Annotated in this window: 57 protein-coding genes and 2 tRNA genes (1 of these 59 only partly in view); 28 read left to right on the top strand and 31 right to left on the bottom strand. The window is 33.8% G+C overall.

Annotation, left to right across the window (positions count from 1 at the left end):
• The 4 genes from GQ47_RS18295 to GQ47_RS18310 form a co-directional block, all read right to left on the bottom strand.
• On the bottom strand, nucleotides 1-334 hold the 5' end (the start) of the coding sequence (locus GQ47_RS18295; RefSeq protein ID WP_035652056.1) for an isoprenyl transferase. 407 nt of this gene lie to the left of the window's left edge; the window shows 334 of its 741 coding nt (coding positions 1-334); the start codon lies at nucleotides 332-334; its stop codon lies off the left edge, out of view.
• A 4-nt stretch (nucleotides 335-338) separates the two neighbouring features.
• Nucleotides 339-1,022 (bottom strand): type IX secretion system protein PorG, encoded by a 684-nt coding sequence (locus GQ47_RS18300; protein ID WP_035651581.1) that lies wholly within the window; start codon nucleotides 1,020-1,022, stop codon nucleotides 339-341.
• 173 nt (nucleotides 1,023-1,195) lie between these two features.
• On the bottom strand, nucleotides 1,196-2,080 hold the full coding sequence (locus tag GQ47_RS18305) for an NAD kinase (RefSeq protein WP_035651584.1): 885 nt from the start codon (nucleotides 2,078-2,080) through the stop codon (nucleotides 1,196-1,198).
• 98 nt (nucleotides 2,081-2,178) lie between these two features.
• Nucleotides 2,179-2,838: a CBS domain-containing protein gene (locus GQ47_RS18310; RefSeq protein ID WP_035651586.1), complete on the bottom strand. Its 660-nt coding sequence runs from the start codon at nucleotides 2,836-2,838 to the stop codon at nucleotides 2,179-2,181.
• A gap of 117 nt (nucleotides 2,839-2,955) precedes the next feature.
• Here GQ47_RS18310 and GQ47_RS18315 point away from each other — a divergent pair, with 117 nt between their 5' ends.
• From GQ47_RS18315 to GQ47_RS18345, 7 genes are all read left to right on the top strand, one after another.
• Nucleotides 2,956-3,669: a pyridoxine 5'-phosphate synthase gene (locus GQ47_RS18315; protein ID WP_035651589.1), complete on the top strand. Its 714-nt coding sequence runs from the start codon at nucleotides 2,956-2,958 to the stop codon at nucleotides 3,667-3,669.
• A 24-nt stretch (nucleotides 3,670-3,693) separates the two neighbouring features.
• A complete protein-coding gene (locus GQ47_RS18320) occupies nucleotides 3,694-4,458 on the top strand; it encodes an alpha/beta fold hydrolase (RefSeq protein WP_035651591.1) in 765 nt (254 codons plus the stop codon).
• Nucleotides 4,459-4,511: 53 nt separating this feature from the next.
• The gene (locus GQ47_RS23230; RefSeq protein WP_081909381.1) at nucleotides 4,512-4,856 is read left to right on the top strand and encodes a phage holin family protein; all 345 of its coding nucleotides are present in this window, start codon (nucleotides 4,512-4,514) and stop codon (nucleotides 4,854-4,856) included.
• A 113-nt stretch (nucleotides 4,857-4,969) separates the two neighbouring features.
• Complete coding sequence (locus GQ47_RS18330; RefSeq protein WP_035651594.1) at nucleotides 4,970-6,292, top strand: trigger factor; 1,323 nt, start codon at nucleotides 4,970-4,972, stop codon at nucleotides 6,290-6,292.
• A gap of 316 nt (nucleotides 6,293-6,608) precedes the next feature.
• Nucleotides 6,609-7,283, top strand: a complete 675-nt coding sequence (gene clpP / locus GQ47_RS18335; RefSeq protein WP_035651596.1) for an ATP-dependent Clp endopeptidase proteolytic subunit ClpP — start codon at nucleotides 6,609-6,611, stop codon at nucleotides 7,281-7,283.
• A 166-nt stretch (nucleotides 7,284-7,449) separates the two neighbouring features.
• Nucleotides 7,450-8,682 carry an ATP-dependent Clp protease ATP-binding subunit ClpX gene (clpX, locus tag GQ47_RS18340; protein WP_035651600.1) on the top strand — a complete coding sequence of 411 codons (1,233 nt, stop codon included), beginning with the start codon at nucleotides 7,450-7,452 and terminating at the stop codon, nucleotides 8,680-8,682.
• A 121-nt stretch (nucleotides 8,683-8,803) separates the two neighbouring features.
• Entirely contained in the window at nucleotides 8,804-9,457 is a 654-nt protein-coding gene (locus tag GQ47_RS18345) for a murein L,D-transpeptidase catalytic domain-containing protein (RefSeq protein WP_035651602.1), read from the top strand.
• A 185-nt stretch (nucleotides 9,458-9,642) separates the two neighbouring features.
• On the opposite strand, the gene GQ47_RS18350 is transcribed toward GQ47_RS18345, so the two are convergent.
• Entirely contained in the window at nucleotides 9,643-10,608 is a 966-nt protein-coding gene (locus GQ47_RS18350; RefSeq protein ID WP_035651605.1) for a GlxA family transcriptional regulator, read from the bottom strand.
• 140 nt (nucleotides 10,609-10,748) lie between these two features.
• Between GQ47_RS18350 and GQ47_RS18355 the strand changes: the two genes are divergently transcribed.
• The 7 genes from GQ47_RS18355 (at nucleotide 10,749) to serB (ending at nucleotide 14,855) form a co-directional block, all read left to right on the top strand.
• Complete coding sequence (locus GQ47_RS18355) at nucleotides 10,749-11,159, top strand: VOC family protein (RefSeq protein ID WP_035651606.1); 411 nt, start codon at nucleotides 10,749-10,751, stop codon at nucleotides 11,157-11,159.
• Nucleotides 11,160-11,178: 19 nt separating this feature from the next.
• Nucleotides 11,179-11,583 carry an SRPBCC domain-containing protein gene (locus GQ47_RS18360; RefSeq protein WP_035651609.1) on the top strand — a complete coding sequence of 135 codons (405 nt, stop codon included), beginning with the start codon at nucleotides 11,179-11,181 and terminating at the stop codon, nucleotides 11,581-11,583.
• Between the two features lie 18 nt (nucleotides 11,584-11,601).
• Complete coding sequence (locus GQ47_RS18365) at nucleotides 11,602-12,006, top strand: SRPBCC family protein (protein ID WP_035651611.1); 405 nt, start codon at nucleotides 11,602-11,604, stop codon at nucleotides 12,004-12,006.
• 122 nt (nucleotides 12,007-12,128) lie between these two features.
• Nucleotides 12,129-12,536: a VOC family protein gene (locus GQ47_RS18370; RefSeq protein ID WP_035651614.1), complete on the top strand. Its 408-nt coding sequence runs from the start codon at nucleotides 12,129-12,131 to the stop codon at nucleotides 12,534-12,536.
• A gap of 2 nt (nucleotides 12,537-12,538) precedes the next feature.
• A complete protein-coding gene (locus GQ47_RS18375; protein WP_035651616.1) occupies nucleotides 12,539-12,976 on the top strand; it encodes an SRPBCC family protein in 438 nt (145 codons plus the stop codon).
• Between the two features lie 54 nt (nucleotides 12,977-13,030).
• The gene (locus tag GQ47_RS18380; RefSeq protein WP_035651618.1) at nucleotides 13,031-13,468 is read left to right on the top strand and encodes a VOC family protein; all 438 of its coding nucleotides are present in this window, start codon (nucleotides 13,031-13,033) and stop codon (nucleotides 13,466-13,468) included.
• Nucleotides 13,469-13,625: 157 nt separating this feature from the next.
• The gene (gene serB, locus GQ47_RS18385) at nucleotides 13,626-14,855 is read left to right on the top strand and encodes a phosphoserine phosphatase SerB (RefSeq protein WP_035651620.1); all 1,230 of its coding nucleotides are present in this window, start codon (nucleotides 13,626-13,628) and stop codon (nucleotides 14,853-14,855) included.
• 151 nt (nucleotides 14,856-15,006) lie between these two features.
• Here the strand turns inward: serB and GQ47_RS18390 are convergent, their stop codons facing one another.
• The 3 genes from GQ47_RS18390 to GQ47_RS18400 all read right to left on the bottom strand — a co-directional run bounded on the left by GQ47_RS18390 (nucleotide 15,007) and on the right by GQ47_RS18400 (nucleotide 17,429).
• Complete coding sequence (locus GQ47_RS18390; protein WP_035651622.1) at nucleotides 15,007-15,588, bottom strand: hypothetical protein; 582 nt, start codon at nucleotides 15,586-15,588, stop codon at nucleotides 15,007-15,009.
• Nucleotides 15,589-15,650: 62 nt separating this feature from the next.
• Nucleotides 15,651-15,869: a redox-active disulfide protein 2 gene (locus GQ47_RS18395; RefSeq protein WP_238568013.1), complete on the bottom strand. Its 219-nt coding sequence runs from the start codon at nucleotides 15,867-15,869 to the stop codon at nucleotides 15,651-15,653.
• Between the two features lie 48 nt (nucleotides 15,870-15,917).
• A complete protein-coding gene (locus tag GQ47_RS18400; protein ID WP_035651625.1) occupies nucleotides 15,918-17,429 on the bottom strand; it encodes a GH3 auxin-responsive promoter family protein in 1,512 nt (503 codons plus the stop codon).
• A 239-nt stretch (nucleotides 17,430-17,668) separates the two neighbouring features.
• Here GQ47_RS18400 and GQ47_RS18405 point away from each other — a divergent pair, with 239 nt between their 5' ends.
• The gene (locus GQ47_RS18405; protein ID WP_035651628.1) at nucleotides 17,669-18,463 is read left to right on the top strand and encodes a DUF2797 domain-containing protein; all 795 of its coding nucleotides are present in this window, start codon (nucleotides 17,669-17,671) and stop codon (nucleotides 18,461-18,463) included.
• Between the two features lie 262 nt (nucleotides 18,464-18,725).
• Complete coding sequence (locus tag GQ47_RS18410) at nucleotides 18,726-19,808, top strand: glycosyltransferase family 9 protein (RefSeq protein WP_035651630.1); 1,083 nt, start codon at nucleotides 18,726-18,728, stop codon at nucleotides 19,806-19,808.
• Nucleotides 19,809-19,856: 48 nt separating this feature from the next.
• Here the strand turns inward: GQ47_RS18410 and GQ47_RS18415 are convergent, their stop codons facing one another.
• The 3 genes from GQ47_RS18415 to sppA all read right to left on the bottom strand — a co-directional run bounded on the left by GQ47_RS18415 (nucleotide 19,857) and on the right by sppA (nucleotide 25,341).
• The gene (locus tag GQ47_RS18415) at nucleotides 19,857-22,457 is read right to left on the bottom strand and encodes an AsmA-like C-terminal region-containing protein (RefSeq protein ID WP_035651632.1); all 2,601 of its coding nucleotides are present in this window, start codon (nucleotides 22,455-22,457) and stop codon (nucleotides 19,857-19,859) included.
• Between the two features lie 163 nt (nucleotides 22,458-22,620).
• Entirely contained in the window at nucleotides 22,621-23,568 is a 948-nt protein-coding gene (locus GQ47_RS18420) for an alpha/beta hydrolase (protein WP_035651634.1), read from the bottom strand.
• 15 nt (nucleotides 23,569-23,583) lie between these two features.
• Complete coding sequence (sppA, locus tag GQ47_RS18425) at nucleotides 23,584-25,341, bottom strand: signal peptide peptidase SppA (RefSeq protein WP_035651636.1); 1,758 nt, start codon at nucleotides 25,339-25,341, stop codon at nucleotides 23,584-23,586.
• Between the two features lie 169 nt (nucleotides 25,342-25,510).
• On the opposite strand from sppA, the gene folK reads away from it, so the two are divergent.
• Complete coding sequence (folK, locus tag GQ47_RS18430) at nucleotides 25,511-26,644, top strand: 2-amino-4-hydroxy-6-hydroxymethyldihydropteridine diphosphokinase (protein WP_035651638.1); 1,134 nt, start codon at nucleotides 25,511-25,513, stop codon at nucleotides 26,642-26,644.
• Nucleotides 26,645-26,739: 95 nt separating this feature from the next.
• On the opposite strand, the gene GQ47_RS18435 is transcribed toward folK, so the two are convergent.
• The 5 genes from GQ47_RS18435 to GQ47_RS18455 all read right to left on the bottom strand — a co-directional run bounded on the left by GQ47_RS18435 (nucleotide 26,740) and on the right by GQ47_RS18455 (nucleotide 32,545).
• Nucleotides 26,740-27,090, bottom strand: a complete 351-nt coding sequence (locus tag GQ47_RS18435; protein ID WP_035651640.1) for an MmcQ/YjbR family DNA-binding protein — start codon at nucleotides 27,088-27,090, stop codon at nucleotides 26,740-26,742.
• A gap of 2 nt (nucleotides 27,091-27,092) precedes the next feature.
• Entirely contained in the window at nucleotides 27,093-29,255 is a 2,163-nt protein-coding gene (locus tag GQ47_RS18440) for a T9SS type B sorting domain-containing protein (protein WP_051951651.1), read from the bottom strand.
• A 56-nt stretch (nucleotides 29,256-29,311) separates the two neighbouring features.
• Nucleotides 29,312-31,387 (bottom strand): Ig-like domain-containing protein, encoded by a 2,076-nt coding sequence (locus GQ47_RS18445; protein WP_051951653.1) that lies wholly within the window; start codon nucleotides 31,385-31,387, stop codon nucleotides 29,312-29,314.
• A gap of 105 nt (nucleotides 31,388-31,492) precedes the next feature.
• Entirely contained in the window at nucleotides 31,493-32,035 is a 543-nt protein-coding gene (locus GQ47_RS18450; protein ID WP_035651642.1) for an RNA methyltransferase, read from the bottom strand.
• 81 nt (nucleotides 32,036-32,116) lie between these two features.
• Nucleotides 32,117-32,545, bottom strand: coding sequence for a DUF1573 domain-containing protein (locus tag GQ47_RS18455; RefSeq protein WP_035651644.1), 429 nt, complete (start codon nucleotides 32,543-32,545; stop codon nucleotides 32,117-32,119).
• 157 nt (nucleotides 32,546-32,702) lie between these two features.
• On the opposite strand from GQ47_RS18455, the gene mutS reads away from it, so the two are divergent.
• The 4 genes from mutS to GQ47_RS18475 all read left to right on the top strand — a co-directional run bounded on the left by mutS (nucleotide 32,703) and on the right by GQ47_RS18475 (nucleotide 36,156).
• Nucleotides 32,703-35,309, top strand: a complete 2,607-nt coding sequence (gene mutS, locus GQ47_RS18460; protein WP_035651646.1) for a DNA mismatch repair protein MutS — start codon at nucleotides 32,703-32,705, stop codon at nucleotides 35,307-35,309.
• A gap of 162 nt (nucleotides 35,310-35,471) precedes the next feature.
• A tRNA-Gly gene (locus GQ47_RS18465) sits at nucleotides 35,472-35,544 on the top strand.
• 14 nt (nucleotides 35,545-35,558) lie between these two features.
• Nucleotides 35,559-35,644 (top strand) — tRNA-Leu (locus tag GQ47_RS18470).
• Between the two features lie 137 nt (nucleotides 35,645-35,781).
• Nucleotides 35,782-36,156, top strand: a complete 375-nt coding sequence (locus tag GQ47_RS18475) for a hypothetical protein (protein ID WP_035651648.1) — start codon at nucleotides 35,782-35,784, stop codon at nucleotides 36,154-36,156.
• Nucleotides 36,157-36,282: 126 nt separating this feature from the next.
• Here the strand turns inward: GQ47_RS18475 and GQ47_RS18480 are convergent, their stop codons facing one another.
• Together GQ47_RS18480 and GQ47_RS18485 are read right to left on the bottom strand one after the other, a co-directional pair.
• On the bottom strand, nucleotides 36,283-36,495 hold the full coding sequence (locus GQ47_RS18480) for a PG1828 family lipoprotein (protein ID WP_035651649.1): 213 nt from the start codon (nucleotides 36,493-36,495) through the stop codon (nucleotides 36,283-36,285).
• 341 nt (nucleotides 36,496-36,836) lie between these two features.
• The gene (locus GQ47_RS18485) at nucleotides 36,837-38,078 is read right to left on the bottom strand and encodes a 3-deoxy-D-manno-octulosonic acid transferase (protein ID WP_035651651.1); all 1,242 of its coding nucleotides are present in this window, start codon (nucleotides 38,076-38,078) and stop codon (nucleotides 36,837-36,839) included.
• Between the two features lie 134 nt (nucleotides 38,079-38,212).
• Here GQ47_RS18485 and GQ47_RS18490 point away from each other — a divergent pair, with 134 nt between their 5' ends.
• The 4 genes from GQ47_RS18490 to GQ47_RS18505 all read left to right on the top strand — a co-directional run bounded on the left by GQ47_RS18490 (nucleotide 38,213) and on the right by GQ47_RS18505 (nucleotide 41,809).
• Nucleotides 38,213-39,346, top strand: coding sequence for a DegT/DnrJ/EryC1/StrS family aminotransferase (locus GQ47_RS18490; RefSeq protein ID WP_035652063.1), 1,134 nt, complete (start codon nucleotides 38,213-38,215; stop codon nucleotides 39,344-39,346).
• Nucleotides 39,347-39,349: 3 nt separating this feature from the next.
• Entirely contained in the window at nucleotides 39,350-39,790 is a 441-nt protein-coding gene (locus GQ47_RS18495; RefSeq protein ID WP_035651653.1) for a nuclear transport factor 2 family protein, read from the top strand.
• Between the two features lie 16 nt (nucleotides 39,791-39,806).
• Nucleotides 39,807-40,823: a UDP-glucose 4-epimerase GalE gene (galE, locus tag GQ47_RS18500; RefSeq protein ID WP_035651655.1), complete on the top strand. Its 1,017-nt coding sequence runs from the start codon at nucleotides 39,807-39,809 to the stop codon at nucleotides 40,821-40,823.
• Between the two features lie 80 nt (nucleotides 40,824-40,903).
• Nucleotides 40,904-41,809, top strand: a complete 906-nt coding sequence (locus GQ47_RS18505; protein WP_035652065.1) for a DMT family transporter — start codon at nucleotides 40,904-40,906, stop codon at nucleotides 41,807-41,809.
• Between the two features lie 105 nt (nucleotides 41,810-41,914).
• Here GQ47_RS18505 and fabD read toward each other — a convergent pair whose 3' ends face one another.
• Both fabD and GQ47_RS18515 read right to left on the bottom strand, forming a co-directional pair.
• Entirely contained in the window at nucleotides 41,915-42,790 is an 876-nt protein-coding gene (gene fabD, locus GQ47_RS18510; RefSeq protein ID WP_035651657.1) for an ACP S-malonyltransferase, read from the bottom strand.
• Nucleotides 42,791-42,862: 72 nt separating this feature from the next.
• Complete coding sequence (locus GQ47_RS18515; protein ID WP_035651659.1) at nucleotides 42,863-43,225, bottom strand: DUF983 domain-containing protein; 363 nt, start codon at nucleotides 43,223-43,225, stop codon at nucleotides 42,863-42,865.
• Between the two features lie 95 nt (nucleotides 43,226-43,320).
• Between GQ47_RS18515 and GQ47_RS18520 the strand changes: the two genes are divergently transcribed.
• Nucleotides 43,321-44,184: a helix-turn-helix domain-containing protein gene (locus GQ47_RS18520; RefSeq protein ID WP_035651661.1), complete on the top strand. Its 864-nt coding sequence runs from the start codon at nucleotides 43,321-43,323 to the stop codon at nucleotides 44,182-44,184.
• 198 nt (nucleotides 44,185-44,382) lie between these two features.
• Here GQ47_RS18520 and GQ47_RS18525 read toward each other — a convergent pair whose 3' ends face one another.
• From GQ47_RS18525 to GQ47_RS18545, 5 genes are all read right to left on the bottom strand, one after another.
• A complete protein-coding gene (locus GQ47_RS18525; protein WP_035651663.1) occupies nucleotides 44,383-44,916 on the bottom strand; it encodes a YceI family protein in 534 nt (177 codons plus the stop codon).
• Between the two features lie 154 nt (nucleotides 44,917-45,070).
• Nucleotides 45,071-45,310, bottom strand: coding sequence for a (4Fe-4S)-binding protein (locus GQ47_RS18530; RefSeq protein ID WP_035652067.1), 240 nt, complete (start codon nucleotides 45,308-45,310; stop codon nucleotides 45,071-45,073).
• Nucleotides 45,311-45,483: 173 nt separating this feature from the next.
• Nucleotides 45,484-46,200 (bottom strand): pirin family protein, encoded by a 717-nt coding sequence (locus GQ47_RS18535; protein ID WP_035651665.1) that lies wholly within the window; start codon nucleotides 46,198-46,200, stop codon nucleotides 45,484-45,486.
• 420 nt (nucleotides 46,201-46,620) lie between these two features.
• Nucleotides 46,621-46,980: a hypothetical protein gene (locus GQ47_RS18540; protein ID WP_035651667.1), complete on the bottom strand. Its 360-nt coding sequence runs from the start codon at nucleotides 46,978-46,980 to the stop codon at nucleotides 46,621-46,623.
• Between the two features lie 6 nt (nucleotides 46,981-46,986).
• On the bottom strand, nucleotides 46,987-48,468 hold the full coding sequence (locus tag GQ47_RS18545; protein ID WP_035651669.1) for a helix-turn-helix domain-containing protein: 1,482 nt from the start codon (nucleotides 48,466-48,468) through the stop codon (nucleotides 46,987-46,989).
• Between the two features lie 208 nt (nucleotides 48,469-48,676).
• On the opposite strand from GQ47_RS18545, the gene aceB reads away from it, so the two are divergent.
• Entirely contained in the window at nucleotides 48,677-50,278 is a 1,602-nt protein-coding gene (aceB, locus tag GQ47_RS18550) for a malate synthase A (protein WP_035651671.1), read from the top strand.
• A gap of 197 nt (nucleotides 50,279-50,475) precedes the next feature.
• Complete coding sequence (gene aceA, locus GQ47_RS18555) at nucleotides 50,476-51,756, top strand: isocitrate lyase (protein WP_035651673.1); 1,281 nt, start codon at nucleotides 50,476-50,478, stop codon at nucleotides 51,754-51,756.
• A gap of 79 nt (nucleotides 51,757-51,835) precedes the next feature.
• On the opposite strand, the gene GQ47_RS18560 is transcribed toward aceA, so the two are convergent.
• The 6 genes from GQ47_RS18560 to GQ47_RS18585 form a co-directional block, all read right to left on the bottom strand.
• On the bottom strand, nucleotides 51,836-52,411 hold the full coding sequence (locus tag GQ47_RS18560; protein ID WP_035651675.1) for a Crp/Fnr family transcriptional regulator: 576 nt from the start codon (nucleotides 52,409-52,411) through the stop codon (nucleotides 51,836-51,838).
• Nucleotides 52,411-52,731, bottom strand: a complete 321-nt coding sequence (locus GQ47_RS18565) for a DUF6370 family protein (RefSeq protein ID WP_035651677.1) — start codon at nucleotides 52,729-52,731, stop codon at nucleotides 52,411-52,413. Before GQ47_RS18565 ends, GQ47_RS18560 begins: the two co-directional genes overlap by 1 nt.
• 3 nt (nucleotides 52,732-52,734) lie before the next feature.
• Nucleotides 52,735-53,910, bottom strand: coding sequence for a formate-dependent phosphoribosylglycinamide formyltransferase (gene purT, locus GQ47_RS18570; protein WP_256380884.1), 1,176 nt, complete (start codon nucleotides 53,908-53,910; stop codon nucleotides 52,735-52,737).
• Nucleotides 53,911-54,208: 298 nt separating this feature from the next.
• Nucleotides 54,209-56,077: a peptidase U32 family protein gene (locus tag GQ47_RS18575; RefSeq protein ID WP_035651681.1), complete on the bottom strand. Its 1,869-nt coding sequence runs from the start codon at nucleotides 56,075-56,077 to the stop codon at nucleotides 54,209-54,211.
• 250 nt (nucleotides 56,078-56,327) lie between these two features.
• The gene (locus GQ47_RS18580; RefSeq protein ID WP_035651683.1) at nucleotides 56,328-56,813 is read right to left on the bottom strand and encodes a hypothetical protein; all 486 of its coding nucleotides are present in this window, start codon (nucleotides 56,811-56,813) and stop codon (nucleotides 56,328-56,330) included.
• Between the two features lie 130 nt (nucleotides 56,814-56,943).
• Nucleotides 56,944-57,399 (bottom strand): ferritin-like domain-containing protein, encoded by a 456-nt coding sequence (locus GQ47_RS18585; protein WP_035651684.1) that lies wholly within the window; start codon nucleotides 57,397-57,399, stop codon nucleotides 56,944-56,946.
• Nucleotides 57,400-57,671: the final 272 nt, after the last annotated feature.

Consider the following 57,671-nt stretch of genomic DNA (forward strand, 5'->3'; position numbering starts at 1 on the left):
GTAATTTTTCAAGATTTCCAATTGCATTAAGTTTTATGTTGTTTTCTTGTAAGGTAACAAGTTCTTTCTTCAATGAATTGATTAATATTTTCATTAACGCTTCAACTTCTAGTTTTGGGCGATTCCAATTCTCTGTTGAAAAAGCGTATAGGGTTAAATATTCAATGCCGAGTTTGGCACAGTTGGTAATTGTTTTTTTTACTGATTTTGTTCCGTTTTCATGACCAAAAGCGCGTAAAAATCCTTGTTGTTTTGCCCAGCGCCCGTTTCCGTCCATGATAATGGCAAGGTGTTTTGGGAGGTTGGTGCGATCTATAGTATCTAGTAAATTCATTGTATTATTCTGCGCAATAGCACGGTTTTTGTCCAAAGGTATACGTTAATGTAATTCCAGAAAAGACATACCAATCGTTATTATTTAAATTTCCAAAACGCAAATTCGAAAAATTGCTGCTTGACGGATTACTTCCATCAATATTGTCAGTAAAAGTATAGCGAGCACCAACTTCTGCTCCTATAATAAAATGAGGTGTTACATTCGATTTAATTCCGAAAGTCATCGGAATAGCGATCGAACTCGAGGTTTTGTACTTTCTCGTTTCTCCTCCATTTATGTATAAATCATCGTAAAAAAAGTAACTTAAACCTGAATATATATAAGGTGTAAATTTTGTGTGATAATCATGCAGGTTGAAATCAAAAAAATTGAATTCCAAGCCAGCAGAAAGTTCTTTGATGTTGTTTCTGAAGCTATATCCTCTTTTGCTTCTTCCTGTTTCATCCGAGTCTAAATCATTTCCGGCAACTGTAGATTGTGTATAAGAAAAGCGATACGCATGACGCGGACTTTTATTCCATTTGTATAATACGCCAAAAGCCAGTTTGTCTGGATTGATATATGTCGTACTTCCGACGTCTCCAACAAAGTTGCTTCCACCTAGAAAAACACCAATCTCATTGATCTGAGCATTTAGTGTAATAAAGGGGAAAAAACATAACAATAAATTAAAAATTTTCTTCATTTAATTCAAAATTGCGTGCAAATATAATAATTATCGATACGAATCAACGTTGCTTTGATTAAATGTGCTTTTTTTTCAATTTACATTATGATTTTGAGACATTTAATGCGGATTCGATACATGCAGAACGAGAAAAAGTGGCATTATCGTATAGTCAGCCGTCAGAAAAAGACTTAATTTCTTTTGTCTTCTCCCCAAAGCAGTTTATTTCTCAAAGTTTTCAGGAAAGTTTCGCCAGGAATCTCTACCATTTTGATTTTGTAATCTGTTTTTTTGATTTTTAAGATAGATTCGTTCTTTACGGATGAAATTCTGGAATCTAAAGAAACTAAATATTGATCTTCTCTTCCTGTAACTCGTAATGTTATTTCAGTGTCATCAGGAATCACAAGAGGGCGTGCTGTTAAATTATGTGGTGCGATTGGCGTAATAACCAGGCTTTTTACATCTGGTGTTAATATTGGCCCGCCACAACTTAAAGAATAACCTGTAGATCCGGTTGGCGTAGAGATAATTAGACCGTCAGCCCAATAGGAATTTAGGTATTCATTGTTTAAATACGTTTCTACAGTAATCATCGAAGTAGTGTCTTTACGGCTGACAGTAACTTCGTTCATTGCAAAATTTAGTTCTTTGAAAGCTTCATTGTCTGGTTCAGAAGTTAAGCCAAGCAGAGTTCTTTCAGATGTTGTGTAATTCTGATCAATAACATATTGCAATAAACCGTCTATGTTTTCTTTTTGAACTTTGGCAAGAAATCCTAATCGCCCAGCATTAATACCTAAAAGAGGAACACCTGAGTTACGTACCAAAGCTGCAGATCTCAAAACGGTTCCGTCGCCACCAATACTAATCAGCATTTCAAAACTATTGTCTAAAATCGTACTCGATGAAAATGTTTTGTAATCTCTTTTTACGAGTTGTTTTTCATAAAGCATCTGAAGGAAATTTTCCTCGATAACTATTTCAACATTATTTGAGGTTAAAAACGAGAAAATATCTTTTATAATTGGCTCGGTGCTGTTTTGATAATATTGTCCGTAAATGGCTATTTTCATTATTTTTAAATTAGATAATTTGTCAATGTGTCAATTAGATAATTTGCAAATGTGAAAATTGTCTAATTAACTAATTTTCTCATTGGCACATTCGTAATTTATATATTAAGGTATTTGTCTAAATAATCAGAACGTTCTTTAAGACTGTTAATATAGGCATCTTCCTGATGTTCAGAAATAATTTCATAATTATATCGTCTGAAAGTCTGGATGATTTCATTCATTGGCCCAACACCGATTTTAACTGTAATCTGAACATTTTCCAAATCAGCTTCAGAAATAAAACAGCCCAGGATTTTTCCGTTATTGCTTTCTACAATCTGTGTTACCTGACCCATAGAATAATCCAAAAGACCTTTTTGAACAATTATGATGCCTCCTTGTTCTTTTAGAAATGGAGTTTCCTGAAAGAATCGCATGATATCTTCCATTTCATAGTATCCAATATATTCATTGTTTTCATCCAATACCGGAATTGTATTGGTATGATTTTTAGCAAAAACTTCTAAAACGTCAAGCCAGATCATTGATTTTCGGGCAAAAAAACGTTCTAAAGTATATTTGTAGTCAATTGCCTTTTTATCTGTATCGAAAGTTTCAATATCGTCAGCGGCAATACTACCTATAAAAATTCCGCCTTCTAAAACCGGAAAATGCGAAAAATCGACATCAGCAAAAAAGTCCTGAACAGATGCTATCGTTTCCAGACTATCAATCGCTCTGAAATCATTGGTGATATAGTTTGTAATTTCTGTCATAAATCAATTGAAGATATTTCCTTGCAAAATAATCAAAAAATACCAAAAACTACGACGTTTTACTTTGTATTTTTGTCATTACAAATATAGTGTTACTAGAATTAATTATCTATTTATATGACAAAGTTAAGTGTAAATATCAATAAAATTGCAACCTTAAGAAATGCACGTGGCGGGAATGTTCCTGATTTATTAAAAGTAGCTGCCGATATTCAGAAATTTGGAGCTCAGGGAATCACCATTCATCCTCGTCCAGATGAGCGTCACATACGTTATCAGGATGCTCGCGATTTAAAAGCAATTGTTACGACTGAATATAATATTGAAGGAAATCCACAGCATAATTTTATTGATTTGGTTTTAGAATGCAAACCAGATCAGGTTACTTTAGTTCCAGATGCCATTGGAGCGATTACATCTTCGGCAGGTTGGGATACAATTAAAAATCAAGAATATTTGACAGAAGTAATTCAGGAATTTCAGCGAAACGGAATTCGAACTTCAATTTTTGTTGATCCGGTTTTGGAAATTATTGAAGGAGCAAAAAAAACAGGAACGGACAGAATCGAATTATATACTGAAGCTTTTGCACATCAATATGATTTAGGAAACAAAAAAGGAATCGAGCCTTATACAAAAGCAGCAGAATTAGCAAATGAATTAGGTTTAGGAATCAATGCCGGACATGATTTGAGTTTGGATAATATCAAATTTTTCAAAGAGAATATCCCAGGTTTGCTTGAAGTGTCAATAGGGCATGCTTTAATTTCTGAAGCGCTTTATCTTGGTTTAGATAATGTTGTAAATATGTATTTGAATAAATTGAAATAAAACTTTCAAAGTAAAAATAAAAGTATGCTTTACTCAAAAATAGAAGGCGAAGGAAAACCATTAGTTATAATGCATGGATTTCTGGGAATGTCAGACAATTGGAAAACACTCGCAGGCCAATATGTAGAAGCCGGATTTCAGGTTCATATTTTGGATTTAAGAAATCACGGACGCAGTTTTCATTCCGATGAATGGAGTTACGAAGCAATGGTTCAGGATGTATTTGAATATTGCCAAGCAAATAATTTAACGAGAATTGATATTCTTGGACATTCGATGGGCGGAAAAGTAGCAATGCTTTTTGCAACAACACATTCGGAAATTGTAGATAAGTTAATTGTAGCAGATATCGGTCCGAGATTTTATAAACAGCATCATCAGGATATTTTGGCAGGATTAAATGCAGTTGATTTTTCAGTAAAACCAAGCAGAGCTGATGTTGAGGGAATTGTAGCGCAATATGTTCCTGATTTTGGGACGCGTCAATTTCTGTTAAAGAATTTATATTGGAAAGAGCCGGGACAATTAGCCTTTAGATTTAATCTGGAAGTTTTTAATAATAATCTGGATGCAATTGGAAAACCTCTGGCAGAAGGTTTGGTTTTTGATAAACCGACATTATTTATTAGAGGAGGAGAATCTGGCTATATTCAGGATGAAGATATTGATTCAATAAGAAAGCATTTTCCGAATTTAAAATTAGAAACGATTCCAAATGCCGGACATTGGCTTCATGCCGAAAACCCTAAAATGTTTTTTGAACTTACAGCAGGGTTTTTAAAAGAATAGCACTTTTGATGAAATTTTTATTATTTTTAAATAAATTTTAAATCTGAAAAACTATGAAATTATTACTCAGACTTCTTGTTACAGCGGCTTTAGTTTTATTATTATCTAACCTTTTAACGGGGGTTGTGGTTACTAGTTTTGGAACAGCTGTAATTGTTGCAGTAGTTTTAGGCTTGCTAAATGTTTTTATAAAACCTATTTTAGTAGTGTTAACATTGCCAGTAACTGTTGTTACACTAGGTTTGTTTTTACTGGTCATAAATGCTTTAATGATTTTGGCTTGTACTAAAATTGTCGGAGGTTTTGCTGTCGATTCATTCTGGACAGCCTTAATTTTTAGTGTTATTTTGTCAATTCTGCAATCTATCACATATAAGATACTTGGAGACGATAAATAAAGCAAATTGAACAGATTAAAACTGCTTCTAATACAATAGATTAAAAACTTGGTTGGGTTGCAAAAATTTTATAATTTTGCAACCCAATTTTATTATGTAAATTAAAGAAGAAGATGGATATTAAAAGAGTAGCAATAGACGCTGTAAACGAGACAATTGTTATGAACGTTGTTCATATGGATTATAAAGGTCAAGTAGCAAAAAGAATCAATGAAAAATTGCCTTTGGCTCAAGTAAAAGGATTTAGAAAAGGACAAGTTCCTAAAGATCTTGTTGAAAAACAATACGGAAAAGCTATTAAACAAGAAGAAATCAAGAAAGTAGTTGACTTGGCTTTAGAGCGTTTCATTCAATCTGAAAGACTAAACCTTTTAGGAACTCCTCTTGCTAAAGAAAACGAAAACCTTGACTGGGATGCAGAAGAATTAACTTTTGAATTCGAAATTGGTTTAGTGCCAAACTTTGAAATTGATTTAGAAGCTAAAAACAATATCGTAAAATATATCGTTACTGCTGATGATAAATTAATCGACGGACAAGTTGAGCGTATCCAAAAACAATTTGGAAAAGCAATTCCTCAGGATAAAGTTGAAGCTGATTCAGATTTAACTGGAACTTTCACAAACGAAGAAAAAGGAATCAACAATACAACTACAATTTCTGTATCTACTTTCAACAAAAAAGCTGGAGATAAATTCATCGGTAAAAAAGTTGGAGACGTTGTTAGAGTTAGCACAAAAGGTTTATTCGAAGACGATCACCAATTAATGGATTACTTAAAAGTAGCTCATGATGATGTTCACGGTTTAGATATCGAAGTAAACTTTACTATCGAAGCAATCAACGGTTCTGAATTAGCAGAATTAAACCAAGAATTATTTGATAAACTTTTTGGTGAAGGAAAAGTAGCTTCTTTAGAAGATTTAAAATCTAAAATTAAAGAAGATGCTGAATCTCAATTCGCACAACAAGCAGATCAAAAATTATTATTAGATGTTCAGGATTTCTTGATCGAGAACACTAAATTTGATTTACCAGCTGAATTCTTGAAAAAATGGTTGCAAACTGTTGGAGAGAAAAAACTTTCTGCAGAAGAAGCTGAAGTTGAATACGCAAGATCTGAAAAAGGTTTACGTTTCCAATTAATCGAAGGAAAAGCATTAGCTCAAAGCAATATCCAAATTACATTTGAAGACTTGAAAGAGTTTACTTCTGGTGCTATCAGACAGCAAATGGCTCAATTTGGACAAACAAATCCAACTGACGAAGAAGTTCAAGGAATCGTGGCTAGAGTTTTATCTAACCAAGAAGAAGTGAAAAGACTTTCTGAGCAAGTTGTAGCAGCTAAAATGTTAGATATCTTTAAAGAAAAAGCTAATCCAACAACTAAAGAGGTTACTTACGAAGAATTTATTGCTGCGTCTTACGGAGAATAATTTCTAAGAAAACAATTATATATGGAGCGTCAGGATTTTTTCCTGACGCTCTTTTGTTTTAATTTATTTTTGATTACTTTTCAGGAGCTAATCCAGCTATCCGTTACAAGTTTTTTCATTGCTGCCTTTTTTTGTAAGGTATAAAAAGAGCTTCCGTTGGTCGCTTTTTTCTACCAACAAAAAATAGTTGCTATTTCAAAAAGCTTTTCACTGCTATCTGGGCTAGAAATAAGACAAATTGACATCCTTTTTAAAAAGGTATGACCTTTGCGGAGAATAAAAAGTTATACACCAAATAAACGTAAAACAGATACATATGAACTACGGTAAAGAATTCAAAAAATTTGCTACAAAGCACCAAGGAGTAAACGCAATGTACTATGACAAAATCATAGCAGCGATGAACCCAACAAACATGACTCCATATATTATCGAAGAGCGCCAGTTGAACGTTTCTCAATTAGACGTTTTTTCAAGATTAATGATGGACAGAATTATCTTTTTAGGAACAGGTATTGATGACCAAATCGCTAATATCGTTCAGGCGCAGTTATTATTTTTAGAAAGTGCTGATGCTTCAAAAGATATTCAAATTTATCTAAATTCTCCAGGAGGAAGCGTTTACGCAGGATTAGGAATTTATGATACAATGCAATTCATTAAACCTGATGTTGCAACAATCTGTACAGGAATGGCAGCTTCTATGGGAGCAGTTTTATTATGTGCCGGAGCAGCAGGAAAACGTTCAGCATTGCCACACTCAAGAGTAATGATTCACCAACCATCTGGAGGAGCACAAGGGGTTGCAACAGATATGGAAATCAACTTACGTGAAATGTTGAAATTAAAAGATGAGTTATATCACATTATTTCTCAGCATTCAGGACAAACTTTTGATAAAGTGCATAAAGACAGTGAGCGTGATTACTGGATGATTGCAGACGAAGCAAAAGAATACGGAATGATTGATGAAGTATTAAGAAGAAGCTAAAAATTAGTTTCAGGTTTCATGTTTCAAGTTGCTTTGGCGAACCTGAAATTTGAAACTTTAAACTTTAAACAAAAAAAATATTAAGCTGTAAGGAGTTAAGTTTTAAAGTTTTAATTAAAAAGCTTAGAAACTTAGTATCTTTGCAGCTTAGTAACTTAAATAAAGAATGGCAAAAGTAGTATTAGAATGTTCGTTTTGTGGAAGAAAAAAGCCAGAAACTAATTTATTGATTGCGGGTATTAATGCACATATCTGTGATAAGTGTATTGAACAAGCACACGGAATTGTATTAGAAGAATTAAAGTCTAGCGGAAATGCAAAACTTATTGGGGACTTAATTTTAAAGAAACCAAAAGAAATCAGAGCTTTTCTGGATCAATATGTTATTGGTCAGGATCAGACAAAAAAGGTTATGTCGGTTGCGGTTTACAATCACTACAAACGTTTAATGCAACAGCAATTAGACGACGAAGTTGAGATTGAAAAAAGTAACATTATCATGGTTGGTCAAACCGGAACTGGAAAAACATTGGTAGCAAAAACTATTGCAAAAATGTTAGACGTTCCTTTGGCAATTGTTGATGCAACTGTACTTACAGAAGCTGGATATGTTGGGGAAGATGTCGAAAGTATTTTGACACGTTTACTACAAGCAGCAGATTATGATGTAGCTAAAGCCGAAAGAGGAATCGTATTTATTGATGAAATTGACAAAATTGCCCGTAAGAGCGATAATCCATCAATAACTCGTGATGTTTCTGGTGAAGGTGTACAGCAAGCTTTATTGAAATTATTAGAAGGAACAGTTGTAAACGTACCGCCAAAAGGAGGACGTAAGCACCCAGATCAAAAATTTGTTGAGGTTAATACTCAAAATATTCTGTTTATTGCCGGTGGTGCTTTTGACGGAGTAGAACGTATTATTTCAAAACGTTTGAATCGTCAGGCAGTTGGTTATTCAACTTCTAAAAATGTCGATAATATTGATAAAAACAATTTATTGCAATATATCATTCCAAAAGACATTAAAGATTTTGGATTGATTCCGGAGATTATTGGTCGTTTGCCAGTATTGACGCACATGGATCCTTTAGACAGAGAAACTTTGCGTGCAATTTTGACACAGCCTAAAAATGCATTAGTAAAACAATATCAGAAATTATTTTTAATGGATGATGTTGAATTTAGTATTACTGATGAAGCATTGGATTTTATTGTTGATAAAGCTTTAGAATACAAATTAGGCGCTCGTGGATTGCGTTCGTTATGTGAAGCTATCTTAACTGATGCGATGTACGAATTGCCAAGTTCTAATGATACAACTTTGACAATCGACAAAGAATATGCAGAACATACTTTGAGTAAAAACTTATTGAAGCGCATGGAAATTGCTTCGTAAATTAAAAAATAACTTTGTCAAGTTTTGGCAAATCTCTTTTAAACCTGTTCATTTATTTGAGCAGGTTTTTTTATACTTTTTAAGCAAGATTTCCGTTTCAGATTTTATGTAAATTGTAGGCATGAAAAATATGATTTTTGTAATTGGTTTGGTTTTGATTTTATCTTGTAATCAAAAAGATAAGAAAGAAATTGTGGTTTCTAAAAATGAAAACAAAACAGAAGTAATTAAAGAAGAGAAACCTCGAGTCGAAGTTGATTACAGTAAATTTTACAAAGAAGCAAAAGAGTACGCTCTTCGAAACAATTTAAATAACGATAAATTTATTTTAATTGATTTGGGATTGCATTCTGGTTTAAAACGATTTTTTGTATATGATTTTCAAAAGAATACAATTGTTAAATCCTGCATGGTTAGTCACGGCTGTGGAGATAATAGATGGGGCGCGACAACAACCAAAGAAAAAGTACAGATTAGTAATGAATTTGATTCGCATTGTTCTTCGCTCGGTAAATATGTTATTTTAGATCGAGGCGTTAGTCAATGGGGAATTAAAGTGAATTATATTTTACAAGGAAAAGACAAGACAAATTCAAATGCGAGAAATCGTGCAATCGTTTTGCATTCCTGGGAGGCAGTTTCTGAGAATGAAGTTTATCCAGAAGGAACTCCTGAAGGTTGGGGTTGTCCGGCAGTTTCAAACGAAAGCATGAAAGAAATAGATGAACTTTTGAAAACGAACAAAAAAGTTTTGATGTGGGTTATTAAATCCTAATTTATGGATGTCATGAAAATGAAACTTCTCGTTTAGCCCTGATCGAAACGGCATCGTAATAAGTGTTTTTCTGTGTTTTTTTACTGTAGAGACGCACTGCAGTGCGTGTACGTATGCATATTAATGTTTTTAGATTATTTTTAAATCAATTGTTAGACGCACTGCAGTGCGTCTCTACGATAAAATTACTGAACTCTGAATTTCTCTCTGTATTCAATAGGTTTCATTCCGACCATTTTATAAAACACTTTTCGGAATGCTTTTGGATCGTTATAACCCGTTTTTTCGATAATTTCTGAAATTGAAAGTTGTGTTTGTTCTAAATATTTTTTTGAACTTTCGACTCTAATATTTTGCAGATATTCAATTGGCGGAATTCCGGTTACTTGCTTAAATCTGCGTGTCATATTGCGAGCGCTGGTTGGAATATCTTTAGTGATTTCTTCCAGTTTTTCAATTGAATGATATTGGCTTTCGATTTTTTGCTGCAACATGGCAACCAAAGTATCGTTGTGCAAATGATTTGGCCTAAAAGTGCTAAAATAACTCTGCTTGTATCGATTTAAGTCGATCGAGAAAATTTTGGCAATTTGAACTGCGATCTCGTTTCCGCAATATTTCTGAACTAAAAGAATCAATAAGTGAAATGTTGAGGTTGAGCCGCCACTGGTATATAGACTTCCATCGGCAGTTAAAGTTTCCTCAGGTTTTAATTTTACCAACGGAAAAGCCTTTGTAAAAGCACTGCAGGCGTCAACATGCGTAGTTGCTAATTTTTCATTCAATAATCCTGAAGCAGCAAACAAAAAAGCGCCGGTGCAAAAACTGGCTAATTCAGCTCCGTTTTGATGTTGCTTTTTTAACCACGGAATAAAATCTTTATTCTTTGCGATCATTTCACTCATATTATCTGTGGTAAAAGCCGGAATCAAAATTAAGTCTAAAGCAATATCTGAATTTTCAATAACATGAACTTTATAGCCAAATAATTGTTCCTGAGTAATTTGCCCAGCCGATTGAAAAACCATAATTTCAAAAGGGTTTTCATGTTCTTTGCTCAATTTATTGGCTGTTTCAAAAACTTCTAAAATCGCTGCTATGCTCAACAATTTATAGTCGTGGGGCACAATTAAACCTGTTTTCTTGCTCATGATTTTTTCTTTTTGAAAGATTTACATTCTTACAAAAGTAGATAATTTGTCTCAAATGACCCTAAAAATGACTTTTTATGTAACTTTAAGTTAATCCTAAAATTTTAAATTTGTTTTTATTAATTTGTAATTTTATAAAGATGAAAACAAAGATATTCTTAAATCTTCCCGTAAAAGATTTAAATAAGGCAGTGGCTTTTTATAATGAATTAGGTTTTTCGACTAATCCAAAATTCACAAATGAAAAAGGAGCTTGTTTGGTTATTGACGAAAATATATTTGTGATGCTTTTGGTTGAAGAGTTTTATAAAACCTTTACCGAAAAACAAATTTGCGATGCTGCTACAACCAGCGAAGTTCTAATTTCAATTTCTTTGGACTCTCGTGAACAAGTAGATGAAATAATAGAAAAAGCGATTAAAGCGGGTGGAGTAGATTATATTCCAGCAAAAGATTATGGATGGATGTATCAAAGAACTTTTTTAGATGTTGACAATCATCATTGGGAAGTTTTCTATATGGATGAAAGCAAAATACGAAATGAGATGTAATCAATTTAATTGAACAATAATGATAACAGTTCAAAATATAATTAATGCATCAATAGAAAAGGTCTGGGGTTTTTGGATTACACCAAAACACATCGAAAACTGGAATACTGCTTTTGATAATTGGTATACAAGTTCTGCCGAAAATGATTTGAAAGCGGAAGGAAAGTTTAGGTATGAAATGACATCAAAAGATAAAACCGAAAATTTTGATTTTGAGGGAATCTATATAAAAGTTGAAAAGTTTCGATTAATAGAATACAAACTTTCAGATAACAGAATCGGAAGTATTCATTTTGAGGATTTTGGAAAAAGCGTAAAAATTACTGAAATATTTGAGCCAAATAAAATGGATTCTGAAAGCATGCAAAAGCAATGGTGTCAAGATGTAATTGATAACTTTAAAAAATATACAGAAAAATTTTAAAACTAAATTTAATATATAATGATTACAATAAAAAGCACGGTTAATGCATCTGCAGAAAAAGTTTGGAAGTTTTGGAATACGCCGGAACATATTACAAAATGGAGTTTTGCTTCTCCAGACTGGCATACGCCTTACGCAGAAGCTGATGTGAGAGAAGGAGGAAAATTCAAATCGACAATGGCGGCAAAAGACGGAAGTATGAGCTTTGATTTTGAAGGTGAATTTACTTTGGTGAAACCAAATGAAGCGCTTTCGTATGTTATGGCTGATGGAAGAAAAGTTGAAATTACTTTTACCCAAACAGGAGAAGGTGTTGAAATCGTTGAAAGTTTTGATCCCGAAACAGTAAATCCTGAAGAAATGCAGCGCGCAGGCTGGCAGGCGATTTTAGATAATTTTAAAAATTATATTGAAAATAATTAGTTTTTTTAGGTGCAAAACCTCAATGGTGCAGAGGTTTAAAGATTGTAATACAGATTAAACTCAAATTGACTTACATAACTAATGTTTTAAAATAAATTGTTTAACACAAAAAAATCAAAAAAATGACAAAACAAATATGGTTGAATTTGCCTGTTAAGAATATTGCAAAAGCGAAAGATTTTTTCTGGAAAATAGGTTTTTCTTTCAATGAACAGCACGATACGCCAAGTTCTACTTGCATGGTGGTTGGCGAAGGACATTTTGTGGTGATGCTTTTTGAAGAAATGCTTTTTTCAAGTTTTTCGCAAAATGCTCTTACAGATACAAAATCAAGTTCTGAGGTTCTGATTTCAATTGATGCAGAAAGCAGAGAAGAAGTTGACGAATTAGCCAAGAAAGTGACTGAGGCCGGCGGAACTGTTTTTGCAGAACCAGCAGAAAGCCAGGGTTGGATGTATGGCTTTGGATTTGCAGATTTAGACGGACATCGCTGGAATGTTTTGTTTATGGATTTTAGTAAATTATCGTAGTTATGGAAAAATTGGAATTTAAAATTAGAATTAAAGCTCCTTCTCCAAAAGTTTGGGAGATTTTATGGAACGATGCCACTTATAGAGAATGGACGGGCGCTTTTTGTGAAGGTTCGTATGCAATAAGTGATTGGAATGAAGGTGACAAAATACATTTTATGTCACCAAGCGGCGAAGGAATGAACAGCATTATCGAAACTAAAATTCCAAATGAATATATGGCTTTCAAACATATAGGTGAAATTAAAGATTTTAAAGAACTGCCTCTTGACGAAGAAACAAAAAAATGGAGTGGAGCAATGGAAACCTATAGATTAACGCCAGATAATGAATTTACTGATTTGACGGCCCAAGTTGATGTTGTCGAAAAGTATATTGATTATTTTAAAGAAGCTTTTCCAAAAGGCTTGGAGAAAGCAAAAGAATTAGCAGAGAAATAGAATAAAGAGAATCAAAAATTTATAATTAACAATCAACAATTAAATAAAAAAATCATGGCAGCAGTAAACCCTTATTTATTATTTAATGGAAATTGCGAAGAAGCATTTCTATTTTACAAATCCGTTTTTGGAGGTGAATTTCCATATATCGGAAAATTTAAAGACATGCCTAAAGAAGAAGGCTGTGACGAAGTTTCTGAAGCAGATGCTGAAAGAATTATGCACGTTTCATTGCCAATTGGTGATACTATTTTAATGGGAAGCGACAGTTCGACACGATTTGGCGATTTGCCTTTTGGAGAAAACTTCTCAATTTCGATCAATACAGAAAGTACTGAAGAAGCAGATCGAATTTTTAACGGACTTTCAGCAGGCGGAAAAGTAGAAATGCCTTTGAATAAAACATTTTGGGGCGCTTATTTCGGAATGTTTAAAGATAAGTTTGGAATCAACTGGATGGTAAACTTTGATGAAAATCAGCCAGCTAAATAACAATAAGTTATGTTATTCTAAAAGCGGAACATAATTGTTAAATTACTTCAAAAAGCGCATGTATATGCGCTTTTTGTTTGCAAAAAAAACAAAGATTATTCTTTTTTATCACCAATAGATTGCCGATTTTTGTCGCTTCAAAATCAATAAAGAAAAAATGGCAATAGAGGATAAAGAAATTATTTTATTAAAAGTTTCAGGACACGATAAAATAGGAGTTACAGCAGGTTTAACAGCTGTATTGGCGGCTTATGATGCTAATATTTTAGATATCGGTCAGGCCGATATTCACGATACACTTTCTTTAGGAATTTTGTTTGAAATTGCTGCAGGTTCATCTTCAGCACCCGTTTTAAAAGACTTATTGTTCAAGGCTTACGAACTAGAAATCAAAGTGAAATTTATTCCAATTTCTATCGAAGACTACGAAACATGGGTAAAATCACAATCTAAACAACGCTACATTATCAATATTTTAGGAGAAAAACTGGCAGCTTCTCAATTGGCGGCAGTGACTAAAATTATGTCAGATCAAAATCTGAATATTGATTCGATTATACGATTAACAGGAAGAACTTCAATTGTTGAAAAAGAAGAATATCCGCGTTCTTGTATTCAATTATCGGTTACAGGCGAAATTGTAAATAAAATTGTCATGACGGCAAGTTTTATGGAGATTTCAAGAACTTTAAATGTCGATATTTCGTTCCAGGAAGATAATATTTACAGAAGAAACCGTCGTTTGGTTTGCTTCGATATGGATTCGACTTTAATCCAAACCGAAGTTATTGACGAATTGGCAGAATTAAATGGAGTAGGCGATCAGGTACGTGCAATTACTGAGTCGGCGATGAATGGTGAAATTGATTTCAACGAAAGTTTCAAACAACGAATGGCTTTACTGGAAGGTTTGAGTGAAGAAGTTTTACAAAATGTTGCCATAAATTTACCAATTACCCAAGGCGCACATCGCTTGATGAAAGCGCTTAAATATTATGGATATAAAACTGCGATCCTTTCGGGAGGTTTCACTTATTTTGGAGATTATCTGCAAAAAGAATTAGGAATCGACTACGTTCACGCCAATCAACTGGAAATTAAAGACGGTAAATTAACCGGTAAATATTTAGGTGATATTATAAACGGAGAAAAGAAAGCCGAATTACTAAAAGCAATTGCCGAAAAAGAGGGAATCCACATCAATCAAACAATAGCAGTTGGAGACGGAGCAAACGATTTACCAATGCTTAACTTAGCTGGTTTAGGAATCGCTTTCCACGCAAAACCAAAAGTAAAAGAAAGTGCTTCAACATCGATTTCAAGTTTAGGTCTTGATGGAGTTTTATATCTTTTAGGATATCACGATCGATATATTGATATGATGTAATATTTTCATGATGATGATTCACGATAATCTTGTCATCCCGAGGAACGGGAGATCTCACAAGTAGCTCGACAATCAAAATAAAACAAAACCTCAGTTTTTAAAGAAAGAACTGAGGTTTTTTTATTTCATAATCACCTGTTGTGTGGTTTTCTTAATTTAATACAATATTTTTAATTGCACCGATCGGAGCAATTTGTACTGATTTGCTTTTTGGAGTGAGATAAAAATAATATGCACTATTAGCATCTATTAAAAAAACATTTTCAGTTTCTCCCGTAGTAAAGGTTAGTTTCTGCTTGTAAACTAATTTATTCTCCTTGATTTTTTTCGCCATTTTCATTCCGCCACCAATTCCCAATCCTAGAAAAAAACTTAGTATTCCTAAGCTTATGGCGATTAAAAAGAATTTAGTTAGTTTACTTTTGAGTGCTTCGTTTGATAACCCATTTTCATTAATATTGAAAACTTTCTTTATCCAACTTTTATTACGGTTATGATAAGCGAATGTTAGAATAAGAAGTATCACAATTATAAAAAAAATGAATCCCAACATTAGAATAGGAGTTGATGTTAAATCAGCAATCGGGCTTATCAATATGTCCATAATTGTGGAATATTTCAAAATGTTTATTTTCAGTTGATAATAAAAAACACTTTCTTTCATGATTCCCATTATGACAAGAAACAAATATCCCAAGGGAATTAAATTTTGTATTTTTTCGACTGATTTCATTTCTAATTTTCCATTATTTAAGGTTTAAATTTTGCCGAATTTTATACGGGACTCTTTGAAATTTATTTCCTCGAATCTAATTCCTTTTTAATTTCTTTCAAATTATTCAAATTCAAGAAAAGAATTGGCAATAGAGCAATTGGAACAACATTCATAGCGCTGAAACCTTTCATAAAAATAATGAATATGTTAAGAGCAAAAAGCATCAGTAATACAACGCCAAAAATGGTATTCACGGTCTTAAGTGCTTTTTGATTTTTAATCAGCTCTTCAGTGCTCATTTCGCTGAATTTCGTTTTTTTCAAGTTCTATTAAGTATAATTAGTTTGTTAACACATTTCTTTCAACTGTTCCAAATAATCCCTCTGATTCGAAAGTCTCGGAATCTTATGTTGTCCACCTAATTTATCACGTTCTTTCAACCAATCATAAAATAAGTTTTCGCGCGCAACATTTATCACCAAAGGATTTAATGTCATATTGTTGTAGCGTTTCGCTTCGTAATCAGAATTTAAAGTCTGTAAAGTCTCGTCGAGCACTTTTTGGAAAAGACCAACATCAGCCGGTTTTTTCTTGAATTCAATCATCCATTCATGCGCACCTTTTTCTTTGTCGTGCATAAAAATAGGAGCAACCGTATAATCGATAACTTCAGTTTGTGTTATTTGACAGGCTTTAGCAATCGCCTGATCGGTGTTTTCAACCATTAATTCTTCTCCAAAAACATTAATATGATGTTTGGTTCTTCCTGTAACTCTTATTCTATAAGGATTTAAGGAAGTAAATCGAACGGTGTCTCCAATTAAGTAACGCCATAAACCAGAATTTGTAGTAATAACGATGGCATAGTTTTTATTGAGTTCAACATCTGTTAAACGTACTACTTTTTGGTTGAGAGTTCCAAAAGTGTCCATCGGAATAAATTCGTAGAAAATTCCGTAATCCAGCATCAGTAATAAATCGCTAGAATAATTCAAGTCCTGAATAGCAAAAAAGCCTTCGGAAGCGTTATAAATTTCATAGTATTTAAAATCAGAACTTGGTAAAATTTTCTTGTATTGTTCTTTATAAGGAGAAAAACTTACACCTCCATGAAAGTAAACTTCAAGATTTGGCCAAAGTTCGAGCAAATTCTGATTGCCGGTATTTTCTAAAACTTTATTCATTAAAACCAACATCCAGGACGGAACTCCTGCAAAACTGGTTACATTTTCGTTTTTGGTTTCATTTATAATCGCTGCGATTTTGCTTTCCCATTCGCTCATAAGCGAAGTTTTGCTGCTTGGCGTACTGCTGAATTCAGCCCAAATAGGCATGTTTTCAATCAAAATTGCCGATAAATCGCCAAAGAAAGTATTATTGTTTTCGTAAATCTGAGAGCTTCCGCCCAAGCGAAGACTTTTTCCTAAAAACAATTCAGAATCTTCATTATTATTCAAATACAAACAGAGCAAATCTTTGCTTCCCTTATAATGGCAATCTTCAAGAGCCTCGTTGCTTACCGGAATGAATTTGCTTTTGGCATTTGTGGTACCACTTGATTTTGCAAACCATTTTATTGGTGTTTCCCAAAAAACGCCTTGCTCGCCTTGACGCGTGCGCTCAATTAAAGGCTGTAATTCTTCATACGTCGAAATGGGAACTCTTTCGCTAAAAGTCTTGTATGAATTTATCGATGCAAAATCATATTTTTTCCCCACAACAGTATTTTCTGAAGCCGTCAATAAATTATGCAATAGCTCTTCCTGAACTTCATTCGGATATTTTAGAAAAAGCTCGATTTGGTGTATCCTTTGTTTAAGGACCCAAGATGCGAAAGAATTTATGATAGATACAGGCATGAAGATTTTTATTTTAGATTTTGAATTTTTGCTCAAAAAGCAAAACTCATAAATTTAAGATTTGAATATCGGTAGACAAACATTAACTTTGTCCTTGTATCAAAAATAGTATTTTTTTGCAAAAATAGTCCTATTTGAGACAAAGATTCCAATGCATAAATTGGAAATTTAACAATAAAAACTCTAATTTCTCGGAGTTGTTACAAATCTAAAATTAGCAATTTAAAATTAAAAATCACATGCAATATCAAGGAGTACTTACAAAAATGCAGACTGAAATGGGAAATCCAATTCAATATTATTTGGTTTTCGAAGATAGTTTCTTAAGTATGAATCAATTATTGAATAAAGATATTGAGATAAATTTTGTGGGTTTTCAATGTTTAAATTGCGGGAAAAAGAAAAAAATATACAGACAAGGTTTTTGCTACGATTGTTTTTATTCGAGCGCCGCAGTTGGTGACTGGATTATGAGACCTGAATTGAGTACCGCTCACTTAGGAATTGCAGATCGTGATTTAGAATACGAATCTCAGGTACAATTACAGCCCCATATCGTGTATTTGGCTTTTTCAACTGAAGTAAAAGTAGGAGTAACAAGAAAAACTCAAGTTCCGACAAGATGGATTGATCAAGGCGCAACTCAGGCAATTTCTATTGTTGAGGTTCCGAATAGATATTTAGCCGGAATTACCGAAGTCGCTCTAAAAGATCATTATACAGATAAAACAAATTGGAGAAAAATGCTTCAAGCTACATCAGAAACATGCGATCTTATCGTTGAGAAAGCAAAAGTGGAGAACTTAATTCCAGCTGAAGTAAAGGATTATTTTTATAGTCAAAAAAATGATGTTTACGAATTAAATTATCCAGTACTAAATTACCCGGCAAAAATTAATAGTTTGAATTTAGATAAGACACCTTCTTTTCAAGGAAAACTGGTTGGAATTAAAGGGCAGTATTTATTATTTGAGAACGGAACTGTTTTTAATGTTCGCGGTTCTGAAGGTTATGTTGTCACAATAAACGTCTAGAAAATTCTCTTAACCGTCGATTGTTTTTTGCTTAATAGTATATTAAGTTGTTGATTATTAAATAATTTGCTGTAATTTTAAGTCAATTTCCAAGAACATAAATATGTGAATGTTAATACATTTGGTTACAATTTTGTAACAAATGCTTATTGGAAGAATTTAATTTTAAAAAATAAAAGACCTTAGATTTGAGTTCAAATCATTTCAGGTTTTATTTCTAAAATTAAATTTAAGATTTAATAATTCGTAAATTATTTAATAGATGAGTGTTTTAAGCAAAGTAAATGTTTACAGACGCAACATAATGCGCAATTTGACTAAGAACATTGGGAAACCAAAAATGCAGGATGATTTTATTTTGGTTGATAAAGCTGAAATCAAAAAAGTCCTGATTTGCAGACCCAACGGAAGATTAGGTAATCTTTTATTGATCACACCTCTCGTTCAGGAAGTTGCTGAAACGTTTCCAAATTGTAAAATCGATTTATTCGTAAAAGGCACATTAGCACCCATTATTTTTGAAAATTACTCTGTCGTAAATAAAGCAATTCATTTGCCTAAAAAGCCTTTTAAAAGTTTATTTGAATATTTAAAGGTTTGGATTTCAATAAAAAATGAATCCTATGATATGGTGATCAATGTGGATCAAAACTCTTCATCAGGAAGATTGGCGGTTCAGTTTTCAAATGCAAAATATAAATTCTTTGGAGATGCAATAGATGAACAGGCTGAGAAAAAAAAGGATTTTGAGCATATTGCAAAATATCCGGTTTATAATTTCCGACATTATTTAACAAAATTGCGATTATTTACAAACAGCAATAAAATAATTGCTCCTTTAGATTTAAAATTGTCAGCTTCTGAAGTGGCCAATGGAAGAAAGATTTTAAATGAATTGGTAAACAATGATAAAAGAACAATTTTCATTTTTACTTATGCGACCGGAGCAAAATGTCTTTCCGAAGATTGGTGGGAGAAGTTCTACGAACAAATAACAACAGAATATAAAGATTACAATATTGTCGAAGTTTTGCCTGTCGAAAATGTTTCACAAATTGGATTTAAAGCGCCAACATTTTATAGTAAAGATATTCGTGAGATAGGATCTGTTATTGCAAATGGAGATGTATTTATCGGTGCTGACAGCGGTATTATGCATTTGTCAAGTTCGGTACAAACTCCAACTATAGGATTATTTTCTGGTGCAAACATTAAAAAATATGAGCCTTATGATAATTGCAGCATCGCAATAGATATCAATAATTATACAGAAAGAGAATATACAAAAACTATAAATTCGATTTTGAATAACGGTAAATTAAATAGCTATTCAAAAGCAATATAAAAAACTAAAACATAAAAAAAAGGCATCCATTCGGATGCCTTTTTTTGTTTAATTCTTCTTCTTAAATAATCCATTAAGCAGGTCACTTGCTTTTTTGGTTACTTCCTGAGTTTTTTGTTCTTTTTCTGTTTTTGCAGCTTGCGTAGTATCTTTTGCTTTTGTGTTTTTATTGATTAAATCCGTTAAAGCAGCAGTTCCTTTTTGTGTTAATTTCTCTTTTTGCTGATTTGCAACCTGAGTCGCTAAACTGCTAACAGCCGCTTTCATATCAGTGCTGATTTTTGGGCTAGAAAAATTACCAGTGATCAAGGCATTAATTGGAATATTTTCCAGTTTTGCAGCATCAGCAGGTGACATTTTTGCAATGAAAGCATTTGCTTCGCTTCCTAAATATTTAGCCGGAACGTCAAATTTCAAGTTGTAGTTCATTGTTTGGTCAAAACCGTGAGTTCCGCCAACTGTAACTTTAATATCTTGATATTTAATGTCGAAAGGTTTTACATTTACTTTGCCGTTATCAAAAGTCAAAGCGGCTTTAATATCATTTAAATTCACTTTGTTCATATCAATAAATTTAATGTTTGAACCAAGTGCATTAAGTAAAGTTGAATTTTTAGCATTTACAGTTGTCGAAAGCAATTGTCCAAGCAAATCTCCCGAAATTGATTTTAGATCCGGAGTCAATTCATTAGCATCCAGATTTCCATTCAATTTGATAGTAGAATTCAATTTACCGTTGATGATTCCTGCTATAGGAGCAATTTTTTTCATCATATCTAATTGTGTAAAAGTCTGCGCAATATCAACTTGGTTAAAACCTAAATTCATATCAAAAGTTGGTACTTTTTCTTTTGTAGAAACCGCTCCGGTCAAACCAATTGTTCCTCCAAAAATCGATGTTTTAAAGTTCTCTAAAAGTGCTTTTTCATCTTTAATGATCAGTTTTCCAGAAACATCTTTTAGTTTTAAGTTATCATATAAAACAGTATTTGCTTTTGCGTTTAATGTACAGTTTAGGAAAGCAGGAATTTTCATTGCCTCAGCTGGTTTTGCAGCTGTTTTTGTTTCTTCTTTTGCAGGTTCGCCCGCCGTCATAAAATCATCAACCGCTAATTGATTTGAACTCATGTTGAAGTTTCCTCTTAATTCCTGTTTTTTAAACATGAAACCATAGAAGTTTTCTAAAATTCCGTTGATGGCAATGTCACTTTTTCCTGTTGTAGCATTGAACTGTTTTAGGTTGATTTTACTCGGATTGAACTCGACCTGCGCAATGCTGATGTTCATCGATTTATTGTTTTCATCCGTATATTTAAATCCTGACAAACTCATCGTTCCTGCATTTTTAATGTTTTGATATTGACTTTTTTCTACAGAAGCCATATCAAAATTTGTAGTAACATCAGCTTTTAAAATACCTGCAAGCGGTTTATCCATTTTAATTGGATATGCTTTTGAAAGATTGGCCAAATTGATTGTCCCTTTTAAAGCGGCATCAACAATTGGATTTACCGTAATATTTTTGATACTTGCTTTAGCGCTGAAAACGTCCTGATCAATTCTGAAAGTCAGTTTGTCTAAATTGACGTAGGTATCATTTAGAATTCCTGTTTCGTTGATGATTTTTGTATCAATTACAATATTTTGAACTGATTTTGGCAAGTTCGGATATTGGAATGAACCGTTGTTTGAAGCAATTGCAATATTGAATTTTGGTACTGTTGTATCTGTCAATTCTCCTTTTGCAAAACCTGAAACGGTAAAATCTCCAGTTGTTTTTACGCCATCCAAACCGGCAGCGTAAGCAGACGGAATCAAACCTAAAAAGTTTGTAAATGAAGATGTTGGAGTTTTAAACTTTAAATCATAAATCTGAGCTTTGTCCGTCATTTGAATGAATCCGTCAAACTCTAAAGGCAATTGATTAATTAAAGCTTTATTTTCTTTAAAAGTATATTTGCTCTTATCAAGGTCTATTCCTAAAACAGCATCTAAAGTCAATTTTACATTTTTCATGTAATTTACTTTATCCATATCCAAAGATACTTTTGCAGTCGATTTTGTAGTCAAGTCTAATTTTGAGTTAGTGAAATCTCCAGTTCCTTCGTGGTTCAAACTGTCAATGACCATTTTGATTTTAGATCCCTGATCGATATATCTGAACGTAAAATTTTCAATTTTGTAATTTTGAATTTTTAAAGAAAGCGGTTTGCTATTCTCATCTTTGGTTTCTTCTTTTTTGTCTTTTAAAGCAATATCGAAGTTTCCAACACCATCTTTATTGAAAATAATATTGATCAAACCATTTTCAGATGTAATTCCCTGAATGTTTAAAGGCTCATCTTTTCCTTTAAAAAGCTCTTTAATACTCATTTTCAAGTTTAATTGTCCTAATGAAACCAAAGTATCACCTTCAAAAGGAGCTTTGTTGATTATCACCAGTTTTTCAATCCCGACTGCGGCGTTTGGAAAGTTTCGGAACAAACTTAAATCGGCATCTGCAAAACTTACTTTGGCATCGACACTTTCATTAATTGCTTCAGAAATCTTTGCTTTGATTTGGTCTTTAAAGAAGTAAGGAATGGCGAATAGGGCGGCCACAAAAACCACAATTACAATGGCGGTTACTTTTAAAATTTTCTTAAACATATTTATAGATTTGAGGGTTTACTTAAAATCGGATATTGCAAAAATAGTTTTTTTTGCCAAAGGGTGAAGATAAAGTTTTCTTAAAAAGTAAGAAATGGATTATTTTTACGGAAATAAAAAATCCGCTTGATACATTCAAACGGATTTGCTTTTTAACGTTGTTTTATTTTTTGATGAACGATACAATTTTATTAGTTAATTCCTCCGAAATAGGAAGGTTTTCATTGTTGTAACTTTCAAAATTGGCTTTATTGTCGCCGTCAATAATTTTTAAAATGTGGTTCATTTTGTCAACAATTGCCAATTCAGCATTTTTGCTTGCTTTTGATAAACTTTCAGCATCTGCAACATTTACCTGCAAATCTTTATTTCCCTGAATGATTAAAACAGGAACCGTTAACTTTTTTATTTCTGTCTGCGGATCGTATTTAAACCACGAAATCAAATAAGGCTGAATACCTGGTCTGAAAAGCGAATTTAAAAGAGGATCAACTTTGTTTACTTTATTACCACTTTTCAAACTGTCGATAATCGGAAATGTCATGTCTTCAATCTGCTTATTTGATTTTGAAGAAATCTGCTCTTTCAATAATTTGTCGGCAGATTCGCCAGCGCCGGCAATCGAAATGAATTTATTTGCTTTTGCTCCGGCTATCATTCCAATTAATGATCCTTCGCTATGTCCAATTACAATCAATTGAGAAAAGCGTTTGTCTTGCTTTAAAAAATTAATCCAGCTTTTGGCATCTTCGGTATAATTTTCAAAAACCAAAACCGATTCTGTTGGAGCTGAAGCTTTGCTTTCACCAATTCCTCTTTTGTCATATCGTAAAGATGCAATTCCGTTTTTTGCTAAAGCTTCCGCCAGCATTTTCAGTGAATTGTTTTTCATCATCGGATTATTTCCGTTTCGATCCGTTGGTCCTGAACCTGCAATGATTAAAGCAACAGGACATTTTTTGGTAACATCAGGAACGGTTAATGTTCCGTAAAGCTGATCAATATTGATTTTTAAAGTTACATTGGTTTCTTTAAAAGTGTCTTGCTTTGCGTTTTGCGCATTTGTTACAGAAAGAAATAAAACACTCAAAAACAAAAATATCTTTTTCATTTTTTAAGATTTGAATTACTTAATATTAATTCCAAAAGGCATCATCGCCTGAACTCCTTTTTGTTTTTGAAGTTTTTTAATCTGTTCAATCATCAGATAATTTTCTTCTCCAATTTCTTCTTTTATAAAAGCTTCTTTGGACTTAGCAAAAGGCATTTTTGATAAAATATCACCAAATGTTTTTTCGTATTCTGGATAATTTTGAGTGCTGTATGTTTTTATTTTAGCCATTTTCGCAGCTTCAGCAATAGCGTCATTCAAACCACCAATTTTATCTACTAAACCAATTTTCAAAGCTTGACTTCCAGACCATACTCTTCCTTGAGCAATGGAATCAACTTGGGCAAAAGTCATTTTTCTACCTTCGGCAACATGCGTTACAAAGGTTTTGTAAATATGTTCAACACCTTCTAAAGTAAAAGCTTTGAATTTTTCATCAACAGGAACAAACGGACTATAATTAGCCGAGTTTTCGTGTGTTTTTACTTGCTCAGAATTGATTCCTAATTTATTCGCTAACGGACTAAAGTTTGGCAATATTCCAAAAACCCCAATAGAACCTGTAATCGTGTTGCTTTCTGCGAAAATTTTATCAGCGTTGCAGGCAATATAATAACCGCCAGAAGCTGCGTAATTACCCATTGAAACAACAACTGGTTTTACTTTTTTAGTTACTTCAATTTCTCTCCAAATTAAATCTGAAGTTAAAGCGCTTCCTCCCGGACTGTCAATTCTTAAAACAATTGCTTTTACGTCATCATTTTTTCTTGCTTCCTGAAGAGCGCGTCGCATTGAACCTTCTCCAATAACGGTAACATCACCTTCGCCGCTTTCAATTTCGCCTTGAGCGTAAATAATTGCGATTTCGTCTGTTGCTGTATTGCTTAGCGCTGTAGTTACATTGTTTTGAGTATAATCTTCAATTGAAATTTTATTGTAATCGTCATCGCCAGTTACTTTTAACTGTTTTTTGATTGCGTTATGATAAACATCTTCATAAGCTATAATATCCACCAAACCATTTGCTTTTGCCAATTCTGGAGTTCTTGCAAGCAAACCATTTGCAATTTCGTTTAATCTCGGAAGCGGAATATTTCGGCTTTTTGAAATATCAGCAGAAACTGTCGCCCAAATAGAATTTAATAAAGCAGTAACTTGTTCTCTGTTGGCATCGCTCATTTTATTTTCTAAAAATGGTTCTACCGCACTTTTATATTTTCCGTGACGAATAACTTCCATATGAATTCCAGATTTGTCCTGGAAATCTTTAAAAAACATTACTTCAGACGAAAGGCCTTTGAAATCTAAATCACCAGCAGGATTTATATAAACAGTATTGGCTACAGAATTCAAATAGTATTCTTTTTGCGAATAAGTATTGGCGTAAGCCCAAACAAATTTCCCAGATTTTTTAAAACTTTCAAGTGCATTTCTTAAGTCTTTGTATTGAGCAAGACCAAGCGAAGATTCATCGTTTAAAATAGAAATTCCTTTAATCTTGTCATCTGTTTTTGCAGCTTCAATAGCATTGATAACGTCAGAGATTCCGATTCCTTTTTGTTCTGAAAAAACTGTTACCCAAGGATCCTTATACTTTCCGGCATAGTCATTTTTAATATCTTTTAAATTCAGTTCGATAACCGAATCGCTTTTTACGGAAACCGCATCATCTCCTCCAAAAATAGCCCCAATAAGGATTACTCCGAAAAAGAATAACATGATAAATACAAAAATACCAATTACAGTGGCAATTACATTTCCTAAAAATTTCATAAGTATATTTTTTTAATAAGTAGCAAAAAAGACTGCTTCGTTACAAATATATCTAAATACGAATTAACTCCGTTATACGATTTATTAAATATTTGTTGATTCTACATTTTTTAAACCAACTAAATAATGTATTCAATTCTAAAATAGTTTTAGTTACTTTGCATTAATTATGAAGTCACAGCATCAAGTCGTTTTATCTATAGGAAGCAATCAGGGAAACAGATTAGCAAATATTGAAAGTTGTATTGCCTTAATACATCAGGAAGTAGGAACTGTTATCAGGGTTTCAAAACTATATGAAACTCCTGCCTGGGGATTTGAAAGTGATGCTTTTTATAATTGTGCGCTTCTTTTGCACAGTACTTCATCGGCACAAAAAATATTAAATCAGGTTTTAAAAGTTGAAAAACAATTAGGAAGAATCAGATCCAATCAAGAGGGATATCAATCCCGAATTATCGACGTTGATTTAATTTCTTTTGATGATGAAATTATAGAAACTGAAAAATTGCAAATTCCGCATCCGCTGATGCAAAACAGAAATTTTGTCTTATTGCCGGTTCAGGATTTAAAGTTAGATTGGAAACATCCTGTTCTTCAAAAAACTATTCCAGAATTAATAGCTGTTTCTCCAGATGACAGCGTTTGTACAGCCGTTCAGAATTTGAAAAGTCCGTTACAGGAAATTGCATTGGAAAACTTCAATTATATTGCTTTTGAAGGAAATATCGGTGCCGGTAAAACAACATTGGTTCATAAAATTGCTGAAGATTTTAATGCTAAAACAGTTTTGGAAGGTTTTGCAGATAATCCGTTTTTGCCTAAATTTTATAAGGATCAGAACCGATATGCATTTCCGTTAGAAATGTCTTTTTTGGCCGATCGCTACCAGCAATTAGCCGATGATTTAAAACAGTTTGATTTATTTAAAGATTTTATTGTAGCTGATTATCATATTTTTAAATCACTGATTTTTTCCAAAATTACACTTGGAGAAGACGAATATCGTTTGTACAGAAACCTGTTCGATATTATCTACAAAGAAATGCCAAAACCCGATTTGTATATTTATTTGTATCAAAACACAGAACGTTTGCTTCAGAATATTAAAAAACGTGGCCGCAGTTACGAACAAAATATAGAAGCTAGTTATTTGGAAAAAATCAATACAGGTTATTTGGATTATATTAAATCACAAACCGATTTGAATGTTTTGATAATCGATGTTTCAGATCGTGATTTTGTAAAAAAACATGAAGATTATCTTTATATTTTAAGCGAAATCAAGAAAAAAATAGGGTAAAACCTCAATTAGGAAATATGCCAATTAGAAAATTAGATAATTTTTTATGCGGTTTCGAGAGCATTTCCTAATTCTCTAATTGACACATTATCTAATTATAATATTCCAAGTTGTTTTCTCAGTTTTGCAGATAATTTTTCGTGAACAAGACGATACGACTGTTGAATGTATTTTTCCCATTCTGATTTTTTCATTCGAGTAATATCATCAATCAAAACCCATTTGTATTTTGCAACATACGGAGCAGGTTTAAATCCTGGTCTGCTGCTCATTTCTTCAAATTCTTCATCCAAAACCTTAAAAGAAGCCGAAGTTGGATTTTGGTCAAGGCCAACAACACAATACATTTTGGTTCCCACTGAAAAAACAAGATCATGATCCCATTTTATATCCTCTGTTGTTCCAGTCAGTTTTTGACATATTTCGCGAATTGTTTCTATATCCATTTTTATCTTTTTAATGAAAAATGCCCTCTTACAACAGGATGATTTTCATCAATTTTTAAGGTGTACCAATAATCGGATGCCGGAAGCTGCATTTTGTTGAAAGTCCCGTCCCAGCTCATTTTTGAAGCACTTAATTGTGCTAACAATTTTCCGTAGCGATCAAATATAGTAATTTGGGCTTTAGGATAATTGTCCAATCCTGTTATTTCCCAAACATCATTGAAAGAGTCATTATTTGGAGTGAAAAATGCAGGGAAAATTAGGACAATAAAACTTTTTGAAACCGTTTTGCAACCACTTTTTTCTCTCACATAAGCGGTTTGCAAACCGCCAGAAACATTTTCAAAAACATTAGAATTCTGAAAATTTATTCCGTCAATAGAATATTCAAAATAGCTTTCAGGATTGCTGAGAATAATAGTTACGGTTCTATTATCAACTTCAATTTTTTGAATTTCAGGTGCAGGAAGTTCAATTACTTTGATGTTTTTTTGATTTGTACAATTACCCAAAGTAGAGGCAGTTACGACGACAAAATATGTTCCTAATTGAGAAATGATGATTTTTTGAGTGGTTTCTCCTGTTGACCATAAATAACTCATATTGCTGATTCCAGCGTCCAATGTAACCGAATTAGGAGCGCACAAAACGACTACTTCATCTTGTACTTCAGGAAGTGGATAGACTTTTATTTCGATTGGGGTTCGCGTAACAGAACGGCAATCGTTATTATTGGCTTCAGCATAATAAATTGTATTTGCTGAAATATTAGGCGTAACAAACAAAGGACCAGTTCCTAAAAGAGAACCACCTGTTTTTGAATCATACCAGTTTGCTTCACCGGCAGAAACAGTCGCTTCTAAAAAGAAGATTCCAGAACCGCAAACAGGCTCGGGATTTGAAACAGAAGTTACTTCTGGAACTACATTTACTCTTGCTGCAACAGCAGTTCTTTTAGTGACGCAGCCTTCAAATTCGGCTGCAACATAATACGTTTGGCTTGCATTTAAAACAGGAGTCGTAAAATTATTTCCGGTTGCTATTATGCCAGTGCTTGTTTCATCGGCATACCAATTTATTGTTCCTGCTGAGCTTTTGGCTTCTAATAGAGTAGTTCCAGATCCGCAGATGTCTGGAGCTTTTGTTTCGGTAATGGAAAGCATGGTCAACGAGGTGCTTGCACTTATTTGAGGATAAACATCTCCCGGCATTCCACCATATTCTACAATATATCCTCTCGGATAATTTACATTTGTTGGATCTGAACTTCCATAAAGAGAAGCATCGTTCCATCTTCCTTTTTGGCCATATCCGGGCGGTGTGATATAGGCATAATCTTCAACTCCTATCAGGGCTAGTTCACCGCCATTATTTGGTTCTTTGAAATCATTCCAATAAGCAAAAGTTGTAGTAGAGCCACTTTCTCGGCCGTACCAAAATTCAGTTCCTTCTTCAGGGCCGGTTTCCCATCGCCAATAAGGTTCCTTTCTAGTATCGCTTCCTCCAATCCATCCTGTGCCAGAAAGCTGTTCTCCAACAAATATTGCTTCATCTAAAGTTGTGATAGTTACGAGATAGCCTTGAAGTCCATAATATTTGCTCGCAGCTGCAGCTCTTTTAGCATCGCCCCAGGAAATTCCTGGACTGGAAACAAATTGGTAATAATGTTTTGATGAAGGTAAATAATTGGCTTGTCCCAAGCTTATCGAAAAATTTCTGATTCCACTTGGGCTTACGGAACTATTTCTAAATTCAACTGCTTTTATGGCCGAAATGAATTCAGAAAGTGAAGCTGTTTTTCCTGCGTTGTTCGAAATAGTAAGTGTTCCTGAATCAGGATTCCAGCTAGAAATTAAATTAGGATGTGTACCGATTAGGCTTAATTGATCTTCGTTATTTATATATCCTGAAGAAATTTGAATGTAGACTGCATTAATTTCTTCTGTTGCGCTGATTGTTACGTCAGTTACAATTTTTATACTGCTTTGCGGACAATAAACTTGATTTCCAGTTGCAGTGATTATAGATGCGGCCGTTGTAAGTTTAGGTTTGTTTTCTTTTTTTAATTCCCGTTCATACAAAGGCGTGTTTTTAAAGGCAAATAATGTATTACAAAATAGTAGTACAATTGCCATCGTATAGTCACAAGAGAATTTGGTTTTCATATTTAAAATTACATTTTTTAATTGAAAACTGCTTTGGAAACAATAAAAAATGGATTTTATCTTTTTAATGAAAAGTGACCTCTTAAAATAGGGTGTGTATCATCAATTTTTAGAGCATACCAATAGTCTGAAGCAGGAAGTTGTATTTTATTAAAAGTTCCGTCCCAGCTCATTCTTGAAGTACTTAATTGCGCTAATAGTTTTCCATAGCGATCAAAAATGGTGACTTGTGCCTGAGGATAATTCTCCATTCCTGTTACTTCCCAGACATCATTATAGCTATCGTTGTTTGGAGTAAAGAAAGCTGGAAAAACTAAAACCACAAAGTTTTTTGCAGTAGCACCACAACCACCTTTTTCTCTTACATAAGCAGTTTGTAGTCCGCCTGGAACATCGTAAAAAATATTAGAATCTTGAAAATTTGAACCATCAACAGAATATTCAAAATAAGGCTGTTCTTTTTTAAGATAAATTATTGCTCTAGTTCCTTCAACATCAATACGATCTATTTGGGGAATTTCATGTTCTTCTACTATAATTGTTTTTCGGCTTGTACAGTTTTGAGGAGCTGGACTTGTTACATCAACTGTATATGTACCGCCAGTTCCTATCTCAATAGTTTGAGTTGTAGCTCCCGTTGACCACAAATAAGTCATACCAGCTATTCCAGCATTAAGTATTTTCTTTTTAGATTGGCATAACACGACAGTTTCGTCCGTAACAGCCGGTGGTGTGTAAATAGTAATGTTTACAGGTGTACGATTGGTATTTAAACAACCACTGTTTGATGCCTCGGCATAATAAACAGCTGATGTAGTAATTGTTGGTGTTGTAAAATTATTTCCTGTAAAAATGCTTGTTCCACCTGTCGAAGAAGTGTACCAATTGATAACACCCACATTAGTTGTTGCTTGAAGATCGACACTTCCTGGTCCACAACGGGAAACATTTGATGAAGCCACAGTTGGTGTATTAGGCGTTTTATTCACTACAGCTGTAACTGATTTTCGGTTGGATTCGCAGCCAGCATCTACATAATAAGTTGTAGTATTATTTATTACTGGTGTTGTATAAGAACTTCCAGTTGCAATTACCGTTCCTCCGGTTGCCTGATTGTACCAGCTGATTGTCGCTCCAGCCGTAGCTGTTGCATTTATAGTAAAACTCCCCGAATCACAAATTGGATTTGGTGTCAATACGTTTGCTTCAGGTATTGTAATTTTAGTACTTGCTGCAATTTCTAAAGGTGATTCTCCTGCAGATCCGCCATATTCAACAACATATCCTTTAGGTTGATAAGCATCTCCGGGAGTTAATGATCCAGTATTTGATAAATCATTCCATGAACCTCTTATACCTACTCCTGGTTGTGTAATATGCGCATAATCTTCATCTCCTTGATTATTAGGTTCTCCATTGTTCCAGAAAGTATAAGTCATTAGAGTTCCGGCTTCAGGACCTGTTACCCATTTCCAAACTCCTTCAGTTTCTGCATCGCTACCACCAATCCATCCCGTTCCAGATGCTTGTTCGCCAATTAGTTTAGCTTCATCTGCAGATAATATGGTTGCCAAATATCCTTTAAGCCCGTAATAAGTACTTGCAGCAGCAGCATCTCGTGCTGAAGTCCAGGTAATGCCAATACTTGGTACATATAAATAAAAATGCTGTGTTGATGGTAAATAATTGGCATTACCAATTGTTATTGAAAACGTTCTGGTTCCCGAAGCTGAAGTCGAAGGATTTGTGAAAACCACATCTTTTACTGCAGCAACTAAGTCAGAATATAAAACATCACCACCTGTTGGACTTGTTATACTTAATTTTCCTGCTGTTGAATCCCAGCTTGTTATTACGTTTGGATGTGTCGCTGGATTTGAAAGGGCAAGCTGATCAAAACCACTTGAATAACCAGATGAAACCTGAATAAAAACGCCTTTAGTTCCTGTTTCTAAAGGGTCGTGTGTAATGGAGAAATCAGTTACAATTTTTATTGTATTTTGAGGACAATATGGCTGATCTCCGGTTGCTTTAACAACAGGAGCAGTTGTCGTAATTTGAGCAAATCCAAAAGAACTGGACAGCAATAAAATAAATAATATATATATATTTAGGGAACTCTTATTTTTCATTTTATAAAAGTATCACTTTTATAATAATAAAAAAAAATATTTCAATTTCTAACAATTAAAGTCTAAAAATGAGGTAATAATCACAATTTTTAAGTAAAAATATTCTTAATTGTTTGCTGGCCAGTTTAGTTTTTGAAATAAATCCCAAACTACAATTCCCGCACTTACAGCAATATTTAAGGAATGTTTAGTTCCTAATTGCGGAATCTCAATACAGCCATCACAAATAGCTACAGCTTCTTGTGCAACGCCATAAACTTCATTGCCAAAAACTAAAGCGTATTTCTGATTTTTTTCTGTTTTAAAATCCTGAAGAAAAATAGCACTTTCAACTTGTTCTATAGCTAGAGTGAGTACATTTTCTTTTTTAAGGTTTTCAATGACTTCAAGTACATTTTCATGATGTTCCCAAGCTACAGTTTCTGTAGCGCCAAGAGCAGTTTTGTGAATTTCTTTATTTGGTGGAGTAGCTGTAATACCGCATAAAATGATTTTTTCAATCAAAAAAGCATCGGCTGTTCTAAAAACAGAACCAATATTGTGTAAGCTGCGAATGTCATCCAAAACTAAAATTAAAGGAGTCTTGTCTGATTTTTTAAAATCTTCAATCGATTTGCGGTCCAATTCGCTATTTTCAAGTTTTCTCATTTTTGCTGTATTCTAATCATAAAAAAAGCTTCCAAAGATAAGGAAGCTTTTTCAATTATTTTATTTTGTTTTATTTTCAGATTAGCTTTTTACTGGATCTGGTAAAACTATACCTTTTATAGTAAGTACTTTTGTTGGCTGTCCTTCAGCGTTAGAAGTAACAGTTACAGTTTTTGTAAATTGACCAACTCTGTCAGTAGCATATTTTACACCAATGATTCCTTTAGCACCTGGTGCGATTGGCTCTTTTGGCGTAGTAGGAACAGTACATCCGCAAGAACCTTGCGTGTTTGTAATGATCAATGGTTTTGTTCCGTTGTTAACAAAAACGAATTCACGTTTTCCGTCAGCATTGTGAGCAATTGTTCCATAGTCAATAGTTTCTGTTTCAAAAAGCATTCCTGCTCCTTCTACTTTAGCAACTTTTGCAGTTCCTTTTTTAGCAGATTGCGCGTTAGAAGCCGTAACTCCAGCTACAGCAAGCATAACAAATAAAATTATTTTTTTCATTTTTATAGTCTTTGTTTAAATGATAGAACAAATCTATGTAAAATTCTTAAATGTCAACTTAAAAATCTCTTAAAATATTTTAATTTTTGAAGCCTTCGATATGCCGCTAAAAAATTATAAATTCGCTGTCTTAATTTTCATTTAAAAATATATCGATTTGGCAGCTAAAGAAAAAGTGGTGAAAGAAACACCTTTAATGAAACAGTACAACGAAATCAAGAGAAAATATCCTGATGCATGTCTGCTTTTCAGAGTAGGGGATTTTTATGAAACATTTGGAGAAGACGCCATCAGAGCTTCTAAAATTCTCGGAATAACATTGACCAAAAGAGGTGCAGGTTCAGATACTGAAACCGCTTTGGCAGGTTTTCCACACCATTCTATTAATACGTACTTGCCAAAATTGGTTAAAGCGGGTCTTCGCGTAGCAATTTGTGATCAGCTTGAAGATCCAAAAATGACAAAAACTATCGTGAAAAGAGGTGTTACGGAGTTAGTAACTCCGGGAGTTTCTTTAAACGATGAGGTTTTGCAGTCTAAATCGAATAACTTTTTAGCATCGGTTTATTTTGCTAATAAAAATATAGGAATTTCCTTTTTGGATGTTTCGACAGGAGAATTTTTGACGGCACAGGGAAATGCTGAATATATTGATAAGCTGTTGCAGAACTTTAATCCGAGTGAGGTTTTAGTTCCAAAGAATAACAAAGGTGATTTTAAAGCTGCTTTTGGCGAAGATTTTCATAGTTTTTACTTAGAAGATTGGATTTATAAAGAAGATTATGCTTTAGAAACGCTAACAAAACATTTTCAGACAAATTCTTTAAAAGGATTTGGAATCGAAGAATTAAAAGAAGGAATTATTGCTTCTGGAGCAATTTTGTATTATTTATCAGAGACACAGCACAATCGTGTACAACATATTACAGCGATCCAGCGTATTGCAGAAGATGCATATGTTTGGATGGATCGTTTTACGATTCGAAATTTAGAATTATATCACAGCTACAATCCAAATGCGGTTACGCTTTTAGATGTAATTGACCGAACGCTTTCGCCAATGGGAGGACGGCTGTTAAAACGCTGGCTGGCTCTTCCTTTAAAAGACAGCAACAAAATAAAAGGACGTCATGATGTGGTTTCGTATTTAAAATCAAATTCGGAAGTCCTTCATAACATTCAATATCAGATTAAGCAAATTTCAGATTTGGAGCGTTTGATTTCTAAAATTGCTGCCGGAAAAGTCTCGCCTCGCGAAATTGTTTATTTAAAAGAATCGCTGGACGCTATTATTCCAATTAAAACATTGGCGCTTGAAAGTCCGCAAGAAGCGGTAAAAGTTATCGGAGACAGTCTGCATGCTTGTGATTTATTAAGAGAAAAAATAAAAGTAACCTTAAATCAAGATGCACCAGTAGCGATTGCAAAAGGAAACGCTATTGCAAGCGGCATTAACGAAGAATTGGATGAACTTCGTGCAATATCAACTTCTGGAAAAGAATATTTAGAAGGAATTGAAAGAAGAGAATCTGAACGTACAGGAATTTCTTCTTTAAAAATATCTTTCAATAATGTTTTTGGATATTATATTGAAGTTCGAAATACGCACAAAGATAAAGTGCCTGCAGAATGGATTCGTAAACAGACATTGGTTAATGCAGAACGTTATATTACAGAAGAATTAAAAGAGTACGAAACCAAGATTTTAGGAGCCGAAGAAAGAATCTATAAAATTGAAGCCGATCTTTTTGAACAATTAGTTGCCTGGATTGCTACTTATATCAAACCGGTTCAAATGAATGCCAATTTGGTTGCTCAACTAGATTGTTTGTGTTCGTTTACGCAATTAGCAATAGAAAATAAATATGTTTGCCCGGAAATTGACGATACATTTGAGTTGGAAATCAAAGAAGGAAGGCATCCGGTAATTGAAAAGCAATTGCCAGTTGGTACGCCATATATTTCTAATGATGTTTATTTAGATAGGGAAACCCAGCAAATTATAATGATTACTGGTCCTAATATGTCTGGTAAGTCGGCTATTTTGAGACAAACGGCTTTAATTGTGTTATTGGCTCAAATGGGAAGTTTTGTCCCGGCAGACAGCGTTAGAATGGGAATTGTGGACAAGATTTTTACAAGAGTAGGAGCTTCTGATAATATTTCAATGGGCGAATCTACTTTTATGGTGGAAATGAATGAGACGGCTTCGATTTTGAATAATATTTCAGATAGAAGTTTGGTGCTTCTGGATGAAATTGGAAGAGGAACAAGTACATATGACGGAATCTCAATCGCTTGGGCTATTGCCGAATTTTTACACGAGCATCCTTCAAAAGCTAAAACATTATTTGCAACGCATTATCATGAATTAAACGAAATGACAGAATCGCTTCCGAGAATTCAGAATTTTAATGTGGCGGTCAAAGAATTAAAAGATACTGTTCTTTTTGTTCGTAAACTGGTAAAAGGAGGAAGTGCTCATAGTTTTGGAATTCATGTTGCAAAAATGGCCGGAATGCCTCAGTTGGTAATTTCAAAAGCGCAAAAGCTTTTAAAGAAATTAGAAAAAAATCATTCCAGTGAAGCCTTAAACGGAATAAAATCAGCTAATGATGAAATGCAGATGAGTTTCTTTAATTTAGATGATCCTTTATTGGAAGAGATAAAAGAAGAAATTCTAGGTCTTGATATAAATGCTATAACGCCAGTCGAAGCACTGATGAAGCTGAATGAGATCAAAAGAATGTTAGTCAAAAAATAAAAATAAAAATTTTCAAGTTTAAAGTTTAGGTTATCAGAATGTTATAGAATAACTAAAATATTTTTTCAAAAAACGCTTGTGTAATTGAATAAATGTCCTAAATTTGCACTCGCAATACGAAACAAGTCAAGTGTTGCAAGTTCTTTAAGAAAAATTTGAAATGCGAAAATAGCTCAGTTGGTAGAGCGCGACCTTGCCAAGGTCGAGGTCGCGGGTTCGAGCCCCGTTTTTCGCTCAAAACCATATAATGCTCGGATGGTGAAATTGGTAGACACGCTGGACTTAAAATCCAGTGAACAGCAATGTTCGTGCGGGTTCAAGTCCCGCTCTGAGTACTAAAGCCTCTTCTTTTGAAGAGGCTTTTTTTATTATGTAAAACTGCATTTAAAAGAAATTGGCAAAGTGGCTCTCTTTTAAAAATCTAAGAATCTAAGAATTCTAAAATCAACAATCTAAAATCTAATATTTCTAAATGGGTGCTTTTGTAATCAGCAGGCGATTTAATGACGAATATAAATTCACGTTTACTTCAAGGAAAGGAAAGGTGATTTTTACAAGTTTGAGTTACGAATTAAGATTTGAGTGTGAAGAAGATATACAGAAATTCAAGGAAAATATTGAGCTTGCGAAATTTTTAAAGTTTAAGGGTTCTGGAGGGAAGTATTTTTTTAAATTGATGCTTGGGGAGGTTCATTTTGCTACAAGTCGTAAATATAGCACTGAATTGCTTTTGCAGAAGGGTATTAGGGAAATCGTGACTTATGCTTCGAAATCAGAAGTTTTGGATTTCTCGTCAAACGAATCGATTTTTGAAGATGAGGTTGTTGGGGAAGAAGAAATGGATTAATGTGAAATAAAAAAAAAGTGTTTGCGATTGCAAACACTTTTTTGTGCTTTTGCAGAGGTTTAAATTTTTGCATAAAAAAAAACCATCGCTATGATGGTTTTAAAATTTTTAGAACTTAGGTTCTAATTATTTTTTTACTTCTTCTACTTTAGCAGCAGCAGAATCAACTTTAGCAGCAGCAGAATCAACAGTTGCAGCAGCAGAATCAACTACAGTAGCAGCAGAATCAACAGCAACAGCAGTAGAATCTACAGTTTCAGTAGCTGCAGCGTCAGCTTTTTTACAAGATACAACAGTTAATACAGCAACAACAGCTAAACTTAAAAATACTTTTTTCATCTTACTTTATTATAAAAGGTTAATTATTAATTCGTGGCAAAGATATAAATTTTTTAATATGTAAAATATTTTTTCACTTTTTTTTTAAAATATTTTCATCGCTCACGATTATTCTATTTATCAAAAAACATGCCAAAATAGTAAAAAAATATTATATTATTGTATTTTTCGAAGAAATTATTTTTTGTTGCTGATTCGGCAATAAAAATAACGTTTGAGTTTGTATTACTTGTAGTTTGTTTTGTTTTTTGGGCGAAAAGCATTTAATGCATTAAGCTTAAAATGGGTTCTTTTAAGAGCTTTTTAGGGTAATAATGCTATTAGGTGAGCTTTGAGGTCTTTTAGATCGTTTCTGAAACTGTTTTCATGATGCAATCCGTTGCGCCTTTATTGTCTTGAATATAGCTTTTGCAAATTTTGCTTTTTTCTTCTAAATACTTTTCATCAGTAAGTAATCGATCAAAATGACTTTTTAATTCGTTGCCGTCAGCAATAGAAATGCAACCTCCAAGTTTTACCAATAAAACTGCTTCTGCAAAGTTTGAATAATTTGGCCCAATTAAAATTGGAATTCCAAATGTAGCGGGTTCTAATACATTATGTATTCCGGGATTTCCAAAACCGCCGCCAACATAAGCAATTGTACCGTAGCTGTAAATTTTAGTCAGCAGTCCAATAGTGTCTATAATAAAAACATTGTAATTTGATAAATCACCAGCTTGGTCTTTTTCGGAAAATAATACAGTTGATTTTGTGATTTGAGACTTTAAGCTTGAAATCTGGTCTTCCTTGATATTGTGAGGAGCAATGATGAATTTTACGTTTTCTGAAGCCTGATTGATATATTCTGCTAATAGCGCCTCGTCTTTTGGCCAAGAACTTCCTATAACTATAATTGGTTGATTATTCTTGAATTTTTCAATATAATCTAGGGTATTGTCTCTTTCTAAAATTGCAGCAACACGATCAAAACGGGTGTCGCCTGATACAATTACATTTTGAAATCCAATAGCTTCGATTTTTTCTTTTGATTTTTCATTCTGAACAAAAAAATAAGTAAATGCTTTTAATGCTTTTCGGTAAAAACCTCCGTACCATTTAAAAAACATTTGATTGTCTCTGAAAATACCAGAGATCAAATAGGTTGGAATTTTATTTGTTTCTAATTCTTTTAAATAGTTAAGCCAAAACTCATATTTAATAAAAAACGCCAGTTCGGGATGTGTTAATTCTATGAATTTTTTTGCATTGCTTTTTGTGTCTAATGGAAGGTAGATGGTAACGTCTGCAACTGTGTTGTTTTTACGCACTTCGTATCCAGATGGTGAAAAAAAGGTTACAATAATTTTATGTGACGGGTATTTTTCTTTGATTTTTTCGATAACAGGAAGTCCTTGTTCGTATTCGCCTAAAGAAGCGGAATGAAACCAAATTGTTTTGTCTTCGGGTTTAATTTTTTCTTTTAAAAGAGAGAAAACATCTTTTCGGCCTTCTGTAAAAAGCTTAATTTTCGGACTAAAAAGCGCCACGATTTTCAGAAAAAACCCCGCAATAGAAACAACTAAATTGTATAAAAAAAGCATCTGTTTATTTTTGTGGCTAAATTACATTTCTTTCGATTATTTTCATTGGTTTGCAGGTATTAAATAACTATTTTTGTTGCTCCTTTTAAAGATTATGTTTAAAAATCAGGTCTTTATTTTAAATGTTATTCAAAATGAAAAAAATACAAATGGTTGACTTAAAGAGTCAATATGAAAAAATAAAATCTACCGTTGACGCTTCAATTCAGGAAGTTTTAGACACAAATACTTATATTAACGGACCTTTGGTTCATCAGTTTCAAAAGAATCTTGAAGATTATTTAGGTGCAAAACACGTTATTCCTTGTGCAAATGGAACTGATGCTTTGCAAATAGCAATGATGGGGTTAGGTTTAAAACCTGGCGATGAAGTTATCACTGCCGATTTTACTTTTGCAGCAACTGTTGAGGTAATTGCTTTGTTGCAATTAACTCCAGTTTTAGTCGATGTTGATATGGTAAATATGAACATCGATATTGAAGCTGTAAAAAAAGCAATTACACCAAAAACAAAAGCAATTGTTCCGGTACATTTATTTGGACGCGCTGCAAATATGGATGCAATTATGGAAATTGCAGCTGAACATAATTTATATGTAATCGAAGATAATGCGCAGGCAATTGGAGCTGATTATATTTCTAAATCGGGTGAAAAAACGAAAGTTGGAGTAATTGGTCACGTTGCAGCAACTTCATTCTTTCCTTCTAAAAACTTAGGATGCTATGGAGATGGAGGTGCGATTTTTACAAATGATGATAAATTAGCGCACATTATCCGCGGAATCGTAAATCACGGAATGTACGAGCGTTATCATCACGATGTTGTAGGAGTGAATTCTCGTTTAGATAGTATTCAGGCTGGAGTTTTGAATGCAAAATTGCCTTTGCTTGATGAATATAACAAAGCGCGTCGTTTAGCAGCAACGAAATATAATGCAGCTTTTGCAGGAAACAAACATATAATTACACCAGATTTTGATGCAAATGAAAATGATCACGTTTTTCACCAATATGTTTTAAGAATCATTGATGCTGACAGAAATGCTTTAATGCAGCATTTGTTAGATAAAGGAATTCCGTGTGCAATTTATTACCCAATTCCGTTGCATTCTCAAAAAGCATATTTGGATCCTCGTTATAAAGAAGAGCAATTTCCAGTTACGAATCAACTGGTTCAGGAAGTAATTGCTTTGCCAATGCACACAGAACTTGATGATGAACAAATTAAATTTATTACTGATTCTGTTTTAGAATTTTTAAATAAATAAAAAATGAGAAGAAGTAGTCTTTTGATTTTAATGATTTTTCTTCAGTTTTCGGCTTTTGCTCAAAAGGTAATTTCGAAAGAAGAAAAAGCTGTTATTGATCAAGTTGAAATTTTGCGCCAGGCTATGATTGATGCTGATGGAGCAAAATTAAAAGCATTAACTTCAGAAAAGCTGAGTTATGTCCATTCAAATGGGAATTTTCAAAATCAGACAGAATTTGTCGAGGGAATTGTTAGCGGAAAATCAGATTTTGTAACTATAGATTTTCAAGACCAAACCATTACAATTCAAAATGATGTTGCGATTGTTAGGCACATACTCGCAGCTCATACTAAAGATGGCGGCGTTGATAAAGATATTAAAATAGGAATAATGCTCGTTTGGCAAAAACAGAAAAGCAAATGGATTCTTATTGGTAGACAAGCATATAAATTAACTACATAAAAAACAACCAAAAAAAATGAAAGTATTAGTAACAGGAGGATTAGGATTTATTGGTTCTCACACCGTAGTCGAATTGCAAAATGAAGGCTTCGAAGTGGTGATCATTGATAATCTCTCAAACTCTTCAGAAGATGTTTTAAAAGGAATTACAGCCATTACAGGAAAAACGCCTTTATTCGAAAAAATTGATTTAAGAGAAAAAAGTGCCGTTCAGGATTTCTTTAAAAAACATAATGATGTTACTGGAGTAATTCATTTTGCAGCTTCAAAAGCAGTTGGTGAAAGTGTTGAACAACCATTGTTGTATTATGAAAACAACATCAGCAGTTTAGTGTATCTTTTACAGGAATTACAGCAAAAACCTGAGGCAAGTTTTATTTTTAGTTCGTCTTGTACAGTTTACGGTCAAGCCGAAAAAATGCCAATTACAGAAGATGCTCCTGTTCAAACAGCAATGTCACCTTACGGGAATACAAAGCAAATTGGAGAAGAAATTATTACAGATACAGCTAAAGTAACAAATATAAGCGCGATTTTATTGCGTTATTTTAATCCGGTTGGAGCACACGAATCAGTAGAAATTGGAGAATTGCCTTTAGGAGTTCCTCAAAATTTAGTTCCGTTTATTACACAAACCGGAGTAGGATTGCGTCAGGAATTATCTGTTTTTGGAGATGATTATCCAACACCAGACGGAACTGCAGTTCGTGATTATATCCATGTGGTTGATTTAGCAAAAGCGCACGTAATTGCTTTACAGCGTTTGTTAAATAAAAAGAATTTGGCGAAAGTTGAAACCTTCAATTTAGGAACTGGAAAAGGAAGTTCTGTGCTTGAAGTAATTCATAGTTTTGAAAAAGTAAGCGAGAAAAAATTGCCATACGTTATTAAGCCACGTCGTGAAGGTGATATTACTGAGGCTTATGCAAACACAGATAAGGCAAATAATGTCTTAGGATGGAAAGCTGAATTAAGTTTAGACGAAGCTATGGCAAGCGCCTGGAAATGGGAACAAAAAGTGAGGAATAAATAATTCTCCACATTAAAATTATAAAATTTTAGGGTCCCAAATTATAGCAATATAGTTTGGGATTTTTTTTAGATGATATTATCATGAAACAAAGTTTAGATTATAAATTGATTTTTGCTCTTGCAGCCGTTGGAATTATCTGGGGTACAACGTTTTTAGGAATCAGGGTTGCGGTTGAAACGATTCCGCCTTGGTTTGTAACTTCAATTCGTCAAGGATTGGCGGGACTGATTATGATGACGATTTTGTTGTTCAAAAAAGAAATGAAATGGATTGGTTGGGGAAATTTCAAACAGCAACTTATTCCTTCGGTTTTGATGATTGTAATTGCAAATGGTTTTACAACAATTGCCGAAAAGACTTTACCAAGTGGATTGGCATCTGTAATAAGTGCCTTATCTCCGATATTGATATTTCTTGGAAGCATTTTAGTGGGCTTGCAAAAAATGAGCTTTAAAGGTTTTGTTGGAGTATTAATTGGATTTTCGGGAGTCGTTTTTATATTCAAAGACGGGCTTGGATCGTTTTTAGATGCTGATTACAGAACCGGAATGATGTTTATGGGGTTTGCAATTTTGGCTTGGGCTATTGGAACAATTTATACCAAAACACACGCCAATAAATCGAATAATATTGTACTCAATTTGTTTTATCAATTTACATCTGCGTCTTGCATTCAGTTGGTTTTGGCTTCCATTTTTTCACCAAATCCAGATTTTAGTTCGTGGAGTTCAAGAAGTATTTTTGCAGCTTTGTATTTGTCGATTTTCGGATCAGTAATTGCGTTTTTTAGTTATAGTTATGCTTTAAAACATGTTACAGCGGTTCAAGTTTCTATTTTGGCTTATATAAATACGATAATTGCTGTATTTCTAGGTTGGCTTCTTTTAGATGAAGTTATTACAATAGACTTTATAATTGCGACAGCGCTTATTATTCTTGGCGTTTTTATTGTAAATTATAAGAAGAAGGAAAAAAGGACATTATAGGGATGTAAAAATTTTAAAAATACTTTAAAAAAAACAAAATCCTCGTAAACTGATAAAGTCTATGAGGATTTTTGTTTATATAGTTTTTAGCTGAACACTTAAAAATTAAGCATTAGCAGTAACTGCTTCTTTATCAATTTTATTAATCAAACCAGCTAAAACTTTTCCTGGACCAACTTCGGTAAACAAAGTAGCGCCGTCAGCGATCATTTGTTGTACAGATTGTGTCCATTTTACCGGAGCAGTTAATTGAATGATTAAGTTCTTTTTAATTTCGTTTGCATCAGAAACTGCATTTGCAGTAACGTTTTGGTACACTGGGCAAATTGGAGTAGAGAACGTTGTTGCTTCAATTGCAGCAGCTAATTCTTCTCTCGCTGGTTCCATCATTGGTGAGTGAAATGCTCCTCCAACAGGTAAAATTAAAGCACGTTTTGCTCCTGCAGCTTTCATAGCTTCACAAGCTTTTTCAACAGCTGAAGTTTCTCCAGAAATTACTAATTGTCCAGGGCAGTTATAGTTGGCAGCAACCACAATTCCGTCAATAGAAGCGCAAACTTCTTCCACAATATTATCCGCTAAACCTAAAACCGCAGCCATTGTAGATGGAGTAATTTCGCAGGCTTTTTGCATAGCCAAAGCACGTTGAGAAACTAATTTCAAACCATCTTCAAAAGATAAAGTTCCGTTAGCAACCAAAGCTGAAAATTCTCCTAAAGAATGTCCTGCAACCATTTCTGGTTTAAAATCTTCGCCTAAAGTTTTAGCCAAAATAACCGAGTGTAAAAATACAGCTGGTTGTGTCACTTTAGTTTCTTTTAGTTCTTCGGCAGTACCTTCAAACATAATATCTGTAATTCTAAAGCCTAAAATTTCATTAGCTTTTTCGAATAATTCTTTGGCTAAAGCCGAACTTTCATATAGGTCTTTACCCATTCCTGTGAACTGTGCGCCCTGACCTGGAAATACGTATGCTTTCATTTGTCTAATTTGTTTTTTTATTTTTTTGGAATTGAAAATTAGTTTCAATTGAAAGGCAAAAATAACACTTTTTTATTTCGTATAATCCTTAAACATGTAAATCCATGCTAACCTTGAAAATCTCAGATTGAAAGAAGTTAGTAAAGTAATCACAACAGCAATAATCGGAATGATTCTTAAATCGAAATTTTTCTCGAAGAAAAACTGTGCAATACAATACGTTGCAATTCCCTGAGCGACTGTTAATCCGTAGTTTACGTACATTGCCCCAAAGAAATAACCAGGTTCTTTTTGGAACTTGTAATTACAATGACTGCAGTATTCATTCATTTTTGGAAGACCGAAAGTCAAAAAAATACTTTTGTCTGTAAATACTTTTCCTTTGTGACAAATCGGACATTCGTTGCTTAAAATATGAGTTAATGCATTTGACATGACTTTGTTGTTTTTTATTTATACAAAGGTAATTCGGAGTTGGATAAAAGTCTTTTTAGTATCTTCGCTACTTATAGCACAATAAAGACATTTTTATGCAAAAATATCCCGTTTATAGTGTTCAGAATTTTAGCTGTAATGATATTCATCGCGATTTTTATGTGAATACTTTTAAAGAACATTTAAAAAGTCACAGTTTTGTCGAAGAACCGCATCGTCATGATTCGTATCTAATGGTGTTTTTTACGAAAGGTTCAGGAAAACATGAAGTAGATTTTGATCAATTCGATATAAAAAGAGGAAGTTTATTTGTGCTTCAACCTGGACAAATGCATCATTGGAGTTTATCTGAAGATATCGAAGGTTTTGTAATTATCTTTTCGCAGGAATTGTATAATTTATATTTCGGACAGAAAAAGATCAACGGTTATAATTTTTATCACTCGATTCACAACCGACCGGAAATGGTTTTTGAAGAAAAAGAAATCCCAAAAATTCTTCCTTATTTTGATTTGCTGATTCAGGAAAACAATCAGAATAATAAATTGCAATTGGATAAAATGTTGAATTTATTAGATTGTATTCACATTGAAATTTCCAGAAAATACAGTGAAACCTATTCGCATCAAACGCATTCGTATAATATTAAAATAAACAAGTTTGAATCGCTTTTAGAGGAACATTTCAGAACCGAAAAACTGCCCTCATTCTATGCAGAAAAACTAAATATCACGCTAAAACATTTAAATAGAATCTGCAATGAAATCCTCCAAAAAACCGCCACAGAAGTTATCACAGATCGTGTAATCCTGGAAATAAAAAGAATGTTGATCGACAAACAATTAGCTGTAAATGAAGTAGCTTTCAAAGTAGGTTACGAAGATTATTCCTATTTCTCCAGATTCTTCAAAAAACAAACAGGATTGTCGCCAACAGAATTTAGAAATACAGTGCGATAAGTTTTTTCGCCACAGATTTAAAGGATTATTTGGATTAAATCTGTGAAATCCTTTTAATCTGTGGCAAAAGAAAAAAAATAATTCGTGAATTGCTTCGCCTGTTCGCTATCGCTCGGGTCGTGGCTAACAAAAAAAGCCTGCACTTCCTTAAAAAGTGCAGGCTTTTTAACCAACCAAATTAAAACCTATTATAAAGTATTAAGCTTGTTTTACAAATTGTAATTCAATGTTTAATTTTACTTCTTCTCCAACTAAAACACCTCCAGTTTCAAGAGCTGAGTTCCAGTTTAACCCCCAATCTTTACGATTGATTTTTCCTTCGATGCTTAAACCAATTTTTGTATTTCCCCAAGGATCAGTTAAGATTCCGCTATATTCTACTGGGAATTTTACTTCTTTTGAAACACCTTTGATAGTCAAATCTCCAGTTAATTCATAATCTCCAGCATCAATTTTTTTGAAAGATGAAGCTTTGAAAGTCAATTTTGGATTATTTTCAACGTCAAAGAAATCAGCACTTCTTAAATGTCCGTCTCTATCTGCGTTTGCAGTGTCGATTGAAGCAATATCACCAGAAAACTGGATATCTGCATTTTCGAAGTCATCTCCTTCTGTAGTAATTGTAGCATCATAAGTTCCAAATTTTCCTGAAACATTTGTAAACATCATGTGTTTAACTTTGAAACCAATTTCTGAATGTGTTGGGTCAATTGACCATTTTGTAGTTGCCATAATTTTATTTTTTAAATAATTAATTTATTTGTTTCATTTTGATAGGACAAAGTTACGGTGGTGGTAAGCGTAACGCACTTAACCTAGATTAAGAAATAAAAAAGACCTAACAGGTTTTTAAAACCTCTTAGGTCTCTCTTGAGAATATAAAAATTTATTTAATATTGTTTTCACTATTTAAATAAAAACTCAACGCTCCCGAAGGACATTTATGAATTGTCTCTATAATTTTATCTGTAGTCGAAGCTTCCGGTAAAATCCATGGTTTTTCTTTTGGATGAAAAACATCCGGATTATTTTTTACACAATTGGCCGAATGTATGCATTTTCCGGATTGCCAAACAATCGTTACTTCGCCGTTTGTGTATTCTTTAGTTAGGTTATTTGGATTCATGATTGAAAATTTTAAATAGTTAGTTTTAAGTAAATTAAGACCAATTTTCATCTAATAAAATTACGGTTTCTTTTTTAGTTTTGATGAAATTAGAGCAAAAAAAGAAACGATAATAAGCTGAAAACCAACTTAAATATCGTTTCTGAAAAAAAATATTAATTGTAATCTTTGAATTAGTAATTCATTGGAATATCCATCAATAAAAATTCAGCATCTGTATTGGCTTTAATAGTTAAAGCATCAACTCCTGAAATTCCAACCGCATCACGAGAGTTTAATTCCTGACCGTTGATCGTAACATTTCCTTTTAAAACGAAAGCGTAAACCCCGTTTCCTTCTTTTTTGATTTTGTATTCTGTAGCGATTCCGGCATCAAAATTCCCCATATTGAACCAGGCATCTTGGTGAATCCAAACGCCTTGATCATCTGCATTTGGAGATAAAATTTGAGCCAATTTATTATGTCTGTCAGCAACATCTAAAGTAATTTGTTGGTAACGTGGCGTAACGTTTCTTTTGTTTGGAAACAACCAGATTTGTAACAATTTAGTCTGTTGATCTGCATTTGGATTAAACTCACTGTGCTGAACTCCAGTTCCGGCGCTCATCACCTGAATATCACCATTTTTGATGATTTCAGTATTTCCCATGCTGTCTTTATGAGCCAAATCACCTTCAAGAGGAATCGTAATAATTTCCATGTTATCGTGAGGATGCGTTCCAAAACCCATTCCACCAGCAATTGTATCATCATTCAAAACACGAAGCGCTCCAAATTGAATTCTATCCGGATTGTACCAGCTCGCAAAGCTAAAGCTATGATAAGCGTTTAGCCAACCGTGATTTGCGTTTCCTCTTGTTTCTGCTTTGTGCAATACTATATTTTCCATGATTTTGTCCTTTTGTTAATTTATGGTACAAAGATACGGTCGATGTGAAGGAAAAGCACTTAATCTAGGTTAAGAAAGATTCTAAGGTTCTAAGTTGCTGAGATGCTAAGCTTTTTCTGGAGCAGAAATATAGTTTTCAAAAGACGTCTAGTCCCGCTATCCGTTTCAATCTTTTGTGTCTCGCTAAAGAAACGAGACACAAAAGGATTTCCACTTCTATCGGGGCTATGCGAGAAGTTTTAGTTTTCAGAAGTTGAATAGATGTAAAGGGAAAACGTTCCGAAGGAACAAAACATATTGTAGGGATGGATTTTAATCCATTCTTCACAAGTAGGTCAACAAAGATTGGTGATTATAGGGTTGGAATTTCTAGTGTGATTTCTCCTTCGTACAAGATTGCGTGAGTAATTAAAAACCGAATTATTTAATCCTAATCAATTTCCCTTTTCCAGTTACTACATCAAGGTAATTAGAAACAGGACTTTGTTTATCATGCATAAAAAAATCAATAGTATCTTTTGCAATTTGATCTTTCGGAATACTTATAATTAAATCTCGATTAATGAAATGATCCAATACTATTACATTACCATAAGAAATTTTTCCTTTTGGCAAATACTTGTTATCAAAAACAAAAACGCTATCCTTAAAAGTAATTTTATCTTTTTGGATATAAGAATTGTCGTCTTCAATCAAATAATTGTAACGGCCAGTAAGTTTGTCCGTTTTTTGGTTGAAGTTGATGAAAAACAAGGTTATTAATAAGGCAAAATATTTCATAATGGTTTAACTATATTGATTTATAAACTGCTGAACAACTGCATCCGTATTCTCATGGCGTTTCTCTCTCTCCAAAACAGTCGGCGGAGCACTTCTTTCCAAACAATCTTTTACGGAACAAGTCTCACAAGTTACACCAACAATTCTTTTGACCAAAGGTTTTCCATCAATGAATTTAAATTTCTTTTTCATTGTCGGATTAATCAAAATACCAACAGAAATACTGCGGATATAATTCTCTGCAAAAGGATCTTTTGTAGCCGATGAAAATACTAAATATTCGTTTCCGCTATTCGCATAACTCGATATTTGTGCGTCAAAGAAATGAGATTTATTTTGTTTGATGGCTTCGTCAATCGTTTTAACCGAAACCCATCTTCTGCAATAATGTTCGTTGGTTTCGTTAGCATGTGGTTCTTGCTGATGTGTAATGTGCAATTCTTTATTTATCTGATAAAAATCGGAGCCTATTTTATGTGATAATCTTAAAAAGAATAAGTTTTTCAGCTGAAAATCTTTCGGTAATAAATTGGTCAATCTTTGGTAAAAAGATTCAGGTGAAACTTCAAAACTTTCTATTAATTGAACAAATTCTTCCGGTTTTGGTTTTTCATTTTCCAAAAAAGAATTGATTTTATCTACAACTAATTTTCTTGGCAACAATAAAGCGCCAGCAAAATAAGAAGCGTAAAAATTATTCAAAACCTGATCGAAATTTTCAAACTTAATCCAACTGAAAGTCAGTAAACGATCGGAAATTTTTAAATAATTATAAGCAATTTCTTTAGCTAAAATAAAAGCTTTCTGCGGCGCGTCGAGTTCGGTTGAAAGTAATAAGGTTTTGCTTTTCGGAACATAAATCGAACGCAAATCGCCCAAAGCTTCCTGATCTGCAAAAGCAATTTCTTTGATATTGTATTCGTATTCTTCTTTTAAAATTGCTTCTAATTCTTCAATACTAATTTTAGAATCCAGATTAATCTGAAACGACTTCGAAAACGAAATTACCTTTTCTTCTAAATCTTCAAAGTAATTACTGTGCGCTTCCTGATACGAACGTAAAGCGGCTAAAAAGAAACTTTCACGGCTTAAATTATAATGCTGTGCAATTTCGATAATAGTACTAATAAACGCATTGACTTTTGCCGGAGCATTCGCAATAATATCAATTAAATCCGCTTCCTGAATTCCAAAAAGCTCTAGCGGAATCTCTTTTAAAATTCCGGATTTTAAGATTTCGCCAATGGGAGCGAGATTGTTGTCGAGTTTTAAAGATACCATTTGGTCGTAAGTCACATCCAAATGTTCGCATAAAAGAAGGATTTTATCAGTTTTTGGATATTTTTTTCCCTTTTCAATCTCGTTTAAATACGATTTTGAAAGATTAGTCAATTTGGCCAAGCCAAAAAGTGACAGATTTTTTTGCGTTCTGACTTGCTTCAATTTTAGTCCGAAGATCAGCTTTATATAGTCTTTTTCGATATCCATGAACCAAATATAGTTATTCTAAAAATAATCGCCAAAAAATTATTTTTTATTTTTAGCGAACGTTCGCTTGTTTTGTAAAAAACTTTTTTATAATATTGTCATGTAGAAATTATTAAAAATCAAAATGTTACGATTTTGATATTCTGAAATGAATAGACGATCAATAAACAATGAGATTTTTTTATAATAAAAAAATAAAACCACAGCTATGAAAAACCAATTAGAAATTACCGAAACGGCAATGGAATTTTTAGCCGAAAAGAGGCTTCGTTATCCAAAAATCTGGACAGAAGAAGCGATTGTTTATATAATCGAATTGCATAGAAAATTCGAATCACAGCGAAAACTATTGCTTTTGCAGCGCGAACAAAAACAAGTCACTTTTGATCAGGGAATCCTGCCGGTTTTTATTCCAGAAACTAAAAGTGTAAGAGAAGGCAATTGGACAGCTGGCGAAATTCCGAAAGATTTATTAGACCGAAGAGTTGAAATCACCGGGCCAGTTGATCGCAAAATGATAATCAACGCTTTGAATTCGGGAGCAAAAACCTTCATGGCCGATTTTGAAGATAGCACTTCGCCAACCTGGCAAAATCTTATGGATGGTCAAGTAAATTTAATCGATGCGGTAAACAAAACAATCACTTATACCGATTTGGTAAAACAGAAATCCTATCATTTAAATGAAAAAATTGCCACGCTAATTGTACGCCCAAGAGGTTTGCATTTGCCAGAAAAACACATTTTAATTGAAGGAAAAGAAGTTTCGGGTTCTTTGATAGATTTTGGTTTGTATGTTTTTCATAATCATAAACGACTTTTAGAAAACAATTCGGGACCGTATTTCTACATTCCGAAATTAGAACATTATCTGGAAGCGCGCTGGTGGAATAATGTAATTGATTTTACCGAGGATTACTTGAAACTGAAACGCGGAACGATAAAAGTGACGGTTTTAATTGAAACCATTACCGCAAGTTTTCAATTAGATGAAATCATTTACGAATTGAAAGAACATATCGTAGGCTTGAATTGCGGGCGTTGGGATTATATTTTCTCATACATCAAAAAGTTTAGAAAAAATCCAAAATTCATCGTTCCCGATCGCGATCAGGTAAATATGACTTCGCCTTTTATGAATGCCTATTCAAATTTGGTTATTCAAAGATGTCACAAAAGAGGAATTCATGCGATTGGCGGAATGGCCGCTCAAATTCCGATTCGAAATAATGAGGAAGCCAATGCTCTAGCTTTCGCAAAAGTAAAAACCGATAAAGAACGTGAAGTTAGAAACGGTCACGACGGAACGTGGGTAGCGCATCCGGATTTGGTTGCATTGGCAAAAGAGATTTTTGATAAAGGAATGCCAACGCCAAATCAAATTCACATAAAAAGAGAACATCGAAAAATTACAGAAGCTGATTTGATTGAACCACCAATTGGAATCATTACTGAAAACGGTGTTCGAAAAAATATTAACGTAGGAGTTTTATATCTGGCTTCCTGGCTAAACGGACAAGGTGCGGCAGCATTGCATAATTTGATGGAAGATGCTGCAACGGCCGAAATTTCGAGATCGCAATTGTGGCAATGGCTTCAAAATAAAGTGGTTTTGGATAATGGCAAAAAATTAGATCTGGCTTATTATCACGAATTGGCTTTAGATGAATTCAGAAAAATCAAAGAAGAATTAGGAGAAGAAAATCACGAAAAACAACAATTTCCATTAGCTGAAAAAGTATTGGAAAGATTAGTTGTAAATACTGAGTTTGTTGATTTCTTGACAATTCCGTGTTACAAATATTTATAAGAAAAAAATCCGCTTAATCTGTGAAATCTGCGGGCGAATAATTTTTTCACGCAGATTTAGCAGATCAGGCAGATAGAATGAGAATGAAAAGATTTACGCAGATCTTCTTAAAACTATTTAAGTCCGGTTAAAACTGATTACTGATAACTGAGACTGCAAACTATAAACTTTACTAACCACTTTAACTTTAACTATTTATGAAAACAACAGAAGACAGAATTCAGGAATTGATTAACGATTGGATCACGAACCCGAGATGGAAAGGTGTTGAGCGCCCTTACACTGCTAGTGAAGTAGTTGAACTTCAGGGTTCTTATCATATTGAGCACTCTATCGCCAAAATGGGAGCGCAAAAATTATGGAGAAAGTTAAAAAGTCAGGATTATGTAGCTGGTTTGGGAGCGTTGACTGGAAATCAGGCGATTCAGGAAGTCGATGCGGGTTTAGAAGCGATTTATTTAAGCGGATGGCAGGTTGCTGCTGATGCAAATTTGGCGGGAGAAATGTATCCGGATCAATCACTTTATCCTGTAAACAGCGTTCCGATGGTGGTAAAAAAAATTAATAATGCGTTGTTACGTGCTGATCAGATTCAGACTGTAAATAAAATTGAAGATAAAAAAGATTATTTGGTGCCAATTGTAGCTGACGCCGAAGCAGGTTTTGGTGGTAACTTAAATGCTTTTGAATTAATGAAGTCTATGATTGAAGCTGGAGCTTCAGGAGTTCATTTTGAAGATCAGTTGAGTTCTGCTAAAAAATGCGGACACTTGGGCGGAAAGGTTTTGGTTCCGACTCAGGAAGCAATCAATAAATTAATTGCGGCGCGTTTAGCTGCAGATGTTATGGGTGTTTCGACTTTAATCGTTGCCAGAACAGATGCAGAAGCAGCTAATTTATTAACAAGTGACGCAGATCCAAGAGACAGGAAATTTTTAACTGGTGAAAAAACGGCTGAAGGTTTTTTCTATGTAAAAAACGGAATCGAGCAAGGAATTGCAAGAGGTTTGAGCTATGCGCCTTACGCCGATTTAATTTGGATGGAAACCAGTAATCCGGATTTAGAATTTGCAAGAAAGTTTGCAACGGCTATGAAAAAAGAATTCCCGGATAAAATGCTGGCTTACAATTGTTCTCCGTCTTTTAATTGGGCGGCAAAATTAACAGTTGCAGAAATGGAAACGTTCAGAGAAGATTTAGCGGCAATGGGTTATAAATTCCAATTCATCACTTTGGCGGGATTCCATGCTTTGAATACAAGTATGTTTGAATTGTCAAAAGCGTATAAAGAACGCGGAATGGCAGGATATTCTGAATTGCAGGAACGCGAATTCGCTTTACAGAAAAACGGATTCAGAGCGGTAAAACATCAGGCTTTTGTGGGAACTTCTTATTTTGATGCGGTTCAAAATACAGTAATGATAGGAAGATCTTCAATAACAGCAATGAAACATTCTACTGAGGTTGAGCAATTTTAAGCTTTTTCCGCCACGAATTCACAAATTATTTTTTGATAATCATTGAGGATAAAAATTCGTGAATTCGTGGCGGAAAACTTTACTTTTTCAAAAGCCTTGCTTTCATTTTGCTGAAGAATTCTGGTGTTACACCAATGAAAGAAGCGATTTGTTTTTGAGGAACTTTGTGTACCAATGTTCCATATTTTTTTGTGAATTTTTCAAATCGTTCTTCGGCAGGTAAACTCAAATTGTCCATTAATCGTTGTTGATTAGCAACTAACGAATTCTCAATTAAAATTCTAAAAAAGCGTTCCAGTTTTGGAATTTCAAGATACAATTGTTCTTGGCTTTCTTTGGATAGAGAAACTACTTCGGCTTCTTCCAGAACTTCAATAAAAAGCTGTCCAGGTTTTTCTGAAAAATAGCTGTACATATCGCTTATCCACCAACCTTCGCAAGCAAAAGATAAAACATGTTCAACAATATTATCGTTGATATTGAAACTTCTTAAAATTCCGGAATTAACGAAATAAGAATGTTTACAGACTTCGCCAGCATTTAATAAAACCGTTTTGGCTTTATAAGTATGCGTTTCTAGTTTAGATAAAAAAATAGCTTGTTCCTCTGGTGTTAGAGAAACGTGTTTGGCAATATTTTCAAGGATTAATGCCATTATTTTTTCTCCTCTATTAAGGTAAAAGAAGTTGCCACAAAACGATCCTTTACAATTGAACCTGTAACAGAAGCTTTTCGAATCGCGTTGCAAAAACCATCTTTTGCGTGTGCATCGCCATGTTGATCAATTTTTGTGCCGTCAACGAAATACGATTTTCCGTCAATACGAACGGCTAAATCACAGCTTTTACCTTTCATTCCAAATTGACATTCTCCACAAGAAGCTTCTACAATTGTTGGTTGGTCAATTACTTTTTTAGACTGAGCCTGAGCTGCTATTCCGATAAACAGGAAAAGCGCGAATATAAGTTTTTTCATTTTTTAAGAATTTACAGTTATTAATTTTGCGGTTTCTTTGGCGCGTTCTGTTACTTCATTTATTGGAGTTGAAAGTGTATCATGACTTAAAACAACTCCCATTCGGCGATACGGTCTTGAAGTTGGTTTTCCAAAAATTCTGAAATCGGTTTTTGGTAAAGCGGCTACTTTTTCGATTCCGGTAAAAGTTGGATTCGTTGAATCTTCTGATGCTAAAATTACGGCACTTGCGCCAGCTTTTTCCAAAGTAATTTCGAAAATAGGAAGGCTTAAAATGGCTCTTAAATGCAATTCGAATTCGTTGAAATTCTGCGTTCCCGCCAACGTTACCATTCCGGTATCATGCGGACGAGGAGAAAGTTCAGAGAAATAAACACCTTCTTTTGTTAGGAAAAATTCAACGCCAAAAAGTCCAGCACCGCCAAGAGCTTCGGTAATTTTTTCGGCCATATCCTGCGCTTCATATAAGTCTTTTTCTGAAACCAAAGCCGGTTGCCAGCTTTCTTGATAATCGCCGCGTTCTTGCCTGTGGCCAATTGGAGCGCAAAACAAAGTTGGATTGTTATTTTGAGTAATCGTTAAAAGTGTGATTTCTGAATCAAAATTGACAAAAGCTTCCACAATAACTTCGATAACATCGCCACGCGAACCTGCAACGGCATATTGCCAGGCTTTTTCGATATCACTTTCTGTTTTGATTGTAGATTGTCCTTTTCCTGATGAAGACATTAAAGGTTTTACTACGCACGGAATTCCAACTTCCTGAACGGCTTTTTGCAGTTCTTCGGCTGAAGTTGCGTATTGATATTTAGCAGTTCTTAGTCCAAGTTCTTTCGAGGCTAAATCACGGATTGCTTTACGATTCATGGTAAAGTTTGCCGCTTTCGCTGAAGGAACAACAGTAATTCCTTGTTTTTCGTAATCGTAAAAACGTTCAGTGCGAATGGCTTCTATTTCAGGAACTATAAAATCGGGTTTATGTTTGGCTACAATTCGGTCAAGTGCTTCACCATCTAGCATATTGATGACTTCAAAACCGTGTGCAACTTGCATAGCTGGTGCATTTTCGTAACTGTCAACTGCTATTATGGTTTGTCCAATTCGTTGTGCGGCAATGACAAATTCTTTGCCTAATTCGCCTGAACCTAGGAGTAGTATTTTCATTTTGGAATGTTGTATTGTTTGAGTAGTAAAAATAGCTAAAAATGTTTTTAACCGCAAAGTTCGCAAAGAATTACGCAAAGAGCGCTAAGTTTTTGTTTTTAAGTTAAAAATAAGGTTTTTAAGGTTTTACGCAGATTTTGGAGATTCAGCTGATTTTAATTTAACCGCAAAGTTCGCAAAGAACTACGCGAAGAACGCAAGGTTTCGTTTTTAAGTAAAAGAAAAGGTTCGCAAAGATTATTTTAAAATCTTTGCGAACCTTGCGTATTTCTTTGCGCTCTTTGCGGTTAAAAAACGTTGTGGTTAAACTTTTTTAATGAAAATGATCTTCTTCAATCTCAAATTCAGCATCTTTTTCCCAGATTTCCATTTCGCAGGGTTTGCAGTTAAATTTTAGTTTGTATTCAAGTTCACCTTGTTTCAATACTAATGGTTCTTTTACCTTAACACCTACAATGTCTTTTTGGTGAATTGGGCATTTTTTCAACTCGTATTTGATACAATATTTGGTTGTCATTACACGAGATTTTCCTGGATCCCATTGTAATTCGAATGCTTTTTCGATTTCGGTAACACCGTGACGTTCGTAGAATTTACGAGCTGTTTTGTTCGAAACATTGTACATGAAATCCAATTTGGTTTCAGGATACGGATGTGACGTTTTTACCAATTGGTGTTCTTCACGTTTGTAATTTGCCAAACGAATTTCTGATAATTGCTCGTAAACCGTTCTTCTCATTTCATTGATTTTTGAAATCGGAAGAAACCAGTTTTGAGAAAATATAATGTTGATTTCGTCAGCGCTGTAAGGTGTAAAGCCTGTTTTTGCTAATTGAACTTTAATGTTTTCTTCGATTGACTCGCCAGTTTTTGTTTGTTCTTTTGAATGTTCTAAAATAACTGTACTTACATTTCCGTCTTCGTCGGTTGCAATTAATTCAAAACCGTTTTCGTTTTCGGTAAGCAATAAAGTCGTTCCGATTTTACGGATCGCACTATCTTCTCTTTCAACAATTTTGATGAAAGCAATATCGTTGTTACGGTAAATAAAAGTTCCGTCTTTGATTTCTTTTAAAACGTTTGGATATACTTTTCCGTTTTCGGCTTTGTTTACGTAGATTCCGTCAGCTTCGTTATTTTCGTTGATGAAGCAAAGTCCGTCACCGTTGTTTAATAATTCGCCGTTTTCGATTTCGTAAGCATTTCCAACAGTTCTAATTAATTTACCAATATATTGACCTTTTGATTTTGGGCTTTCCCAAGAACCAATACTAGCGTGTCTTTCGTTTACGAAATAATCGGTATAACCACGATTGAAAGTTCTATTTAAAGTAGAATCAAAAGTATAAGTACATTTTCCAGAAGAAGCTTTCGTGTATTTGTCGCTTCCTTCTAAATAACTGTCTAATTTCTGACGAAGATAAGATACGTTGTTTTTTACGTAAGCTACATCTTTTAATCTTCCTTCGATTTTAAAAGAAACGATTCCGGCTTCGATCAAATTTGGGATTTGATCTGAAACATCTAAATCTTTTATCGAAAGTAAGTGACTGTTTTTGATTAAAGTTTCTCCGTTTCCGTCAATTAAATTATAAGGTAAACGGCAGTTTTGCGCGCAAGAACCGCGGTTCGCGCTGCGTTCTCCGTTTGCCACACTCATATAACAGTTTCCACTGAAAGAAACGCATAAAGCTCCGGTTACGAAAAATTCTAATTCAACATCAGCTTCGTCGTAAATCGTTTTTATTTGATGCAGGTTTAATTCGCGCGCCAAAACGACACGTTTGATTCCGGCATCTTTAAGGAATTTAATTTTATCGGCATCACGATTATTGGCTTGCGTGCTTGCGTGAAGTACTATAGGAGGAAGCTCCATTTCCATAATCGCCATATCCTGAATAATCAAGGCATCAACACCAATGTCGTATAATTCCCAAATCATTGCGCGACAAGTTTCTAATTCGTTGTCGTACAAAATGGTATTCATAACCACAAAAACCTGTGCGTTAAATAAGTGTGCGTATTTTACAAGTTCAGCAACATCTTCGATTGAGTTGTTGGCATTAGAACGTGCACCAAATTGTGGTGCACCAATATATACAGCATCGGCACCACTATTTATGGCTGCGATTCCTCCAATTAAATCTCTAGCAGGAGCTAATATTTCGATTTTCTTCTTCATTTCTAAAACTTTAGACTTTTGTGGTATTCCCGAAAAAAAGTGTGCAAAGGTCTAATAAATTATTTGAGTTTGCTAGTGATGAAGCGATTTTTTTGAAATTGTTAACTTAATATGAATGATGATAAACGAAAAATATAAACTTAATATTAATCTATCGGAAAAGTATATCCAACGGCAAATACTCCCGTAGACTGTTTTGCCGCTGGATGAAAGTAACCAGAAATACCAATTTCTAGACTGTTTTTTCTGCCTATGCTAATCCAACACTAAAAGGGATATGCATTAAAATGGTGCTTTTATTGAAATTAACGTTTGGTGTAAAAGTCTCGAATTTACCTATCGATGTTCCAATACCACCTTCAATAAAAGGTGCAACCCACGGAATTGGTGCACAAAAACGAACTTTCCCTCCCATTAAAAAAGCGTTAGTTGTTACCTTATATTGAGGTTGATTTTGTACATTTTGATCTTTATCAACAGATTCAAAAATCGCACCGGCGTAAGGTCTTATGCTAAACCATGACTTGAGTCCTATAATATATTCGCCTTGAAGATAAAGACCACCTCCAATAACATCTACTTCGTCTTGACTTCCATAATCTTCTATATCATAAGAAGCACTGGATCCGTAACCTATAGATGCTTTAATGAATTTACCTGTTGTTTGTGCTTGAGAATAAGATGAAAATAATGATGCCAAAATAATAGCAACGAAATAACGTAAAGTTAAGGTCATAAAAATAGTTTTGGTTAGAAATTGGTTGCGACTAAAATAAGATTTATTTTTCAGTTTTAACAAAAAACAAAAAAACTGCCCAGTTATTTAAACTAAGCAGTTTTTCTAAAATAAAAAACTTCAATGATATTTAAAGTGCTCTCATTTTAATTTGCGATAAAGTGTTTTGAATACTGTTTAATTGTTTTGAAACAATGTAAATCTGGCTGTGTTCAAGATGGTTTTCTTCGAGTGCTGCTTTGTATTTTTCGATTGCCGTTTCTTCACCCGTAACGCAAGCGTTAATAATTGCTTTAGTGTCGCCTCCGGTAAATGATGATTTAATATCAATCCAAGTTCTATGTAAGGCTCCCAATGGTCCACCGCCAGAAGTATCTGTTGATTTACCTAGTTTGTTGATTTCGTCTTGTAGTTCTACAATAAAAAGAGCACGTTCGCGGGCGTAATCCAGAAAATCGGCTTTCATGGCTAGATTTTCTACATGTTCGGCCGCGTTTGTATATCCTAGTTTTCCGTCTTCAAGAATTGAAATTAATCCATTTAAGGTTTTTACGGTTTCATCTGTGTTTACATCTGTATTTGTCATGACTAATAGTTTTTTAATTAATACATTACAAAGTTGACGATTTCTAAAACGTTATGTTTTACAGGATTATAGCTGCCGTTTTATATTATTGTAGAATGGGAATTTTGAAAGTGTTTTTTTTTGCTCTCGCAGATTTGGCAGATTTTTTAGATTTTTTTCTTTTGAAAATGAATTTTCTCGTTTACCGTTTTGCGTGAGGGATAGCAGTGGAAAGCCCACAGCCTGACGAAGGAAGTGCGAGGACTTGTAGCGGATAGCCCGACCCGGAGGGA

It is taken from the genome of Flavobacterium sp. ASV13, assembly GCF_000745775.1.
Taxonomy (GTDB): domain Bacteria; phylum Bacteroidota; class Bacteroidia; order Flavobacteriales; family Flavobacteriaceae; genus Flavobacterium.

Coding starts and splice junctions, on each gene's coding strand:
- GQ47_RS18300 (WP_035651581.1), bottom strand. CDS start 1,022: ATGAAGAAAATTTTTAATTTATTGTTATGTTTTTTCCCCTTTATTACA.
- GQ47_RS18305 (WP_035651584.1), bottom strand. CDS start 2,080: ATGAAAATAGCCATTTACGGACAATATTATCAAAACAGCACCGAGCCA.
- GQ47_RS18310 (WP_035651586.1), bottom strand. CDS start 2,838: ATGACAGAAATTACAAACTATATCACCAATGATTTCAGAGCGATTGAT.
- GQ47_RS18315 (WP_035651589.1), top strand. CDS start 2,956: ATGACAAAGTTAAGTGTAAATATCAATAAAATTGCAACCTTAAGAAAT.
- GQ47_RS18320 (WP_035651591.1), top strand. CDS start 3,694: ATGCTTTACTCAAAAATAGAAGGCGAAGGAAAACCATTAGTTATAATG.
- GQ47_RS23230 (WP_081909381.1), top strand. CDS start 4,512: ATGAAATTATTACTCAGACTTCTTGTTACAGCGGCTTTAGTTTTATTA.
- GQ47_RS18330 (WP_035651594.1), top strand. CDS start 4,970: ATGGATATTAAAAGAGTAGCAATAGACGCTGTAAACGAGACAATTGTT.
- clpP (WP_035651596.1), top strand. CDS start 6,609: ATGAACTACGGTAAAGAATTCAAAAAATTTGCTACAAAGCACCAAGGA.
- clpX (WP_035651600.1), top strand. CDS start 7,450: ATGGCAAAAGTAGTATTAGAATGTTCGTTTTGTGGAAGAAAAAAGCCA.
- GQ47_RS18345 (WP_035651602.1), top strand. CDS start 8,804: ATGAAAAATATGATTTTTGTAATTGGTTTGGTTTTGATTTTATCTTGT.
- GQ47_RS18350 (WP_035651605.1), bottom strand. CDS start 10,608: ATGAGCAAGAAAACAGGTTTAATTGTGCCCCACGACTATAAATTGTTG.
- GQ47_RS18355 (WP_035651606.1), top strand. CDS start 10,749: ATGAAAACAAAGATATTCTTAAATCTTCCCGTAAAAGATTTAAATAAG.
- GQ47_RS18360 (WP_035651609.1), top strand. CDS start 11,179: ATGATAACAGTTCAAAATATAATTAATGCATCAATAGAAAAGGTCTGG.
- GQ47_RS18365 (WP_035651611.1), top strand. CDS start 11,602: ATGATTACAATAAAAAGCACGGTTAATGCATCTGCAGAAAAAGTTTGG.
- GQ47_RS18370 (WP_035651614.1), top strand. CDS start 12,129: ATGACAAAACAAATATGGTTGAATTTGCCTGTTAAGAATATTGCAAAA.
- GQ47_RS18375 (WP_035651616.1), top strand. CDS start 12,539: ATGGAAAAATTGGAATTTAAAATTAGAATTAAAGCTCCTTCTCCAAAA.
- GQ47_RS18380 (WP_035651618.1), top strand. CDS start 13,031: ATGGCAGCAGTAAACCCTTATTTATTATTTAATGGAAATTGCGAAGAA.
- serB (WP_035651620.1), top strand. CDS start 13,626: ATGGCAATAGAGGATAAAGAAATTATTTTATTAAAAGTTTCAGGACAC.
- GQ47_RS18390 (WP_035651622.1), bottom strand. CDS start 15,588: ATGAAATCAGTCGAAAAAATACAAAATTTAATTCCCTTGGGATATTTG.
- GQ47_RS18395 (WP_238568013.1), bottom strand. CDS start 15,869: ATGAGCACTGAAGAGCTGATTAAAAATCAAAAAGCACTTAAGACCGTG.
- GQ47_RS18400 (WP_035651625.1), bottom strand. CDS start 17,429: ATGCCTGTATCTATCATAAATTCTTTCGCATCTTGGGTCCTTAAACAA.
- GQ47_RS18405 (WP_035651628.1), top strand. CDS start 17,669: ATGCAATATCAAGGAGTACTTACAAAAATGCAGACTGAAATGGGAAAT.
- GQ47_RS18410 (WP_035651630.1), top strand. CDS start 18,726: ATGAGTGTTTTAAGCAAAGTAAATGTTTACAGACGCAACATAATGCGC.
- GQ47_RS18415 (WP_035651632.1), bottom strand. CDS start 22,457: ATGTTTAAGAAAATTTTAAAAGTAACCGCCATTGTAATTGTGGTTTTT.
- GQ47_RS18420 (WP_035651634.1), bottom strand. CDS start 23,568: ATGAAAAAGATATTTTTGTTTTTGAGTGTTTTATTTCTTTCTGTAACA.
- sppA (WP_035651636.1), bottom strand. CDS start 25,341: ATGAAATTTTTAGGAAATGTAATTGCCACTGTAATTGGTATTTTTGTA.
- folK (WP_035651638.1), top strand. CDS start 25,511: ATGAAGTCACAGCATCAAGTCGTTTTATCTATAGGAAGCAATCAGGGA.
- GQ47_RS18435 (WP_035651640.1), bottom strand. CDS start 27,090: ATGGATATAGAAACAATTCGCGAAATATGTCAAAAACTGACTGGAACA.
- GQ47_RS18440 (WP_051951651.1), bottom strand. CDS start 29,255: ATGAAAACCAAATTCTCTTGTGACTATACGATGGCAATTGTACTACTA.
- GQ47_RS18445 (WP_051951653.1), bottom strand. CDS start 31,387: ATGAAAAATAAGAGTTCCCTAAATATATATATATTATTTATTTTATTG.
- GQ47_RS18450 (WP_035651642.1), bottom strand. CDS start 32,035: ATGAGAAAACTTGAAAATAGCGAATTGGACCGCAAATCGATTGAAGAT.
- GQ47_RS18455 (WP_035651644.1), bottom strand. CDS start 32,545: ATGAAAAAAATAATTTTATTTGTTATGCTTGCTGTAGCTGGAGTTACG.
- GQ47_RS18475 (WP_035651648.1), top strand. CDS start 35,782: ATGGGTGCTTTTGTAATCAGCAGGCGATTTAATGACGAATATAAATTC.
- GQ47_RS18480 (WP_035651649.1), bottom strand. CDS start 36,495: ATGAAAAAAGTATTTTTAAGTTTAGCTGTTGTTGCTGTATTAACTGTT.
- GQ47_RS18485 (WP_035651651.1), bottom strand. CDS start 38,078: ATGCTTTTTTTATACAATTTAGTTGTTTCTATTGCGGGGTTTTTTCTG.
- GQ47_RS18490 (WP_035652063.1), top strand. CDS start 38,213: ATGAAAAAAATACAAATGGTTGACTTAAAGAGTCAATATGAAAAAATA.
- GQ47_RS18495 (WP_035651653.1), top strand. CDS start 39,350: ATGAGAAGAAGTAGTCTTTTGATTTTAATGATTTTTCTTCAGTTTTCG.
- galE (WP_035651655.1), top strand. CDS start 39,807: ATGAAAGTATTAGTAACAGGAGGATTAGGATTTATTGGTTCTCACACC.
- GQ47_RS18505 (WP_035652065.1), top strand. CDS start 40,904: ATGAAACAAAGTTTAGATTATAAATTGATTTTTGCTCTTGCAGCCGTT.
- fabD (WP_035651657.1), bottom strand. CDS start 42,790: ATGAAAGCATACGTATTTCCAGGTCAGGGCGCACAGTTCACAGGAATG.
- GQ47_RS18515 (WP_035651659.1), bottom strand. CDS start 43,225: ATGTCAAATGCATTAACTCATATTTTAAGCAACGAATGTCCGATTTGT.
- GQ47_RS18520 (WP_035651661.1), top strand. CDS start 43,321: ATGCAAAAATATCCCGTTTATAGTGTTCAGAATTTTAGCTGTAATGAT.
- GQ47_RS18525 (WP_035651663.1), bottom strand. CDS start 44,916: ATGGCAACTACAAAATGGTCAATTGACCCAACACATTCAGAAATTGGT.
- GQ47_RS18530 (WP_035652067.1), bottom strand. CDS start 45,310: ATGAATCCAAATAACCTAACTAAAGAATACACAAACGGCGAAGTAACG.
- GQ47_RS18535 (WP_035651665.1), bottom strand. CDS start 46,200: ATGGAAAATATAGTATTGCACAAAGCAGAAACAAGAGGAAACGCAAAT.
- GQ47_RS18540 (WP_035651667.1), bottom strand. CDS start 46,980: ATGAAATATTTTGCCTTATTAATAACCTTGTTTTTCATCAACTTCAAC.
- GQ47_RS18545 (WP_035651669.1), bottom strand. CDS start 48,468: ATGGATATCGAAAAAGACTATATAAAGCTGATCTTCGGACTAAAATTG.
- aceB (WP_035651671.1), top strand. CDS start 48,677: ATGAAAAACCAATTAGAAATTACCGAAACGGCAATGGAATTTTTAGCC.
- aceA (WP_035651673.1), top strand. CDS start 50,476: ATGAAAACAACAGAAGACAGAATTCAGGAATTGATTAACGATTGGATC.
- GQ47_RS18560 (WP_035651675.1), bottom strand. CDS start 52,411: ATGGCATTAATCCTTGAAAATATTGCCAAACACGTTTCTCTAACACCA.
- GQ47_RS18565 (WP_035651677.1), bottom strand. CDS start 52,731: ATGAAAAAACTTATATTCGCGCTTTTCCTGTTTATCGGAATAGCAGCT.
- GQ47_RS18575 (WP_035651681.1), bottom strand. CDS start 56,077: ATGAAGAAGAAAATCGAAATATTAGCTCCTGCTAGAGATTTAATTGGA.
- GQ47_RS18580 (WP_035651683.1), bottom strand. CDS start 56,813: ATGACCTTAACTTTACGTTATTTCGTTGCTATTATTTTGGCATCATTA.
- GQ47_RS18585 (WP_035651684.1), bottom strand. CDS start 57,399: ATGACAAATACAGATGTAAACACAGATGAAACCGTAAAAACCTTAAAT.